Here is a 57,671-nt window from a genome sequence, read left to right as displayed (position 1 = left end):
AACCCAAAATATGGGTCATGGTTTCACCATACAGGTAGTTTCGTTTGAAATAAGGGCGAACATCAAGGCTTGGATATTTATACTGGTTTACTGCAAAACGGGCAATTTGTTCTTCCGTTAAACTTGGTTTGAGTAAAATCGGCGTATAACGTGTACCGCGACGACGTTCTTTTTTGAAATGCTCAATGTCTTCATCAGTTAGCCCTACAACATATCGCAATTCTTCAAAAGTGCGGTCTAAATTTTCTGTTTTTTCCGGCACGATATATAAACCGAAAAAGGTGAGGTTTTCTGCCAGTAATTCGCCGTAACGGTCGTAAATTAATCCACGAGTAGGAGGAAGCGGAAGTAATTTAATACGGTTACCATTAGAGCGAGTTTGGTACATGTCGTAATTTACCACCTGGAGATGGTAAATATTGGCAAATAGTACGCCGCTGAGAGCCAAAATACCGATGAATGCTACCAATGTTCGACGCGCAAACAAGTTCCGCTCCGCTTTTTTATCGCGGATCGGTTCGTTGGTTGGGGCAGAAAAGAATTTCTTTAAATTCATCGGTAATGTAACGTGTTATTCTCTGTGATAAGGATGATTTGTGGTTAGCGACCAGGCTCGGTATAAGCTTTCTGCCACCACAACACGCACTAATGGATGTGGCATTGTGAGCGGAGAAAGTGACCAGCTTTGTTCCGCCGCAGCTTTGCATTCAGGGGATAAGCCTTCCGGCCCGCCAATAAGCAAGCACACATCACGACCATCATTTTTCCAGCCTTCTAGTTGCTCTGCGAGCTGTGGTGTTGTCCAAGGTTTGCCTGGGATATCTAATGTCACCACTTTACCTTTTCCGCAAGCGGCTAACATTGCTTTGCCTTCTTGCTCTAAGATTCGTTTAATGTCAGCATTTTTGCCACGTTTGCCTGCAGGGATTTCAATCAGTTCAAAAGGCATGTCTTTAGGAAAACGACGTTGGTATTCTTCAAATCCAGTTGTCACCCAAGCTGGCATTTTTGTGCCCACAGCGATTAATGTGATTTTCATCCTTTTCCCTTTCAAAAGACAGTCAAAATTGACCGCACTTTATGACCAAAGTTTTTCTAACTGATACATCTCACGTGCATCACGTTGCATAATATGTACGATAGTTTGACCGAGATCGACCACGATCCAATCAGCCGTATTACGACCTTCTTCACCAAAGGTCTCATAACCGGCTTTTTTACATTCTGCAATAAGGTTATCGGCCATAGCGGACACTTGGCGGCTAGATGTACCAGTACAAATAATCATATTTTCAGTAATCGATGATTTGCCTTTTACATCAAAATGCACAATTTCGGTGCCTTTTAAATCATCGAGTTTATCAATTACAAATTCAACTAATGACATTTCTTTTCCTATTTGAATAAAGCGATGAATTCTATCATTGAATGAGGGAAAGGGGTAGGCTTAGGGTGGATTTTATTTGAATTGTTTTATGGTTGTAACAGTGCTTGGCATAAACATTGGGGCAGTGGTAGTGCCCCAAGTTTGAAAGGGTATTAAACCCATAAAAGAATCGCTAACAATTGTGGTGAAATGATCCGCAGGAACATTGTGAGCGGATAAACCGTCGCGTAGGAAAGGGATGCTGCACCACTTCCTTCTTTCAGTTCGTTTGCGAAAGCGAGCGCTGGCGGATCAGTCATCGACCCCGCTAATAAACCACAAAGTGAAAGATAATTTAATTTGGCATATAAACGCGCAATAACACCTACAATCATTAATGGTACGAGTGTGATAAAAATACCGTAGCCCATCCATTCAAGACCAGAACCATTGGTGAGTGTGTCTACAAAGCTACCGCCAGATTTTAAACCCACCACAGCAAGGAAGAGCACAATACCAATTTCTCGTAAAGCTAAGTTAGCACTTGGCGGCATAAACCAATAGAGTTTACCGATGGAGCCAATTCGAGCTAGAATTAACGCGACGACTAATGGCCCTCCAGCTAGCCCTAATTTTAATGCCACCGGGAAGCCCGGAATATAGAAAGGAATAGATCCGAGTAACACCCCTAAGCCAATCCCAATAAATACCGGTAACATTTGCACTTGTAGCAGTTTTTGTTTAGCGTTCCCGATAACTGAAATGGCTTGGTTGAGAATGTCGGTTTTACCAACCATGTGCAATACGTCACCGAATTGAAGGGTGGTATGGGCTGTTGGCACCAATTCCACACCTGCACGATTTAAACGTGAAATGACGACACCGTATTTTTGATGAATGCCGAGATGACGAATTTTTTTACCTAATACTTTTTCATTGGTAACCACAACGCGTTCAGAACGAATTTCGCCACTCAAGCTTGCGACCGGAACATCAACTTCTTCCCCGATAATAAGATGCATTTTTTTCAAGCCTTCAGGATTACCAACTAAATGCAAAATGTCACCAAGTTGAACATCGGTATCCGCTTTTGGCACAATGACTAATTCACCTCGTTTTAAGCGAGAACAAACGACATCTTCATCATCAAAACCTGGAATCTCAATCAAATGGATGCCGTTGAGATTGGCATTGGTGACTTTTAGAGAAATGCTTTTGAGCGCCTCTTTGTCGTGGCCACTTTCTTTTTCAAAATTCGCCGCTTCTTCATCCACTTTAATTTTAAAGAAAAGGCGAATAAGCCACATAGAAAGTAAAATGCCGCAAATTCCAAAAGGATAAGCCATCGCATAGGCCATACCCATGTTAGATGTCGTTTGCGACATCCCTAATTCAGAAAGAATTTGCTGACCCGCACCGAGAGATGGGGTATTTGTGACCGCACCCGAGTAAATACCAAGTGCGACATCAAGAGGAATATCGGCAAACTTATAAATGAGAATCGTCACTAACGCACCGAGTGCAACAATTAAGATTCCTAACCCATTTAAGGTTAATCCCGATTGCCGTAAGGAAGCAAAAAAGCCAGGACCTACTTGAATACCAATCGTATAAACAAACAGAATTAAGCCGAACTCTTGCACGAAATGTAATGTATGACTATCTAATTTAATGCCATATTGGGTAGTAAAATGGGCAACCAAAATACCACCAAATAGCACGCCACCAATACCTAATCCTACACCTTTAATTTTAAAATGCCCGATCCATAGACCAATTACGGCAACGAGGGCAAGCAAACTAATGGTAATCGCAGTTTCACTCATACCGACCTCTAATTTATTAAAAATTTAACTATTTTGGATTATAACAATTTGATTTCCTACCCGCTTGTAACAAAGTCAAAAAATGTTATCTCTATCACATTTTTTCTTGCTTAAAAATAAACACCGCCTAAAATGACCGCACTTTTTTGATTTTATAGGTTGATTATGGATTACGCTCAAGAGGCCATTAATTCGCTTTTATGGATAGTAAAAACTCTAGCGATGACGGCTGTTGTGTTTAGCTTTGGTATTTTCTTATTAGTCCGTTTTACCCACTGGGGTAAACAATTTTGGCAATTTGCTGGTGGGTATCTTTCACCACGTCGAAGTATTAAACCTTTGCTATTTTTCTTGTTAATTGTGGCGATGACATTGGTCAGTGTGCGTATTAGCTTGGTGCACTCCGAGTGGTATAACAATATGTACACATCCTTACAGGAATTTAATGAACCAGTGTTTTGGGATCAAATGGTGCTGTTTTGTGTGATTGCCACAAGCTCTGTCATGACGGCATTACTTAGCTATTATTTAGAACAACGCTTTTCTATTAATTGGATTGAATGGTTGAATAGTCAGTTAGTGGATAAATGGATGGATAATCGTGCGTACTACAAAACGCAGTATGTTTCCGCTAACTTAGATAACCCCGATCAACGTATTCAACAAGATGTGCAATCTTATGTGAGAACCTCGCTTTCCTTAAGCACTGGTGTGATTGATGCTGTCACCTCGATGATTTCTTACACGATCTTATTGTGGGGATTAGCGGGGCCAATGATGGTATTTGGTACTGAAATTCCTCGTATGATGGTGTTCTTGGTGTTCACTTATGTGATTATCACCACCGTGATAGCATTCCGTTTAGGACGACCGTTAATTATGTTGAATTTCGTCAACGAACGCTTAAACGCTAACTATCGTTATTCTTTAATTCGTATCAAGGAATATGCGGAAAGTGTAGCATTTTATGCCGGTGAGAAAGTTGAGAGTAGCCAACTTTATAAACAATTCGGATCGGTGATCAATAACATGTGGGATATTGTTTATCGAACCTTAAAATTCTCTGGTTTTAACCTAGTGGTTAGCCAAGTTTCGGTCGTGTTCCCTTTACTCATTCAAGTGGGACGTTATTTCGAGAAGCAAATTAAACTCGGCGATCTTATGCAAACGCTACAAGTATTTGGTAAGTTGCATTCAAATCTTTCGTTCTTCCGTAATTCTTACGATGGTTTTGCCGGATACAAAGCCACATTAGATCGTTTAACTGGCTTTAGTTATGCGATTGATATGGCGAATCGTCAATCTACGTCGCATTTACATGAACACGAAACAGACGTGATCTTTAAGGATTTAAGCATCAGTAATCCATTTGGAAAAACCTTAATTGAGAATTTAAATTTGACGCTGCCAAAAGGTTCAACCCTATTAATCCAAGGTAATTCTGGTGTGGGGAAAACCACGTTGTTGAGAACCGTGGCAGGGCTGTGGGCGTATTCTGAAGGGGATGTATATTGTCCAACCCACCAGCTTTTCTTATCGCAAAAACCTTATTTACCACAAGGTAGTTTATTGACTGCGCTAGCTTATCCGAATGAAGAACAGGCCTTTAATCGTGATGAGATGATTGAAGTATTAAAACAAGTGTCTTTAGGGCATTTACAAGATCGTTTAGATCAAGAACAAGACTGGACACGTATTCTTTCTCTCGGTGAGCAACAACGTTTGGCTTTCGCACGTTTGTTATTACATAAACCAAACGTCGCTTTCTTGGATGAAGCCACTGCGAGTATGGATGAAGGCTTAGAAGATAATATGTATCGACTATTAAAAGAACGTTTACCTAATACAACGGTTATTAGCGTGGGGCATCGTTCAACTTTACAAGCTTTCCATCAGCAACAATTGATGATCTTAGGTAACGGGAAGTGGCGATTCACTGACCGAAATCTCGTATAAAACACCATTAAAATTGATCGCACTTACCTTGTTAGAAAAAATAGTGAGGTAAGTGTGGATGAACAAAGTAAAAAATCCTGTTATCAAACTCAATTTTTTGATACATTTAGGACAATTTTTTTCTATGCTCAGAAATGAGTAATTTTTCACCAAACTAATGACGGAATTCTTATGTTATTCAAAAAAATTCGTGGTTTATTTTCAAACGATCTTTCAATCGATCTAGGTACAGCAAATACATTAATTTACGTGAAAGGCCAAGGCATCGTACTTGATGAACCTTCAGTTGTGGCAATTCGTCAAGACCGTATGGGCGCATACAAAAGTATTGCGGCAGTAGGTAAAGAAGCAAAACAAATGCTTGGTCGTACCCCAAAAAGTATCGTGGCTATTCGTCCGATGAAAGATGGTGTAATTGCTGATTTCTCTGTGACAGAGAAAATGTTGCAATACTTTATCAAGCAAGTACATAGCGGTAACTTTATGCGTCCTAGCCCGCGCGTACTCGTTTGTGTACCGGCTGGTGCAACTCAAGTAGAACGTCGTGCAATCAAAGAATCAGCATTAGGTGCGGGTGCTCGTGAAGTGTATTTAATTGAAGAGCCAATGGCGGCTGCTATCGGTGCTAACTTGCCGGTTTCTACAGCGATTGGTTCAATGGTTATTGATATCGGTGGTGGTACCACTGAAGTGGCGGTGATTTCTTTAAACGGTATCGTGTATTCATCTTCTGTACGTATTGGTGGTGACCGTTTTGATGAAGCGATCATCTCTTATGTTCGTCGTACTTTTGGTTCCGTTATTGGTGAGCCAACTGCAGAGCGTATCAAACATGAAATTGGTACAGCGTACATTCAAGAAGGCGATGAAATTTTAGAGATGGAAGTGCACGGTCACAATCTTGCGGAAGGTGCACCACGTTCATTCAAATTAACTTCTCGTGATGTACAAGAAGCTCTTCAGCAGCCATTAAATGGTATCGTTGCAGCGGTGCGTACAGCGCTTGAAGAATGCCAACCAGAACACGCTGCAGATATTTTCGAACGCGGTATGGTGTTAACGGGTGGTGGTGCTTTATTACGCAACATTGATGTATTGTTATCAAAAGAATGTGGCGTACCAGCAATTATCGCAGAAGAACCATTAACTTGTGTAGCTCGTGGTGGCGGTGAAGCAATCGAAATGATTGATATGCACGGCGGCGATATTTTTAGCGACGAAATTTAATCTCTAAAAGTGCGGTCAGAAAAATCGGCGTTTTTTAATTTGCCTGATTTTTTGACCGCACTTTTCCTTTCAACCCTAGGACAGTGAATGAAACCCATTTTTGGTAAAGCACCACCATTAGGTATTCGACTCGCATTAGCAGTGATTGCTTCGATGACACTCATTTTAGTTGATGGGCAAACCTCATCAATGACGAAGGCGCGTAGTGTCATGGAGACTGCCGTGGGGGGCTTGTATTACCTTGCGAATGGGCCAAGAACGGTTCTAGATGGTGTATCAAGTAACTTGGTGGATACCAATAAACTGCTTATTGAAAATAAAGTATTGCGTGAGCAGTTGCGTGAGAAAAATGCCGATCTTTTATTATTGGACCAACTCAAGGTAGAAAATCAACGTCTTCGTTTACTGCTTAATTCGCCTTTACGAACCGATGAATATAAAAAGATTGCAGAAGTGCTCACAGCAGAAACCGATGTCTATCGTCAGCAAGTGGTGATCAATCAAGGCGAACGTGATGGCGCTTATGTCGGTCAGCCAGTGATTGATGAAAAAGGGATGATCGGACAGATTATATCTGTCGGCGAGAATACAAGCCGAGTGTTACTTTTGACCGATGTGACCCATTCTATTCCTGTGCAAGTTTTACGTAATGATGTACGCGTGATCGCGAGTGGCACAGGGCACTCAGATGAACTTACCTTAGATAATGTGCCTCGTTCTGTGGATATTGAAAAAGGCGATTTATTGGTGACTTCAGGTTTGGGTGGTCGTTTTGTGGAAGGCTATCCTGTGGCTGTTGTGCAAAGTGTTTCTCGTGATGGCTCAAATTACTTTGCAACGGTGAAAGCGAAACCTTTGGCTGAGTTAGATCGTTTACGTTATTTGCTTTTACTTTGGCCGAGCAATCTTGATATGTCGAAAGTCAAATCCATGTCGCCGGAAGAAGTACGTCGCCTTGTACAGCAACGTTTAGAAAGTCAAGCTAATGAAGCAACTCATTCAGTGAGTAAAACCAAAATTACAGATGATCAAGAGGATGGAGTACAGCCGCATACAGGAAAAGAAATTGTGGATCCTGACATTCCGACCACAATGCCTCAACAAGAGGAACCCATTTCTCCAGATCAGCAACAACATAGGGAAGAAGACTAATGCAAGGGCGTTTTATTTTTCAATGGGCGACCATTTTATGCTTCTTTGTTGTGGCATTAATTATGGAATTAGCCCCATGGCCAGCAGGCTTTCAAGCTTTTAAACCGTCTTGGTTGGTTTTAGTTTTGCTTTACTGGACGCTTGCGTTACCTGATAGAGTAAGCATTGGTTGGGCATTTTTACTCGGGGTTTTATGGGATATCGTGCTAGGCTCTATTCTTGGGGTTCATGCACTGGTGCTTTCTGTCGCCTTCTATTTTGTTTCCAAATATTACTTAATTTTGCGCAACCTTTCTCTTTGGTTCCAAAGTTTATTGGTACTTCTTTTTGTTTTTGCGATTCGAGTGGCTATTTTCTTGGTTGAATTCTCTTTGCATGGGGCATTTTTCAACTGGCAGGAAATCTTTGGTGCCATCGCATCAGGTGTGTTATGGCCATGGGTTTTCTTATTGATGCGTACTACACGTCGAAGAGTCGGATTACATTAATCATAAAAAAAGCTGATGAAGGAGTTCATCAGCTTTTCTTTTTAGTTTTTACGACGGTAGTTTGTTTTTCTCGTCGTAGTATTTCTTGTTTGAGGAGCAGGATTGCGTTTTAAACGATAAGGTTTTGGAATATCACTAATCAATGAATTCGGGTCATATTGGCTGACCGGAATAGAATGACCAATGTATTCTTCAATTGCCGGTAAATTCATCGCATATTCTTCACAAGCAAAGCTGATAGACGCACCACTTTCACCCGCTCGACCAGTACGGCCAATACGGTGAACGTAATCTTCTCGGTCATCGGGTAGATCAAAGTTAAAAACATGAGTCACGTCTGAAATATGTAATCCACGCGCTGCAACATCGGTTGCAACGAGAATATCGAGCTCACCATCGGTAAATTGTTTGAGCAATGAAAGACGTTTTTTCTGTGCTACATCCCCTGTGAGTAATCCCACACGATGGCCATCTGCCGCTAAATAGCCCCAAATTTCTTCACATTTATGTTTAGTATTTGCAAAGACAATACAGCGCTCGGGCCATTCCTCTTCCATTAACGTGAGTAAGAGGGGGATTTTATCTTCATTTGACGGATAGAACAGTTCCTCTTTAATTCTATGTCCCGTTTTTTGTTCTGGTTCAATTTCGATATATTCAGGGGAATTCATATCTTCAAAGGCAAGTTCGCGCACTTTGTAAGAGAGCGTTGCAGAAAAGAGCATGGTGAGGCGTTCTTGCGGAGAAGGACATTTGCGTAATAAATAACGAATATCACGAATGAAACCTAAATCAAACATGCGATCCGCTTCATCTAGTACCACAACCTGAACATCATCTAAACGGATAATGCCTTGTTTCACGTAGTCAATCACACGACCAGTGGTACCAATTAAAATATCCACGCCGGCTTCAATCGCTTTAAGCTGTTTATCATAGCCATCTCCACCATAAGCAAGTGCGGTTCGTAATCCACTTGTTTTAGCTAATAATTCTGCATCATTATTAATTTGCACAGCTAGTTCACGGGTTGGAGCAAGAATTAATGCACGGGGTTGATTGGTAGCAAAATCAGGTTGATGTGTTAATAAGTGATGAAATGTTGCCGTTAAAAATGCCATCGTTTTACCCGTACCGGTTTGTGCTTGGCCAGCAACATCTTTTCCTTGTAATGTGATAGGTAATGATAACGCTTGAATAGGGGTACAATATTCAAATCCCTTATCTTGTAGGGCTTTTTGTACGATAGGATGTAATGGAAGATCAGCAAATCGCTGCTGACTTAAATAATTTTCTTGCATGATAAATAATGGCTCTCAGAAATAAATGGGGCTAAGGATAGCACGAAGTCAGAAAAATATCCTTAAAAATGACACGCTTATTAATAGGATTAAGCTTGGGATTGAGCAGATTGGGTTCGTTCCCATTTTCTTGCAATATAGCTACAAGTTGGGTGCAAAGTGAGCTTTTTAGCCTGGATAAAATGAATTAAGGCTTGATAGAGTTTGTCTGCCACACCTTGTCCTCGAAGAGAATCATCAACAAACGTATGATTAGCATTAATGGTATCGGGTGTTTCATAAAAATAGGTGAGTTTCGCGATTTTCTTCCCTTGCTCATCGAGTAAGAAAAACTCTCCCTGCTCACCATTATCATGATGCTGAAGACTCATTTGATACTCCATTCATCACTGAGATTGGGGTCCATGGCAAAATCTGCTGTGTCACTTGGAATAGATTTTTCTTCTGCAGCCCATTCCCCTAAATCAATGAGTTGGCAACGTTTGCTACAAAAAGGGCGAAATTGGCTTTCCTGTGTCCAAGGTACAGGCTTTTGGCATGTCGGGCAGGGGACTTCAAAAATTTCATCAGACATTTTTCTTTCTCGATTCACTTAAATAAAATTGGTGCAATTCTAGCACTTTTTGTTTTAAGTGCGGTAAGTTTTCTGGCAATTTTGCATCATTTGAAATGATATCATCTGCCCATTTTAATCTTTCTTCTCGGCTGACTTGTGCATCCATAATAGCTTGAATTTGCTGAATATTATTATGATCTCTTGATGACGCACGAGCCAGCTGAGTTTCGGGTTTAACATCGACAACAAGTATGCAGTCGCAAAGCGTGGTGAGCTTGTTTTCAATAAGCAGTGGAACGACAAATAAGGTATAAGGAGCGGTCTGAGCATTTAACTGTGCCAGCATTCTTTCGCGAATAGCGGGATGTAATAAATGATTGAGCCAGTTTTTTTCATCTTCGTCTGCAAATACTTTTTTTCGTAGCTCGGCCCGATTTAATTCGCCTTCTTCAGTCAAAATTGATTTTCCAAAGTGCTCAGCAATTTGAGCAAGCAGCGGCGAGCCTTTTTCAACCACTTCTCTTGCCACAATATCTGCATCAACAATGGGGACACCAAGTTCAACAAAAAGATTTGCAATTGTGCTTTTTCCACTACCGATGCCGCCAGTTAGGCCTACAATATAAGTCATAATATTCCTTGCTACTTGATTTAGGGGATGTTTTACATCTATCCCCTAAACACAATATTTTTCAATGTTGCCAATATATTACATTTATAGGGTTATTGCACTGGTGACGATTAACGATATGCAAAGAAAGGGCGCAAAAGGTAAAACAGGTTTGCGAGAAATCCAATAGACTATGATGCCTAATAGACAGGCGATGAATAAGAAAAGTGGTAAGTGTGCGATGGTGAGATAAGCACCTATTCCTAAAGCAAGCCAATAATCGCCACGGCCTAACGCTTCCTTCTTATAAAACCATTTAGACAAATGATAGATAATATAAAAAACACCGAAAAAACTAACCGCACTTTCTAAACTTTGAGAAAGCGTTAGAATTGAAAATTCTTGATGTGCGCCGAATAAACCCAAGAAAAATAAAAAGAGGCAAGGTGTAGGTGAAATCAGTTGATAATGCCAGTCTAGCCAACTGATAACAAAAAGTAGACTAAGCGTAATCGCGAGCCATAAAGTAAATAATTCATCCTGAAGAAAATAACATAGTGCAGCAAAACAGAGTCCAAACCCTAAAAAATAAAGACAAATATGACCGCACTTTTGAGATTGAATCGCTGCTTTTTCGCTATGGAAAATAGGACTGTTTTCAGGATAAAGTTCGATATAGTTCTGATAAATTTCTTGTTGTAGATTGGGGATAAAACGATCAATATAAAACCAAACAAAGATACCCGCTAAACCACCCAATAAGAAAAAGGCTAATATCATCATTGGATTACGGATCCCATATTAAAAATCGGCAGATACATGCCCATCATAATAATACCGATTAAACTACCAATGATGAGCATCATTAAAGGCTCTAAAAGTTGGGAAAGTAAATCAATTTGATGATTGAGCTTTTCTTGATAGTTATCAGCAATATGACGCAACATCAACGCAAGTTTTCCACTTTTTTCTCCAATCTGTAGCATTTGTTGTGCTTCCATTGGGAAAAGATGACTACTGACACTTTCTGAAAATGGATAACCTTGCGAAACCCACTGTAAAATTGACCGCACTTCTTGTTGTAGCAGAATATCACCTTTTAAGGTACGTTGTGTTTGCCAGGTTTGTTGTTTTGGGAGGAAGCTATTTAACGCAGGCGTTAATGCCACTCCGGATTGAAGCATTAATTGCAGGTTATGGCTAAAACTGATTAAACGAGAAAGGCAAATGATATTGCCCCAAATCGGCATACGATTAACTAGCGCATTCTTTTTTTGATTCAGCCAAAGGGAATGTTTTAATGAGATCTTCAGCATAAAAATAACGAAAATACAGACAATCATCAAGGTGATAAAGTGATGCTGTAAGAATTGGGACATGGCTAATAACACGGCGGTTAATGTAGGTAGCTCAGCAGAATTTTCGCCATACATTTCAGCAAATTGCGGTACAACGAAGAGTAATAAAATCAACGTAAGTGAAAGCGAAATACCTAATACCATGGCAGGATAAAGCATAATTTTTTGCAATTTGCGTTGAAGCGTTAATGATTGTGTTCGACGTTCGGCAATTTTAGTGCATACCTCTGCCAGTTTTCCTGTCATTTCTCCCACTTGAATAAGTTGAATCTCTTGAAAGTTTAAATACTTTCCTTGTATTTCCAAGCTTTGTGAAAACGGAAGACCACTTTCAATTAACTCAATTAAGGCACCAAGCCACTGATGCAAACCCAATTGTGTGCAGTTGTCTTGCAAAATATGTAATGCATTTTTTAATGGAATGGCAGAACTGAGCAATGTAGCCAGTTGATTCAATAAAGCACTGATTTCTGCATTTTTCGGTTTCTGATTAAGTTGCCAATCTTGTTGCAAGCGAATGTGACTAAAACCTTTTGCAATTAACAGAAATTGTGCGGCTTGTTTAGATTGAGCAACAAGGCTACCTTTTTGCCATTGTTGTCGCTGATCATAGGCTTGGAAATAAAAGAGTTTTTGCTTTGCCATAGAGACTCCTATTTTTTACCTAACACACGTTGAATTTCATCAAGATCGGTGATGTTATCTTTTACTTTTTCTAATGCACTTTGATAAAGTGAATCGAAATCAGTTTGGTAACAGTTATTTTCACATTGTAAAAATTGATACACCCCAATACGCCCTTGATACCCCTGATGGCAATCGCAAGACTCACTAAAATGTTGACTGCACTTTAAGCAACGTTTACGCACCAATCGCTGTGCGATAACTAATAAGAGACTATTTTCAATTTCATGAGATTGAATGCCTAGTTGTTGCAAGCGTGAAATTGCTGAGAGGGCATCGTTGGTATGTAAGGTCGAAAGCACTAAATGGCCGGTTTGAGCTGCTCTTAATGCCATTAATGCACTTTCTTCATCTCGAATTTCACCAAGCATAATAATGTCGGGGTCTTGTCGTAAAAATGTACGAAGTAATCGGCTAAAATCTAAACCAATTTGCGGATTCACTTGAGTTTGAATAATGCCTTCTAATTCAATTTCAACGGGATCCTCTGCCGTCATAATATGTTTATCTGGCGTATTGAGCCATTGAAGTGCGGTATAAAGTGAGATACTTTTTCCACTTCCTGTTGGTCCCGTTACAAGGATTAAACCCTGAGGTTGACCGAGTGCATGTTGAAATTGATTTTGTTGGTTTTGTGTCATACCCAATTCAGCAAAACTTAACTGAACAGGTTTATTTTGTTGCAATCGTAATACCGCTTTTTCTCCCCAATGCGTGGGCAAGGTAGAAAGGCGGAAATCTAAAATATCGGAGAATGTCGTTTTGAATTGAAAACGGCCATCTTGTGGTAGCCGAGTTTCACTGATATCCAGTTTGGCTAAGAGTTTTAAACGAGAAATCACACGATTGGCGAGTGATTTACTGATAATCGGCTGTGGTTGGAGTACGCCATCAATACGTAAACGAGTTAAGAGCCCATTTGGCTGAGTTTCTAAATGAATATCGGAGGCGTTTTTTTGCAGGGCTGTTTCAAAAATCCCATTTAATAATTGAATAACGGGTTCATCATCATTAGATAAATTAGCTGTGTTTTCATCTTCTGAATGATGATAAAACGTCGTTTGTTCTTCTATTTGATTGGCTTTAGGTGCAAGGGATTGTAAAAGTTGTTTGAGTTGGGCTGTTTCAAATAAAATCGGTTCAACTAATTTTCCACTTAAAAAGGCAAAGGTTTCACAAGCTGCAAGATTATTCAGCGAATCTACTGCAAGCCATAAATGGTGTTCGTCTTCTTTAAGAGGGAGCGCAAAGTAACGCAACAGCAAAGCTTGTTGCTGTTGGTTTTGTTGCCAATATTGTGGCGAGATCTGATAAATCTCGCCATTTTTTGCGATTGCTTGATAGGCCATGTTTCGCTATTTGGTAGGAGAGCAGAAACCCGCTGGGAATAAATCCGCATTGCTTGGGCAAGCAGTTGTCCAGGTGACACCTGATGAGGTTGAGCCTGTCGCCGTTAAAGAATAACTGATCCCATCCAATGCGCCATTTCCTGTTACCGTAATCACACCCGATTTCGTGGTAATGGATTTAACATAGCCTTTTGCAGTAGTGATGTCTGCTGCAATGCCATTTGAACCACCAGAACAGTTTGTTGGGGCATTGGTGCTATAGACACATAATTCCACATCAGATTTATAAGGTGCAGAAGCTTGCAACAATTCGGAGATGGCTGCTTTTTTGGTATAATTTTGATAAGACGGAATGGCGATCGTCGCGAGAATAGCAATAATCGCAATCACGATCATCAATTCAATTAACGTAAAGCCTTTATGTAAGGGTTTAGAAAAAGTCAGTTTCATTAAATTAAATTTCCTTTTGGTTGAATAAAAAAATGCCAGAATTTTGGCTGCAACATTGTGTAAAAGGGAAAGATGAAAGTAAAACTGACCGCACTTCTTTTGCGATCGAGATCGCAAAAATGAAATTTAATCGCAGAAAAACAGATGAATAAGATAAAAAATGGCTGGTTAAGCCAAACAAGAAAAGTAATTTCACCACATTTTGATGAACGTCCTAATGTAGAGGATATTTCATTACTCGTCATTCATTACATCAGTTTGCCGCCAGAACAATTTGGTGGGGGATATGTAGATGATTTTTTCCAAGGAAAACTCGATCCCACTATCCATCCTTATTTTGAAGAGATTTATCAATTTCGAGTGTCAGCCCATTGTTTAATTGAACGGGATGGCAAGGTGACGCAATATGTGAGTTTCGATGATAGAGCATGGCATGCGGGGCTTTCTTGCTTTGAAGGTCGGGATAAATGCAATGATTTTGCGATTGGGATTGAGCTAGAGGGCAGTAATGAACAGCCTTTTACAGAGGAACAATACCAAGTGCTTGCTGCATTAACACGAGATATCATGCAAGCTTATCCGAAAATAACGCTCGATCGTATCGTTGGTCATTGCGATATTTCGCCAGGTCGTAAGATCGATCCGGGTCAATATTTTGAGTGGGAACGCTATTTAGCGTTAGTCAAAAAAGGCTTGGATAAAAAATAATCACTAAAAATTTTGATTGAATGTGAGTAAGATAATTTCTGTGAATAAACCTTATCTTAATGAAATTAAAGAGAAAATCTTCTCTCTAAAATTGAAGCTAAAATGTTGAGAAGAGTTATGCAACACTCGCCATTTGCTCAATCACAGTTTTATCCACAGAAATATTGAATAACTCACAGTTGTTATTTCTTCACCAAGCAAGGAATGTTTAAATTAAAAAATGACTGAATTTTTGACCGCACTTTGACGAGAAAAAGTGCGGTCATTTTTTTCGGAAAATTTTTGATTAAAGGTTATGCAAAAATGAAAAAAATGAAGTGCGAAAAGCGATTTTTGATCTTTATACACAGTTAAATTTAGATTATCCAAGTGTTACCCACAGAGTTATCCACAATAGGGTAAATATGCCCATTCGGTTGATAAAAAAGCGAATTTATGAAACAATCTGCAAATTATTTTTGTACAAAATTTAAGGTGAACGATAGTGATCGATTTTGATGGCTACCGTCCAAATGTAGGCATTGTCATTTGTAATCGCAAAGGACAGGTGCTTTGGGCTAAACGATACGGGCAAAATTCGTGGCAATTCCCGCAAGGTGGAATTAACGATAATGAAAGTGCCGAACAAGCCATGTATCGTGAATTATATGAAGAGGTTGGCTTACAACCCAAAGATGTGAAGGTGCTTTATGCCTCTAAACATTGGTTGCGTTATAAGCTGCCGAAAAGATTGCTGCGTTATGACAGCAAACCCATGTGTATTGGGCAAAAACAACGTTGGTTTTTGTTGCAATTAGTGGGTGATGAAAAAAATATTAATATGAACACAACAAAATCACCCGAATTTGATGGTTGGCGTTGGGTGAGTTTTTGGTATCCCGTACGTCAGGTTGTGTCCTTTAAGAAAGATGTTTACCGCAAAGCAATGAAAGAGTTTGCCCAAGCGATATTTGGTAACGACAAAACATTGCTTGAAAATACGCAAGAGCATGAGATAAATAAACCGTATCAGGCTCCACGTAAGAACAGCTTTTCTAAATATCAAAAACGTCCATCTTATAAATCAAGGGGGCAATAATGCTCACTTTTATCCTGCTTTGTTTGCTTGTCGGGGCTATCGTTGGTTTTCTTGCCGGATTATTTGGCATTGGCGGCGGATTGATTATTGTGCCAACATTGGTTTATTTATTGCCGATGATGGGCATTCCAGATCAAATGTTGATGTCCACAGCCTTAGGAACTTCATTTGCGACCATTGTGATTACTGGATTTTCTTCCGCACAGCGCCATCATAAACTGGGCAACATTGTGTGGAGTGCAGTGAAAGTACTCGCGCCGGTGATGATGATTACGGTATTTATCTCAGGTTTATTTATTGGCAAACTCGATCGTGATGTATCCGCTAAAATCTTTGCTTGTTTAGTTGTTTATTTAGCAGCAAAAATGGTCATTTCTATTAAGAAAAACACAGTAAATGCTAAGCCTTTAACAACACAATCTTCCGTTATTGGCGGTATTTTGATTGGTATGGCATCAAGTGCAGCAGGCATTGGCGGCGGAGGTTTTATCGTACCATTTTTAAACTCTCGCGGTATCGATATGAAAAAATCTATCGGTTCTTCTGCATTCTGTGGTGCGCTTCTTGGTTTATCCGGCATGTTAAGCTTTATGGTGAGCGGTTGGGGCAACCCTTCCATGCCGGATTATTCCTTAGGTTATATTTATTTACCCGCAGTGCTCGGTATTACGGCCTCCTCATTTTTCACTTCTAAATTAGGGGCAACAGCGACCTCAAAACTCCCTGTATCAACTTTGAAAAAAGGCTTTGCCTTGCTATTAATTGCAATCGCAGTTGATATGTTTATGAAATAAGGAATGTTATGAATTCAGAATTTTTGATGCTTCCACATTTTGATCCGACTATTTTCACTTTTGGTGACAGCAATATTGGGCTGCGTTGGTATGGCTTAATGTATTTATTAGGCTTTGTCTTTGCTCGTTGGTTGGCCGTTCGCCGTGCTAATCAGCCAAACAGTGGTTGGACTGTCGATCAAGTTGATACGTTACTTTTTAATGCTTTTATGGGGGTATTTTTAGGAGGACGTATTGGGGATGTTTTCTTCTATAATTTTGATCATTTTATGCAAGATCCGCTGTATTTATTCCGTGTTTGGGAAGGGGGAATGTCATTCCACGGTGGATTAATTGGGGTGATTATCTCAATGATTTGGACCTCTTATTCTCAAAAAAGAAGCTTCTGGCAGACAGCAGATTTTATGGCGCCTTTGATTCCATTTGGTTTAGGGATGGGGCGAATTGGTAACTTCATCAATTTAGAACTTTGGGGACGAGAAGCTAATGTTCCTTGGGCCATGATTTTCCCAAATGATCCTTTGTTATTACCACGCCATCCTTCACAGCTTTATGAAGCATTCTTAGAAGGTTTCGTGCTGTTTATTATTCTGAATGTCTTTATTAAAAAGCCTCGCCCAGCAGGTTCGGTAGCAGGATTATTCCTAGTTGGTTACGGGATTTTCCGTTTTATCGTTGAATATGTTCGTGAGCCTGAAGTGGAATCTTTTTTAGGTATCATGACACGTGGCCAAGCTCTTTGCTTACCGATGATTATTGGTGGTGGATTAATTATGGCATGGGCATACAATCGCGCAAAAAGTGTGGTTCATCAGTAAGGAGTTTTTTATGAAACAATATTTAGATCTTTGTCGACGCATTGTAAATGAAGGTGAGTGGGTTGCTAATGAGCGTACTGGCAAGCGTTGTCTTACAGTGATTAATGCGGATTTAGAATATGATGTTGCCAATAATCAATTCCCTTTAATTACAACGCGTAAAAGTTATTGGAAAGCAGCGATTGCGGAATTTTTAGGTTATATCCGTGGTTATGATAATGCCGCGGACTTCCGCAAGCTTGGCACCAAAACATGGGATGCAAATGCCAATGAAAATGCCGCTTGGCTTGACAATCCACATCGTAAAGGCACCGATGATATGGGGCGAGTTTATGGTGTGCAAGGCAGAGCATGGCGTAAACCGAATGGCGAAACCATCGATCAACTTCGTAAAATTGTGAACAATTTAAGTCGAGGGATTGATGATCGAGGTGAAATCCTGACTTTCTTCAACCCAGGCGAATTTGATCTAGGCTGTTTGCGTCCTTGCATGCACACACATACTTTCTCTTTAGTAGGCGATACATTGCACTTAACGAGCTACCAACGCTCTTGTGATGTACCACTTGGCTTAAACTTCAATCAAATTCAGGTCTTTACTTTCCTTGCTTTGATGGCGCAAATTACCGGCAATAAACCGGGTAAGGCATATCATAAAATTGTAAATGCGCATATTTATGAAGACCAACTTGATTTAATGCGTGATGTGCAATTAAAACGTGAGCCGTTTCCTTCGCCGCAGTTAGAAATTAACCCTGATATTAAAACCCTTGAAGATCTTGAAACTTGGGTAACGATGGATGATTTCAAGGTGGTGGGCTATCAATCTCACGAACCGATCAAGTATCCTTTCTCAGTTTAGGCATTCAAAGTGCGGTCAGATTTAGACGAGAAATTTATGCAACACGCTCTGATGCTTGCCGATCGTGCAGAAGCACTCGGCGAGATTCCTGTCGGGGCGGTGTTGGTGGATGATGAAGGAAATATTCTCGGTGAAGGCTGGAATTTATCTATCATTGAAAATGATCCGACCGCTCACGCTGAAATTGTCGCATTGCGTAACGCCGCACAAAATATTCAAAATTATCGTCTGCTCAATACCACACTCTATGTCACCCTTGAGCCTTGTACCATGTGTGCGGGCGCGATTTTACATAGCCGGATTAAACGTTTAGTCTTCGGTGCATCAGATTATAAAACGGGGGCGGTAGGTTCTCGCTTTCACTTCTTTGATGATTATAAAATGAATCATACGTTAGAAATTACGTCTGGCGTGCTGGCAGAAAAGTGCGGTCAGAAATTGAGTGATTTTTTCAAAAAAAGACGAGAACAGAAAAAGGAAGAAAAGCGGGAAAAGACTCTCCCGCTTGATGTTGAATCGCAATCTTAAACTTGCCAATCAATTTCAGTTAAACCATGTTGTTTTAAGTATTCGTTGGTTTTAGAAAAATGATGGCATCCTAGAAAACCACGATGTGCCGAAAGTGGAGAAGGGTGTGGGGCGGTTAAAACATAATGACGATTGCGATCAATAAATTGCCCTTTTTTCTGCGCATGACTTCCCCAAAGTAAAAATACTACTTTTTCACGGTGTTCATTAAGTGCTGCAATTACTTGGTCCGTAAAGATTTCCCAACCAAATTTAGCGTGTGAATGTGCCATGCCACGTTCTACAGTTAGCACAGTGTTAAGTAACAGTACACCTTGCTCCGCCCATTTCACTAAGTAGCCATGATTTGGCATTTGAAAACCAGGAATATCGTTAGTCAATTCTTTATACATATTCAGTAGAGAAGGGGGAATGGCAACCTCAGGTTTCACCGAAAAAGCTAAACCGTGCGCTTGATTTGGACCATGGTAGGGATCCTGTCCTAAAATGACGACTTTCACCTCATCAAATGCCGTATATTTAAAGGCATTAAATACTTCGTCTTGCGGTGGGTAAATGGTTTTTCCGGCTAGTCGCTCTTGATGAACTTGCTGTAGAATGTGTTTAAAGTAAGGTTTTTCTTTCTCTTGACCGATAACATCTGTCCAGGTTTTCATTCTGTATTTCCTTATTGGATAAGCTTGGGCATATTATAAATGAAATTGCTTAGAAAGGCTTTATCTGCGTCTCATGTTAATATTTTGTTAATTTTAAATATGCATTGAAGCCTTGTTACACCTAAAATCTTAATCTAGATCAATTTTGCAAAAATACTCGAAAAAAAGAATCTGTTTTAGGTCAAAATTAATTGAATTCTTCAAATAGTTTGATAAAATTTGCACAGTTTAATAAATATACAAACGCCAAATTAGGAGGCTCTTTATGATCAAAGGTATTCAAATTACTCAAGCAGCAAATGACAATCTTTTAAACTCATTCTGGTTATTAGACAGCGAAAAAAATGAAGCGCGTTGCTTATGTGCAAAAGCTGAATTCGTGGAAGACCAAGTAGTAGCAGTAAGCGAATTAGGTCAAATCGAATATCGTGAATTACCAGTAAACGTAGCACCAACTGTTAAAGTTGAAGGTGGTCAACACTTAAACGTAAACGTATTACGTCGTGAAACGTTAGAAGATGCAGTAAACAACCCGGATAAATACCCACAATTAACTATCCGTGTTTCTGGTTACGCAGTACGTTTCAACTCTTTAACACCAGAACAACAACGCGACGTTATTACTCGTACTTTCACAGAAAGCCTATAATTTCAGTTTGAATGAAAAAAGAAACCCCGAAGTAATTCGGGGTTTTGTTTTATCTAAAAGGTTTGAAAATTTGACCGCACTTTTCCCTTTCATCCCTAGCGATTTCCGCGCTTTTCAGGTACAATCCGCCAGTTAAATTTAATGATTTTTGAGAAAACTAATCTATTTATGAAGAATATTCGCAACTTTTCTATTATTGCCCATATTGACCATGGTAAATCGACCCTTTCTGACCGATTAATTCAGACCTGTGGGGGCCTTTCGGATCGTGAAATGGAAGCGCAAGTGTTGGATTCCATGGATCTTGAGCGTGAGCGCGGTATTACCATTAAAGCGCAGAGCGTAACCTTAAATTATCAAGCCAAAGACGGTGAAACATACCAATTAAACTTTATCGATACACCAGGACACGTGGACTTCTCTTATGAAGTATCGCGTTCTCTTGCGGCTTGTGAAGGGGCATTGTTAGTTGTGGATGCGGGACAAGGCGTAGAAGCCCAAACCTTGGCAAACTGCTATACCGCCATTGAAATGGATTTAGAAGTCGTGCCGATTTTGAATAAAATCGACTTACCCGCAGCAGATCCTGAACGTGTAGCAGAAGAAATTGAAGACATCGTGGGTATTGATGCAATGGAAGCGGTACGTTGTTCAGCTAAAACCGGTGTGGGTATCGAAGATGTATTAGAAGAAATTGTTGCGAAAATTCCCGCGCCAGAAGGTGATCCTGATGCACCGTTACAAGCATTGATTATTGACTCTTGGTTCGATAACTATTTAGGCGTGGTGTCATTAGTTCGTATTAAAAATGGCGTATTGCGTAAAGGCGATAAAATCAAAGTAATGTCTACCGGACAGGCTTACAACGTTGATCGTTTAGGGATTTTTACGCCAAAACAAGTGGATACGACAGCATTAAATACCGGCGAAGTAGGTTGGGTTGTTTGTGCAATTAAAGATATTTTAGGTGCACCAGTAGGGGATACCTTAACGCATCAGCATAATCCAGCAAGCCATGTGTTGCCAGGCTTTAAGAAAGTAAAACCACAGGTTTATGCTGGTTTATTCCCAGTTAGCTCTGACGATTATGAAGCTTTCCGTGATGCGTTAGGTAAATTAAGCCTAAACGATGCGTCACTTTTCTATGAACCAGAAAACTCAACGGCTTTAGGTTTTGGTTTCCGTTGTGGTTTCTTGGGGCTTTTACACATGGAGATCATTCAAGAGCGTTTAGAGCGTGAATATGATCTTGATTTGATTACCACAGCGCCAACTGTAATTTATGAAGTTGAAATGACGAGTGGTGAAGTGGTTTATGTGGACAGTCCAGCGAAATTACCGCCATTGAATAATATTTCAGAAATTCGCGAGCCTATTGCGGAATGTAATATGTTGGTACCACAGGAATTCTTAGGTAACGTAATTACCCTTTGTGTGGAAAAACGTGGCGTACAGACCAATATGGTGTATCACGGTAACCAAATTGCGTTAACTTATGAAATCCCAATGGGCGAAGTGGTATTGGATTTCTTCGACCGCTTGAAATCAACTTCTCGCGGTTATGCCTCTTTGGATTATGGTTTTAAACGTTTCCAAGCGGCGGACATGGTGCGCGTGGATATTATGATCAATGGTGATCGTGTTGATGCGTTAGCGTTAATTGTTCATAAAGATAATGCGCCTTATCGTGGTCGTGAGTTAGTTGAAAAAATGCGTGAGCTTATTCCACGTCAACAATTTGATATCGCGATCCAAGCCGCGATTGGTAACCACATTATTGCGCGTTCAACCGTAAAACAATTGCGTAAAAACGTATTAGCAAAATGTTATGGTGGTGACGTGAGTCGTAAGAAAAAACTCTTACAGAAACAGAAAGAGGGTAAAAAACGAATGAAGTCTTTAGGTAACGTGGAAGTACCGCAAGAAGCGTTTTTAGCGATCTTACATGTAGGTAAAGATAAATAGGAAAGTAGAGTAATGTCGAATGTATTTTTTATTCTGTTGTTAGCCGTGGGATTTGCTGGTTGGAAAGCGTTAGATCATTTCCAACTGCCTAACACATTTAGCATTTTATTGCTGATTTTGACCGCACTTTCTGGCATTTTATGGTGCTATCACCGTTTCGCCGTGATGCCGAGACGTCGTCGTCAAATCGCACGAGCAGAACAACGTTCAGGCAAAGCGTTAACGGATGAAGAAAAAGCAAAAATTGAGCCAATTTCAGAAGGTTCGGAATTTATTTCTTCACTTTTCCCTGTGTTATCTGTAGTGTTTCTTGTACGTTCATTTATTTTTGAGCCGTTTCAAATTCCATCAGGATCAATGGAAGCAACATTGCGTGTAGGGGATTTCCTTGTTGTTAATAAATACACTTATGGTATCAAAGATCCGATTTTCCAAAATACGATTATTGAAGGTAATAAGCCAGAACGTGGTGATGTAATTGTGTTCAAAGCTCCAGAGCAAGCGTTACTTCATACAAGCTTAGGTGCAACGAGAGCAGCGTATGCTGAAAATCTTGCGTTAACATCCAAAGACAATATGTCAGGCGTAGATTATATTAAACGTATTGTGGGTAAAGGTGGCGATCGAATTATCCTTGATGTTGAAAAAAGCGCTTTAACCATTGTGCATGGTAAAGATGGCAAACCTTGTGAAATAGACTGCCAAGCGAAAGTGTTTGAATATAAACAAGAACCAACTAATCCAGCATTCCCAACTCAAGTGGAATATCTGGAAATCGGCGATGTGACACATACGATTTTAGTTGAGCCAATGCGCCGTTATTCGGGGATTGAGTTCTATCCACAAGAAGGTTTACCTGCTGCAGAATGGATTGTGCCTGAAGGGCAGTATTTTGTGATGGGTGATAACCGTGATCATAGTGATGACAGCCGTTTTTGGGGATTTGTACCGGAAAAAAATATTGTGGGTAAAGCCACTTATATTTGGATGAGTTTAGAAAAAGAACCAAATGAGTGGCCAACGGGCTTCCGTTTCGACCGTTTCTTTACGAAAATTAATTAATATGAATCATTTAGATCGATTAGAACGAAAAATTGGTTATCAATTTTCCGATCTAAAACACTTAAAATTGGCACTGACACACCGCAGTGCCTCCACTCAACATAATGAACGCCTAGAATTTCTAGGCGATTCGATTCTCAATTATGTCATTGCAGACGCGCTTTATCATCAATTTCCTCGTTGTAATGAAGGTGAGCTTAGCAGAATGCGCGCAACATTAGTGCGTGAGCCTACACTGGCAATGATTGCCCGAAATTTTGAGCTTGGGGATTATATGTCCTTAGGCTCTGGTGAGCTAAAAAGTGGGGGCTTTCGTCGAGAATCTATTTTAGCTGATTGTGTTGAAGCGGTAATTGGCGCAATGGCATTGGATTCAAGCTTTGATAAAGCGGCAGATATAGTGCGTAGTTGGTATAAAACCTTATTGGCTGAAATTAAGCCAGGCGATAACCAAAAAGATGCCAAAACACGTTTACAAGAGTATTTACAAGGTAAGCATTTCGCCTTGCCAACTTATGAAGTGATTAAAATTGAAGGGGAGGCTCATTGCCAAACCTTCACCGTGGAATGTACGGTAAAAAACGTACCAAATATTGACCGCACTTTTATTGCAAAAGGTTCTAGCCGCCGTAAAGCAGAACAAGCGGCCGCAGAACAAATTTTAAAAATATTGGAAATAAAATGACCGAATTAAATCAAGAACAAGAGACCTATTGTGGTTTTATTGCCATTGTAGGCCGCCCAAATGTAGGGAAATCCACCCTGTTAAACAAAATTTTGGGACAAAAAATCTCGATTACTTCCCGCAAGGCACAAACCACGCGTCACCGTATTGTGGGAATTAAAACCGAAGGCATCTACCAAGAAATTTATGTAGATACGCCGGGACTTCATATCGAAGAAAAACGAGCGATTAACCGTTTAATGAACCGTGCAGCAAGCTCAGCGATCGGGGATGTGGATCTTATTATTTTCGTCGTGGATGGCACACATTGGAATGCCGATGATGAAATGGTGTTAAATAAATTACGTAATGCCAAAGCACCTGTTGTACTCGCTATCAACAAAGTTGATAACGTCAAGAATAAAGATGATTTGTTGCCATTTATTACTGATTTAGGCAGTAAGTTTGATTTCGCGCACATTGTGCCGATTTCTGCACAACGTGGTAATAATGTGCATCAATTAGAGAAAATTGTTCGTCAGTCCTTACGTAAAGGCGTTCATCACTTCCCTGAAGATTACGTAACCGATCGTTCACAACGTTTTATGGCGTCAGAAATTATCCGCGAAAAATTGATGCGTTTTACTGGTGAAGAATTACCTTATTCTGTGACCGTTGAAATTGAACAATTCAAAGTAAATGAGCGTGGTACTTACGAAATTAATGGCTTGATTTTAGTTGAGCGTGAAGGTCAAAAGAAAATGGTGATTGGTGCTCAAGGACAAAAAATTAAAACCATTGGTATGGAAGCACGTGCTGACATGGAACGCTTATTTGATAATAAAGTACATCTAGAACTTTGGGTCAAAGTGAAGTCTGGTTGGGCGGACGATGAACGCGCCTTAAGAAGTTTGGGGTATATGGACGAATAAAAACTTGAGTAATACTCTATACTATTCTATTATTAGCGAAATTTTTATGTTTACTAATAAAAACAAGGAGATGGTAGATGAGTATCTATGCCTTAAAACCCAAATTTCAGAATTTACTTAGGCCTTTAGTTAGGCAATTAGCAGCAAAAGGCGTAACAGCAAATCAAGTTACGCTAATTGCTTGCTTACTTTCAATTTTATTAGGTGTGGTTCTCGCACTATTCCCGACATTTTCCACTCTTTTCTTCCTTATTCCTATTTGGTTGTTTTTGCGTATGGCGTTAAATGCTGTTGATGGCATGCTAGCGCGTGAGTTTAATCAAAAAAGTCGATTAGGGGGTTATCTTAATGAAATTACTGATGTCGTCTCTGATGCAGCACTTTACCTTCCTTTTGCTTTTGTCGCGCCTTTTGATGGAGTTCAAATCTCAAGTATTATTTGGCTTGCGGCGTTGAGTGAGTTATGTGGCATTTTGGGGCAAGTTCAAGGCAAAACACGTCGTTATGATGGTCCAATGGGTAAAAGCGATCGTGCGTTTGTGTTTGGTGTACTCGGTTTACTCTATGCGGTGAATGGTAGCTTGCATTCACTTTTCTGGTGGGTAGCCAATATCCTGATTATCTTGCTCATCGTGACTTGTATTAAGCGAGTAAAAAATGGATTAGCGGAAGTGGCAGAGTAATAGGAGTAAATATGATCGCGAGATTAATCGATTTTTTATTGTGTCGTTTTGCCTCTTTTATTACAGGTGTTCGACCTCAAGCAGCGATAGCTGAACAATCTTCAGAAGGGCATCGTGTCTATTTTGCTAATCATAACAGCCATGGTGATTTCATCTTACTTTGGATTTCATTACCTTATGAAGTGAGAAAACAAACTCGCCCTGTCGCAGGCAAAGATTATTGGACGAAAGGCGCAATTCGTCGTTTTCTAGCCAATAAAGTGTTTAATATGTTACTGATTGAGCGTAATAGCCAAGATCCACAAGCGGCAATACGACAAATGAGTGAAGCATTGGAGAATGATTCACTTATTCTTTTCCCTGAAGGAACCCGTAAAACGGATGATGATTTGCCTCTCCAACCCTTTAAAAGTGGTTTGTATTATCTAGTAAAAGAAAATCTTGATTGTGAATTTGTCCCAGTTTGGATTAGTAATATGAATAATGTTTTACCAAAAGGCTTTATTTTACCAATCCCGTTGTTATGTGATCTTTATGTCGGTGAACCATTAAAGCTTGGGACAGATGAGACTAAAGGTGAATTTTTAGCACGCGCTCAATCGGCATTATTAAGTTTAAACATCAGTGAAAAAGGCAAATCTTAGGAGTAAATGATGACGGAAATATGGCAACTCTTCGGTGGTTTATTTATCGCCTTAATTTTTGCTTCCACAGTGGGATATATTTTAAAACGCAGATCGGGCGTGGATACACCAAATAGCGTTATTGATAACCTAAATGCACGCATCAATGCCTGGTGGGTGATGATAGGGATTATCTTTATTGCGAGCTTATTGGGCTTTTATGGCGTGATTGTGCTCTTTTTGATTATTTCATTTATGGGATTGCGTGAGTTTCTTTCTCTATTGAATATTCGTCGAGGCGATCATCTTGCACTTGCAGCCTGTTTTTATGTGATCTTGCCATTGCAATATTTTTTAGTCGCCATTAATTGGTTTAGTATGTTTACTATCTTCATTCCAGTATATGGCTTCTTATTTTTACCGATTCTTTCAGCATTACTGGGTGACCCAGCGAATTTCTTAGACCGTTCTACGAAAATTCAGTGGGCATTGATGATTAGCGTATTCTGTATTTCACATATCCCGGCCTTACTGACACTTGATATTTCAGGTTATGAAGGAAAAAATCTTCTATTAATGATTTTCTTAATCTTGGTGGTACAGTCTAGCGATGTGTTGCAATACGTTTGGGGTAAACTCTTCGGCAAACATAAAATTGCGCCAACCTTGTCTCCATCCAAAACAGTAGAAGGCTTTGTTGGTGGGGTATTAAGCGCAAGTTTATTAGGTATGCTACTTCATTGGATGACACCATTTAATGCATGGCAGGCGTTTTTAATGAGCATGTTAATTTGCTTAATGGGATTCTTAGGTGGACTCGTGATGTCAGCAATGAAACGCAGTATGGGTGTGAAAGACTGGGGGAATATGATCAGTGGCCATGGTGGTATTTTAGATCGTATGGATTCGCTTTGTTTCTCCGCACCAATTTTCTTCCATGTTGTGCGCTATTTCTGGGCTTAGTCATAAATCATGAAATAAAAAAGAGCGGTTAATTAACCGCTCTTTTTTATTATTGCTGATAAGTTTCTAAGAATCGTGCTAGTTTGCCAATCGCTTCTTCTAATTGGCCGGTATAAGGGAGTGTCACCACACGGAAGTGATCTGGCGAGTGCCAGTTAAAGCCTTTACCATGAACTAAAAGCACTTTCTCTTTACGTAGTAAATCGAGTACAAATTTTTCATCACTATGAATGTTGAATTTTTTGATGTCGAGTTTCGGGAACATATACATTGCCCCCATTGGTTTTACGCAGCTAACACCAGGGATTTGAGTGAGCAACTCGTAGGCTTTATTACGTTGCTCAAGTAAACGACCGCCAGGTTGAATAAATTCATTAATGCTTTGATAGCCACCTAATGCCGTTTGAATGGCGTGCTGCATTGGTACGTTTGCACATAAACGCATGGACGCCAACATATCCAAGCCTTCAATATAGCCTTTTGCATGTTGTTTTGGACCATTTAAAATCATCCAACCTTGACGGAAACCTGCAACACGATACGCTTTTGATAAACCATTGAATGTAATCGTTAATACATCTGGTGCAAGGGCGGCGATATGATGGTGGACAGCACCATCGTAGAGAATTTTGTCATAAATTTCATCCGCAAAAATAATCAGATTATTTTCACGAGCTACTTCGATAATTTCTTCGAGCAATGCTTTACTGTATACCGCACCAGTCGGGTTATTTGGGTTGATCACCACGATAGCTTTAGTTTTGGCATTGACTTTCGCGCGAATATCATCAATAGCAGGGAACCAGCCCGCTTCTTCATCACATAAATAATGTACCGCTTTTCCGCCAGAAAGCGTTACAGCCGCTGTCCATAACGGATAATCTGGCATTGGGACTAATACCTCATCACCATCATTAAGAAGGGCTTGCATTGACATGGTAATTAATTCAGACACACCATTCCCGATGTACACATCGTTTACCGTTGAATCATGAATACCTTTGGATTGGTAGTATTGCACGATAGCTTTACGTGCTGAATACAAGCCTTTAGAGTCACAATAACCTTGTGCAGAAGGTAAGTTGCGGATGACATCTACTAAAATTTCATCTGGCGCTTCAAAGCCAAATGGGGCAGGGTTACCGATATTCAGTTTTAAGATTTTGTTGCCTTCTTCTTCTAGGCGTAAAGCTTCTTTGTGAACCGGTCCGCGAATATCGTAGCAAACGTGTTCTAATTTGTCTGATTTTGGAAATGAGCGCATTAATAACATCCTATGATAATTAGATTTTCATTCAAAAATTACGTCTAATTTACGCTTAAATTCTTATCTTGAAAAGATTTAATAAAAAAATTTTTTGAAAGTATTAAAGTGCGGTAGAATATGGGCTAATTTTTTGTGTATTTTATTATTTTTCATGGGCCCTTTAGAACAAGCTAAATCTGCGCTAATTCGCCAATTTGACGCTTTGGCGACAACGGATCTGCAAGCATCTATTGTACATCTTCAAACGAAGGTGGAATCGGATGTTGATCTTTTGGCGTGGATGAAAGGGCAGCCAGTCTATCCGCAATTTTATTTGCGTTTTCGTGATGAAGCTAAAACCGTCGCTGCCGTGGGGAAAGTGCGGTCATTTTCAGATGTGAATTTGGCACAGCAATTTATTCAAGAGCACGATTTCCCTTTAGTGGGCGGTTTACAGTTCCAAGGTGAAAGTCAGTTTATTTTGCCTCAAGTTTTAATTGAACAGCAAAATAGTGAGACCGTGGTTTCTGTGTTTGTTGAGACAGATAAGCTTGATTCGGCAAAAGTGGTATTAAATACGTTTGAAAAAATGACCGCACTTTTACCGCTTAATCAATTAACTATTGAAAGTGTAGAGCCAAAAGCGAATCAAGGTATGTGGTGTGATTGGGTCAACCAAGCGCTTAATCGAATTCGACAAGGGGAGTTAACCAAGCTTGTCTTAGCAAATGAAACGGTGTTTCGCATTCATGGCGAATTAAACGGAAAAGATTTTCTTGCTGCAAGCCAAGCAAAAAATAGCGGTTGTTACCATTTTCTATGGGCAGATAACGCCCAAAACTGTTTTGTAGGCTCAACACCAGAGCGCCTGTTTGCACGAGATAATCGTCTGTTATTTACGGAAGCCCTTGCGGGCACTGCTCCTGTTAGTGATAATCCGAGTGAAAATAATGAACGTGCGAATTGGTTGCTAAATGATGAAAAAAATCTCAATGAAAACTGGTTGGTAGTTGAGGATATTTCACAAAATATCAGTCACTTAGTGGAACAAATTACCGTTGATGATGTCGCATTAAAGCCATTACGAAAAGTGCAGCATTTGATTCGAAAAATGCAAGCGAAATTGACCGCACTTTGTACGGATGCAGATTTATTGAAAGCGATCCATCCAACAGCAGCGGTGTCAGGCTTACCGCAACAACAAGCGAAGAAAGCCCTGACTGAAATTGAAACTTTTGATCGTAGTTGGTATGCTGGAACGTTAGGCTTGATGACCCAAAATCTCTCGGAATTTTGTGTCACCATTCGTTCGGCTTTTATTGAAGAAAATCAAGTGCGTGTATTTGCTGGAGCCGGTATTGTGGAAGGCTCACAACCTGTAGAAGAGTGGTTGGAAATTGAACGTAAAGCGGCAGGGCTCATTTCCCTGTTTGCAGAGAATAACGGAGAATAAGAAGAATGTCTGTAAGCGTATTTAATCGTTGTTGGTCAAAGGTGATCTTAGAAACCTTGGTTCGCCAAGGGGTTAGTCACTTTTGTATTGCGCCAGGTTCACGATCAACACCTTTAACGCTAGAAGCTGTGCGTTTACAAAATGCCTCTCGAGCAACTTGCCATAGTCACTTTGATGAACGAGGCTTAGGCTTTTTTGCTTTGGGGATTGCGAAATCTACGCAAGCGCCTGTTGCTGTGATTGTTACCTCAGGCACTGCTGCAGCCAATTTATATCCCGCGATTATTGAAGCTCGCCAAACAGGCGTGAATTTAATTATTCTTACCGCTGATCGTCCACCTGAATTATGGGAATGTGGTGCGAATCAAGCGATCGTGCAACAAAATATGTTTGCGGATTATCCTGTCGCAAGCGTGAATTTACCGAAACCTCAAGCAGATTACGCGGCGAAGTGGTTAATTTCGACATTAGAACAGGCTTGTTATAAACAAAAACAACAAGCCGGCGTGGTGCATATCAATGTGCCTTTTGCTGAGCCACTTTATAATGCGCAAGAACAAGAAATTGACAGCCATCCGTGGTTAATGCCAATTCAGCGTTGGTTAAGTCAGCCTAAAAATTGGGTTGATCATCAGCCATTGCAACAAGAAGTGCTTATGCATGAAAATTGGGATACTTGGCGCACGAAACGAGGTGTTATTGTTGCAGGGCAATTAACCCCAGAACAAGCAATGGGAATTAACTCATGGGCAAATACCATGGGCTGGATTTTGCTCACCGATATTCAATCTGGTGTCGAACCGCTTACCCCTTATGCAGATATTTGGCTAGCAAATCAAACCGTGAAGCAAAAATTGCTTCAAGCAGATATCGTAATCCAATTTGGTTCTCGTTTTATCAGTAAACGTATTAACCAATTCTTAGCGGAATTCCAAGGCGAATTTTGGGTGGTGGAGCAAAGTCAAAATGCAGTCGATCCAAATCACCATATCCAAACTCGCTTTAATGCAAAAGCGCATCATTGGTTGCGTGCACATCCGCCATTGCGTCAAAAACCTTGGTTGCTTGAACCACTCGCACTTTCAAAATTCTGTGCAACTTTTATCGAGCAACAAGTCGGTGGTAATCTTAATGAAGCCTCATTAGCACATCATATTGAGCGTGTGTTACCTTACAACGGTATTTTGTTCTTAGGAAACAGTCTTTTTGTACGCTTGGTTGATGCGTTAACGAAATTGCCAGAAGGTTATCCAATTTTCACCAACCGTGGTGCAAGCGGAATTGACGGTTTATTAGCAACCGCTGCGGGTATTGGTATTGGTTCGAATCAACCTGTAGTGGCGATGATTGGCGATACGTCTACGCTTTATGATTTGAACTCTTTAGCATTATTTAAGAACGTGACTCAACCAACCATTATTTTTGTGATCAATAATAATGGTGGCGCGATCTTTGATATGTTGCCGGTTGATGAAGAGGTAAAAGAACAATTCTATCGCTTGCCACATAATGGTGATTTCTCACAAATTGCGAATATGTTTGGCTTGAAATACGCCTTACCTTACACTTGGGCAGATTTAAGCTCCGTGTTAAAACAAGCTTATACTCGCCGCCGTGCGACATTAATTGAAATCAAAACAAACCCAAGTGATGGTAGCGCAACCTATAAGCGCTTGATTGAACAAATCAGCCACGCGGTTATTGGTGAATAATTTCTTTCCCCTCTTATATAGAGGGGATTTCTTTATATGGCATTATTATGATGAATCTTGTTTTTCTCCACGGCTTATTAGGCACGAAATCAGATTGGCAAAAAGTCATCGAAAATCTACCGCACTTTCGTTGTCTCTCTCTCGATTTACCGTTTCATGGAGAGAATAAAGCTGTAGCGGTTGAAGATTTTGAGCAAACGGCTCAATTTCTTGAAAGCCAAATACAAAGTCTCATAAAAGATGAACCTTATATCCTGATCGGTTATTCACTTGGTGGGCGAATCGCACAATATTATGCACTACATGCTCAAGTGCAAAGAGGCAATTTACAAGCAGTGATTTTAGAAGGGGCGAATTTAGGTTTGCAGTCTGAGCAAGAAAAACAAAGCCGCTTAGTGAATGACAAAATGTGGGCTGAGCGTTTTTTCCATGAAAAGCCTGAAACCGTGCTAGAAGATTGGTATCAACAGCCTGTGTTTTCTCATTTAAATGAACAGCAACGTAAGTCGTTAATTGAAAAGCGAAAAGCGAATTGTGGGGCAAATATTGGTAAGATGTTATTAGCAACTAGCCTTGCCAAACAGCCTGATTTTCGAGAGAAAGTGCGGTCAAGTTTGTTGCCGTTTTTCTATTTTTGCGGTGAGCGAGATCAAAAGTTTCGTCAAATGGCAGAGGATAATAAACTTGATTTAACGCTTATCCCTCATGCTGGGCATAATGCTCATTTAGAAAATTCGACATATTTTGCTAAAAAAATTGAAGATATCATTTTAAAAATTGCTAATCCTTAAGTCCTAAACAACAAAAAAGCTGATGCGTGAACATCGGCTTTTTGTCTTTTAAATGTAGAGAGAGGCTTAACTTTCAGCAATTCCCATCGCACAAACGGCTGCAGAACTCCATGCCCATTGTAAGTTGTAGCCGCCTAACCAGCCGACAACATCCAGCACTTCACCGATAAAATAGAGACCTTTAATCTTTGTCGCCTCCATGGTTTTGGATGAAATCTCATGAGTATCAACACCCCCCATTGTGACTTCAGCCGTTCGGTAGCCCTCAGTGCCATTAGGAATAAATTGCCAGTTGTGGATTAAATTCTCTAAATTTTCTAACCGCACTTTACTCAAGTTTGCGATCACTTCATCTTGAATCAAGCCTTGTTCTAACCAAAGTTCGACTAATTTTTTCGGCAATAAGCGACTTAATACGGTTTTAAGCTGCAATTTTGGCGAAGATTGACGCATCTCATCTAGGTGATGACGAATATCGTTATAAGGCAATAAATCTAAATGAATGCTTTCACCAGGTTGCCAATAATTGGAGATTTGCAAAATGGCTGGGCCAGATAAACCACGATGGGTAAATAGCATTTGATGAGTAAAGGTTTTGTGTTGATTCGTCGCTGCCACATCTAATGAAACACCAGAGAGTGCCGAGTAGAATTTTTCACTTTCTCGCCACGTGAATGGTACAAGGCTTGCACGCGGAGGAATCACATTTAATCTAAACTGTTCTGCAATTTGATAACCAAAAGGTGAGGCACCCAGGCCAGGCATAGAGAGTCCGCCTGTGGCAATAATCAAATTTCGACATTGCCATTCAACTGCATTGACCTTTAATTTGAACCGTACGCTAGGGTTGTTTTCAATGGCTTCAATATCACTGACTTCGCTGCGTAGTTGAATGTTGACACCGTACTTGTCACATTCAGCTCCGAGCATCTTCACAATGTCTTCTGCACCATTATCACAAAATAACTGACCTAATTCTTTTTCGTGGTACGGAATGCCATACTCAGCGACTAAAGCAATAAAATCCCATTGTGTATAACGTTTTAAGGCGGATTTGACGAAGTGTTTGTTCTGGCTGATATAACGGCCAGATGTGATTTCCATATTGGTGAAATTACAGAATCCACCGCCAGACATTAAAATTTTTCGACCAATTTTTTTACCGTTATCAAAAATGGTGACTTGTTTGCCAAGTTTGCCTAACTGGGCGGCACAAAATAAACCAGCAGCACCGGCTCCAATAATGATATTTTCTGAATAATGAGACATAGCTTATTGTGAGGTTTGTCCTTTTTCAAAATAGTCTATCATTTTGATTCGTTGGATGACAGTACGGCGATCCACGGCAGCATTACCTGAATCTAATAATTGCTGCCAATAAGCTTTGGCTTTTTCAGCTTCATGATTTTTAAAGGCTTCAGTCGCCAATAATGTTATCACTGATATTTCATGTTTATCTTGTTTTAACGCCTCATTCATTATTTGCTGGATTTGTGGTGTGATATTTTGACCTGCTTGATAATAAAGTGCGGTTGCTTTTAAGCCTAAAATAGCGGGAGTTGTACCTGAAATTTTTTCTGCATTGCTATAGGCGATGAGCGCATGATCAAATTCATCATTTTGCATATAGGCATCACCTAACTGAGCCCAAAGCTCAGGATTATTCACATCTTCTCGAATTTTATTTTGAATTTTGAGTACCACATCTTCTTTTTGATGCACCATTGGCGTATCCGTTTTTTTATTGGCGAGTTCAATCATCTCTTTTTCACCTTGCTGAACACGCTCAAAACGATCAAGGGAGAAGTAATAACTTAAGGGAAGAACTAATAAAATAGCAAAAACCCAAATCGCAGATTTGGTTTCAAATTTGACCGCACTTTTTTCTTCTTTATGGGCAGTATGAGGTTGATTTTCGAATTGTTTTGGCTCACCTTCTGATTTTTTAGTAGAAAATAAAATTAACGCAAAAGCCCCGATTAATAACAAAATAGGCAATAGCCAGAGTAGTGCCGTATTCCATTGGAAAGGTGGCTTATAGTTCACGAAATTACCGAAACGATCTGTCATTGTGTCGATAATTTGCTGATTCGATTTTCCTTCATCCACCATTTTATAGACTTCAATACGTAAGTCATAAGCAATCGGTGAATTAGACTCAACTAAGTTTTGATTCTGACATTGTGGGCAACGTAAGGATTTTGCCAGTTCAACAGCACGAGTACGATCGGCTTGGTTTTTAAACGCATAGGTATCCACCATTTCTGCGTGAGCAAAAAGGGCAAACGTTAGTAAAAGTGCGGTCAGAAATCGGGTTAATTTTTTCATTTTACTTTTTAGTTAATTCATCAAGTTTTGGTTTGATCTCAGTGAGCCATGTTTCGCGATCCATATAGCCAGAATGACGATAACGGATCATGCCGTGCTCATCGACAACATAGGTTTCTGGGGCTCCATCTACGCCCAATTGCATCGCAAATTCACCACGGCTATCGTCAATAGTGAGTATAAATGGATTGCCCATGTGCTCTAGCATCGCAATGCCATTTTGAGGTTTGTCACGATAATCGATTCCCACAATGGGCACTTCTTTTGAAATTTCCATCAAAAGAGGGTGTTCCTGTTGGCAATAGCCACACCAACTTCCCCACACATTAAGTAGAAAAGGTTTCTTTGGAAAATCTCTCGGGCTGACAATTTGACTCGGTTCAAGCAAATTCGCTTGATAGAATTCCGGCACAGGCTTATCAATGAGTGCAGAGGCAATTTGTTTTGGATCTTTGTGTAAACCAACAAAAAGCAGTAAGCAAATACTCAATAACAAAATAAGCGGTAAAAACAAAATAAACTTTTTATTCATCACGTTTTCTCTTCAAATTGATGGCTGAACATAATGCGCCAAGTGCCATTAAAATGCCCCCGAGCCATAACCAGCGAATAATTGGTTTGTAATGTAAGCGGAATGTGAACTCGCCTTTGCCTAAGTTATCGCCCATAACAATGTATAAATCGCCCCAAAAGCCTGCATCTAACCCTACTTCACTCATGGTCATGGTTCGAACATCATAATAGCGGCGTTCCGGTACAATTTCTGCGTAAGGTTTGCCTTGTTCTGACAGGCTAAAGAAAGCGACTTCGGCGGTAAAGTTTGGTCCAATTTCATTGGAAAAACGATCGTAGTGGAATTCAAATTGACCTAATTGTTGGCTTTGTTGTGGCGCAAGTCTAACACCTAACTCACTGCCAAAGTAACTACTCATCACTGCACCCATTGTGGCAATAGCCACGCCGCAGTGTGCAAGAATCATCCCGAAATAAGCAAGTCTTACTTTTACCCAATTTTGCCATAAGGTGACGAATAATACCCAAATCGCGAGGGTGAGTAATACATAAGCGAAGAAATGGAAACGTAACGCACCATCATTTTGCAGCGCATTCCAAATCATGCCATAAGCAATCACTGCAGCTGGAATAATTAATAACAAGCGTTTGAAAAAGCGTTTTTTATTGGCTTTAAACCAGCCTAAGCAAAGTGTGCCAGCCATAGCAAAAAGCACTAAAGTGAGCAATGGTAAGAAAATGCTATTAAAGTAAGGCGCGCCCACGGAAATACTGCCCCAACTCATGGCTTGGAAAAGCATCGGATAGAAGGTGCCTAAGAAGGTGCTGACGGTGGCAACGGTCAATACGATATTTAAGCCTAAAATTGCCCCGGTTTTAGAAATAAGCGGAAATTTGACCGCACTTTCATTGGTATTTGTGCGTAGGGCAAATAAACTGAGTGAGCCGACAGTCAATAAGAAGAAAATCAGTAATAGCACATAACCACGGGAGCTATCTAAAGCAAAAGCATGAACAGAGGTTAATGCACCTGAACGGACAATAAATGTGCCTAATACACTGAATGCAAAAGCGAGTAGGGAAAAGAGTGTTGTCCAATAGCTGAAAGCACCTTGTTTTTCAGTCACCATTAAGCTGTGTAAAAGCGCAAGACCTAATAACCACGGCATAAGAGAGGCGTTTTCTACTGGGTCCCAGAACCACCAGCCGCCCCAGCCTAACTCGTAATATGCCCACCAGGCACCGAGAACTATCCCTAAGGTTAAGAATAACCAAGAAACGAGCACCCAAGCTCGCATAGCACGTGCGATCGCTTGTGCAGAACGATTAAAGATTAAGGCAGAAATGGACATGGCAAAGTTAACGGCAAAGCCCACATAACCCACATATAACAGTGGCGGATGGAAAATTAAGCCAATATCTTGCAGCATTGGGTTGAGATCTCGCCCTTCCGAAGGGGCAGGAAAAGCACGTCCAAATGGATTAGAGTAGAACAAAATAAAAATAGCAAACCCAAGACAAATTAAGCCGAGTAAAGAAAGGGTTTGAGCAGAAAAAGTGCGGTCATTTTTGCGAGAGAAAAAGGCAAAAGCCACTAACCAAAGACTTAATGTGAAAAGCCAAAATAAAATGGAGCCTTCATGTCCGCCCCAGGTGGCGGCGACTTTAAAAAATGTTGGTAGTTGAGAATTGGAGTGCGCTGCCACGTATTCCAAAGTGAAGTCATCCATTGCAAAAGAGTAGGCAAGAATACTGATTGAAACGCTCGTAAAAATACCGAAGCAATAACTTAATCCCCAAGCTGTGTTGGTGAGAGAGGGTTTATTTCGCCAAATACCAATTTGCGGCACGATGGAAAGTAAGAGCGCCGCGGTGGTGGCAAAGAGTAATGAGAGAAATCCGAATTCGGGGAGCATAGTATTCTTCAGTATTAATGGTTGTATTTGACAAAATAAGGTTAATTTTAAGCATGAAAAACATACGTAAAATTAACCGCACTTTAGTCTTTTAAATAAACAAAAGGCGTATTGTATACGCCTTTTGATTAAATAAGAAGTTTATCCTTACGCAACGGTAAGTTGTCCTGCATACAAGATGAAGTAACGTAAGCAGAGAACCCCGATTAAGTCGAAGATTGACACAAGGATAATAAAGTTCTTGTTGTATTTTAAGTTGTCTTTTACGGCAAGGTTGGCAAGTAGTGGAATTAAGATACCAATTAAGAATACCCCAATCCAGAAGACTGCACCCCAGAAGCCAGATAATGCATTCTGTAAGGCAACCACTTTTTGGCCACCACCAAAATAAAGACCCACGAAGAAACAAACTAATAAACCAAGCTCAGTTACCATGATTGGCACTTCAAATTTATGAATGAAGTGTGATTCATGGCTATCACCTTTTAATTTACCTGCAATTAGGATAAATAAGAAGGTTGCAGCGATACCAGAAGAGGTACCTGAAGCCAAGAATAACGCTGGTAGAACAGGGTTATTTAACATTGGGTAACTGATCAATGCTGATAGTAAGAAACCGGTATAAGCCCCTAGCACAGCGGCTAAGATGAAGAGAATAACCTCTACAGGACCAGTTAAACGTTCTAATACATTGATAATTTTACCGACAAAGCCAAGTTTTGGCATAAAACGTTGGATGAGCGCCATGATATCTTCTTTGAAGATAACTGCACACCAACATACCAAGAACAGCATATAAACTTGGAATAACATTACCCCCATAGACATTACAGAGTTGAATTGATAGTTAAACATCAATTTCCAGAATGTCCAAGGACGTGCCAAGTGGAAAATTAACAGGGTTAAACCAATTAATGTTGGCACAGAACCTAAAACGGCGGCTGCTCTGATAATCCAGTTTTTGCTAGGATTTTCTAATTTGTGACTACGTTTATAAGCAATCGCTAATTGTACCGCACCGGAAGAAATACCAAGTAAGAACAAATAGATAGCGATTGTTGAATCCCACACCAAATTAGGTGTGTGAAACGGAACAGGATAATCTAATGTCATCTTCTTGGCTCCCCGTGTTGGAATGGAATATGGTAGAGATTTGGTTGAGTACCTAATTCCACTTTCGTGCGATAAACCGGTTTTTCTTTCACTTTGCGGGACACTTCGCTGCTTGGGTCATTCATATCACCAAAGGTTAATGCTTTGGTTGGACAAGCTTCTACACAAGCAGGTTGTTTGCCAGCTGCTAAGTTTGTATCGCGACAGAAGTTACATTTATCCGCAGTAAGATGCTCTGGATGAATGAAACGTACGCGATAAGGACAAACTGCGATACAGTATTGGCAACCCACGCAAAGATCTTTAGTTACATCAACGATACCTGTTTCAGGATCAATAAATGATGCACCGGTTGGACAAACAGCCACACAAGGGGCGTTTGTACAATGTTGGCAAGATTGACGGAAAAACTCGTATTCTTGATTTGGGAATTCGCCATAAGGTTCGCTACGGAGAATTTCCAAACGTGAAACGCCTTTAGGAACGTGGTTAGTTTCACGACAAGCATCCATACAAGCGGTACAGCCGATACAAGCTGTTTCGTCGTGTACCATTGCATAGCGTTTCGGTTTATCCGCCTTTTCCTCTTTCGCTAAAGAGGTAACTGATGTCCCCGTCATAAGGATTAATGCCCCCATGCCGGAAACAAAGTTTCGGCGTGAACAAGCTGTCATTATTTATCCTTTTGTTCGGTTGATTGCGTTTGTGATTGTGCTTCTTTTGCCGCTTTGCGTTTTTGTTGTTCGCCGTGGCAATCTACACAAAGTTTCACACGATTTTTCGGTTGAATACCTTTCATCGCATCATCTTTCGGGTGTAATGTGTGGCAGCTTGCACAAGGCAATTTCATTGCGTGAACATCGTGCGCCCAAAGTTTTTCACGAAGTTTTGCTGGTTGGTGACAAGCAAAACAAACTTGGTTTTGTTCTTGTGCTGTGTACATTGGTTTTTTATCACCAAAGATATCGCCATCAAAACGCATCACATCTTTTGCACCACGACGGTGATCTTCCGAAATATTACCGTGACAGTTTACACAGTTAATCGGTTTACCTGTGTTAGGGCTTTTTTGATTTAAGTGTGCGCCGTGGAATTTACCAAAGTGTAATTCACCACCAGATTGATCTAAAGTTTGGTTTTTATCAACTTGGTCAAATTTGTGACATTTCGCACAATATTGGTTTGGATCACGTTGGTTATCCAATTGTGGCTCATAAGTGAGTTGAGAGGCAGGTGTTTTTGCCATCTCTTCCGCACTTGCAGCCATTGGCATTGCCGCAAGCATTGCAAGCAATGCAAGGGATTTTGCCGATTTGCTGATTAAAGAAGTTAAATTCATTCTGATTACCTCAAATATATGGTTAAAAATGACCGCACTTCGACACTTTAGTTACAAAGTGCGGTTCTTTTTTTATTGTTTTGTTGCGGTATCTTCAGCTAATTTGCCATTGGCTTTCGCTTCTTTTACCCATTGAGGTACAACAGTTTCTAAGAATTCTTTTTTCGCTTGACGTTCTTTCTCGATATCGATACCCATTACTTTCCATGCTTTATCAGCTGTAGAAATATCTGGTACTTCAACCGGAGTTTTCACGCCATGTTTAGTTAAGATTGCTGCAAGTTTAGCACGTGCATCCGCAGCTTTATCGATACCAGAACCTAATACGCGAAGCATTACATCAGGTGCGTGCATGTGACCACCGTGGCTTGCTGCAGAGTAGTCCCAACGCCATTGAGCGTGACGGATATCCATTAAAGCAGGTTCCATTTCTTCTTTAGTTGCACCTGCATCCCATGCCGCTTTCGCTTCAAAGTGAGCACGAACAACTTGATCTTCTAAACGACCCATTACATCTTTCACTTCTTTTTTACGTGAAGCGACGATGTCTTTAAGTTTTTCTTTGCTTTGATCGTGACAGTTTGCACATGTGGTATCAAATGCATCAAATGGGTTTTGGATTTGGTGATCGGTGTAAACTTTACCGTCTTTACCTTGTACTTTAGGCATGTGACAGTCGATACAAGTTACGCCGTTTTTACCATGCATACCTAAAGACCAAATTTCAAAGTCAGGGTGTTGAGCTTTTAACATTGGTGCTTTAGAAAGAGAGTGAGTCCAGTCACTGAAGCCGATATCATCGTAGTATTTTTCGATGTCATCAACAGTTTGACCGTTATCCCAAGGGAAGGTTACTTGTTTTAAATCACCTGCGAAGTAGTACTCAACGTGACAGTTAGCACAAACTTCAGCACGTTGTTCTGTACGTGCAGCAGTGTTAAAGCTTAAGTTAGGTTGTTCTTTGCCTTCAGCTTTTGCTTTCGCTTGAAGTGCATTATTTAAGTGATCTAATGCACGAAGAACGTGTGGACGAGCAATACGTAATGCTGGTTTGCCTTCGGCAAAGTCTTTTGATGTAGTATCGTGACAGTCTGCACAACCGATTGAGTTGACCACTTCAGGTCCACCTTTAGCCCATTTTGCACCAAAGTAACCATCTTCACCCCATTCTGCAATTAAACGAGGAACGTCTGGACCTTTACAAGTCCAACATGCCATTGGTTGAGGGCCATCATTTGCATTTTTGGGCGCACCAGTACGTAAAATATTACGTACATCTTCTACTGCATAAACGTGACCACGAGGTGCGTTATATTCTTTTGCGAAAGAATAGCCCCCCCATAACACGATTAAACGAGGATCTTGTTCATTAGCATAGATGATTTTGTCGCCTTTTTCAGTCGCTTTCCACGAATTGAATTGGCTAGGATATTTCTCAGCAAATTTTTCATTCACTGCTTCGATTTTTAAATTAGGGTTTGGTGCTTCCACAGGTTGTTCAACAGGCTTGTACACCATTTCAGCCATCGCTGAGTTATACACACCTAAAGCTGCGAAAGAAGTGGCCAAAACAAGGCTTTTTCTCAATGCGTTCACGATAATCACTCCATTAGGAAAGAATAAAAAACAATTTTAAATGCAAACAATTCCTATTAAGCTTTTGAATTCACTCATAAAAATAGTTCAGTGCAAGCATAAGATACCAAAAAGTAGTAGTTTTTCTAAGGTTATCTTCCAAAAGTTTGAGGTTGATCAAACTTTAAAATTAAAATACTCCTAAAGTGGTATAAAAGGATTAGGGAAGTGGTAGGTGAATTGCATATTAAGCGAAAAAAGTGCGGTCAACTTTTACATTGTTTTTGACTTATATAAAGACGATTCCATGCTCATTATTACTGACTTTAGTCTAATTTTAATGACGATTCTTTTTACGCAAACGATACCTTGTATAGAAAATGTAAATTTTTTGTGAAAAATGGTATAAAAAGCGATCATTTTCTTGATCTTATAGATGAGTCAGCTATACTCCCAGAACCTTATTTTTACCCAGCTTGTTCTATTGTTTGTTGGGATGTGATGAATACCTAAATCTATTTAACTTGGGAGAACTTTTTTATGAACAAAGTATTTAAGATTATTTGGAACAAAACGACACAATCTTTTGTCGTGACATCAGAATTAGCGAAAGGAGCCGTAAAAGCTTCTTCAAACTCCGAACAACGTGTAACAAGCGAAACACGTTTATCTTCTCTTTTTAAACTTTCTGCATTTGCACTTTCTTTATCTGCAGTGATGATGCCGGCGCAAGCGCAAGTGATTGTGGGGGATGGAAGCAATGCGCCTACAAATGTACATCCTTTTAGTATTGCGGTTGGGAACAGTGCCACATCAGCAAGCGGTGGAAGTACTACCGCTATTGGTTATGGCGTAAATGGTCGTTATGACAATAGTGTGCTGATTGGTGATGGCACAGGAAATTATGGTGGAACAGCGGGTAGTCGTAATATTCTCATCGGTCAAAATGCTCAAGTTGGCGATAGCACTTCTGTTGTACGAGTAAACCAGTCTATTGCTATTGGAGCTGGCATTAGAGCTGATAAAGCGGAGATATATGGTGGTTCTATTACTGAAGGCGCATGGGCTCGAGGCGATCAATCAATTGCGATTGGCGGTAATGTTGTTTCTTATGGTAATGCATCGGTTGCGATTGGTGGGGATGATACTGATAAAGCAGCGGCTACACAAACGACTTATATCAATACTAATGGCCAAGATAAAACGGGAACGGTTCAACAAGCATTTAAAGATTTAACTGGAGGGGATCTTCAAAGTCCCCGTTGGATGAATACGATTGCTGGTGAGGCTGCTGTATCATTAGGAACAAAAACAAAATCTGGGGATCTTTCATTAGCATTAGGTTCATTGGCTGCAGCTCAAAAAACGAATGCTGTCGCTGTTGGTACTGGGGCTAATGCATCGTTTGCAAACTCTGTTGCGATTGGTGGTGGTTCTGCGACGGATAAAGCAGGGGTTGCCTATACTACTCGTACTATTTTAGGGACAACCTATACTTGGGCTGGTGGTGCAAATACTATCGCAGGGGACGTTGTTTCCATTGGTAAAAAAGGTTATGAACGTCAACTCATCAACTTATCACCAGGTGATATTTCCGCAAATTCAACTGATGCAATTAACGGTTCTCAGCTTTATGCTGCGATGGCAGAAATTGAAAAAATTCATTATTTCTCGGTTAAATCAAATGTAACAGGTAACCAGAATAATACTGGTGCATCTGGAGTTAATGCGATTGCTATTGGTCCAAATGCGAGCACTATTACAGAAGCCTCGATTACTATGGGCTTAAATGCCAATGCATCTGATAGAGGTAAAAATGCAGTTGCGATTGGTACAGATGCTAAAACAACAGCAGAAAATGGTGTTTCATTAGGCCACAAAGCTAATAGTGAGTATTCAAACTCTACGGCAATTGGTTATTCAAGCCATGCAAATGGTGGTAATGCTACGGCTGTTGGTACTAATGCCAAAGCCGTTACTAACTCGACAGCACTAGGTTCTAATACAGATGCTAAAGAGTTAGGTGTAGCCATTGGCCATACTGCCTCTTCTGCTTATGCAGGCGTTGCTACGGGGGCAAATGCAAATGTTAGTGGCATTTATGGTATCGCAATAGGTAATAATGCTAATGCTTCAGAACAAGCATCTATTGCTATCGGTAAGGGCGCAGCTGGCTCGGCAGCTGATGGTGTAGCGATTGGTTCATCAGCTAATGCAACGGTGCAAAATTCAGTTGCACTAGGTAAAGATAGTGTTGCAGGTGGCAATGTTTTCGGTGGAACCGCCCATGAAGCCGCTTTCAAAAATGATAATGGCGTGAGTGAAAATAAACAGTTTAAAGCAGGTCTAGCTAATAATTCGCTTGGTGCTGTTTCAGTTGGTAAAGAAGGTTTTGAACGTCAAATTCAAAATGTTGGTGCAGGTCGTGTTACTGCAGACTCTACTGATGCAATTAACGGTTCACAGCTTTATACCGTATTAACTTATAGTGGCTTTAACGTACAACAAAATGGTACTTCTAAATCACGTATCAATAACAATGGTTTTGTGAACTTTAAAGATGGTAATTTAACCACAGTAAATGTAACTGATGCTGAAAATGGCACTATTGTGAAATTTGATGTGAATACAACAACTATCACTACTGATGATACCACAGGTAATGCAAAAGCGGACAATCCAAATAATATTGCAACTGCAGGTGATGTGACTAGCGCAATTAATAAAGTGCGTAACATGCCATTAACCTTTGCGGGTGACACTGGTGATAATGTAACACGTAAATTAGGTGAAACTGTTAAAGTAGTTGGTGGTGTAACTGATGTGGCTAAACTTTCTGATGGTAACATCGGTGTAGTAGCAAATGGCAATGATAAGTTAGAAATTAAATTAGCAAAGGATATCAAAGTTGATAGCGTAAAAGCTGGCGATACAACCATTAATAACGAAGGTTTAACTATTGAAGGTGGTCCAAGCGTAACTAAAGCAGGTATTAATGCCGCTGGCAATAAAATCACAGGTGTAGCTGCTGGTACCGATGATACTGATGCTGTAAATGTTTCACAATTAAACAAAGCCGTTAATGCCGCTAAAACTAAAGTGGAAGCAGGTAAGAACACGAAAGTTAATGAAACTACAGGCCCTAATGGTGAAAGTATTTATACAATTGATGCCGTTGATACATCAGCGAGTGTGACAAGCGGTTCTGATGCATTAACAGTAACAAAAGGTACACCAGCTTTAGATGGCGATACAACTGTTACCAATTATGATATTGATTTGTCAGATAAGACGAAAGACGATATCAAAAAAGGTGTTGATGCTCACGATACTGTCACTAACAAAGGTTTAACTTTTACTGGTGATAGCGGTGCAACAGATGAGAAAAAACTTGGTGAAGAAGTTGCAATTATTGGTGACAAAAATATCACGACTAAAGCAAGCGGAAGCCAAGTTGAGGTAACGTTAAACAAAAACATCAAAGTTGATAGCGTAACAGCTGGCGATACCGTTTTAAATAACGATGGTGTAAAAGTTGGTGATGATGTTGCTTTAACAAAAGATGGCTTAAAAGCGGGTGATGTATCAGTTAATAAAGATGGCTCAATCGGTCTACCGGGTAAAGATGGTGCAAACCCACTTACGATTAAGAACGCAGAGGGACCTGCTGGTGTAGATGGTGACGATGCAACTAAGAAACCTCGTTTAAATGTAAACGGTGAAAGTGTTGCTACTTTAAATGATGGCTTGAAGTTTACAGGTAATAATGAAAGTACGGTAAACAAACATAAACTGAATACCTTAGTGAAAATTAAAGGTGAAGGTATTGATGAAGCAGCCTCAAAAGACTTTAAATCAGCAGCAGGTAATATTAATGTTAAAGCAGATGGTGCTGATACATTAGAAGTTCAGTTAGCTAAAGACTTAAAAGGGTTAAATAGTGCTGAATTTAAAGATGCTGCAGGTAATGTAACAAAAATCACTCCAGCAGGTGTTGCAGTTAATAAAGCGGATAACTTGAATGCAGATGGTTCAGTTAAAGATCCAAATAAAACTGTATCAATCTCTAATACTGGCGTGAATGCAGGTGGAAACAAAGTCACTAATGTTGCAGATGGCGCTGTTGATGCCAATAGCAAAGATGCGATAAACGGTAGCCAACTTTATAAAGCTGTAGCGACCACTAATTTAACACCTAATACAACAGGAAAAATTGATACACCTGTAGATGGCTCTAAATTGGTGAATGCAACCACAGTTGCAAATGCAATCAATAATTCTGGTTGGAATGTCACTGTGAATAAAGACGGTGGTGAAGCTGAAGGTGAAACTGTTCAAAAGGTAAGCCCAGGTAATACCGTGACTTATATAGCAGGACAAAATATCAAAATTAAGCAAGATGGCATGAATTTCACTATCTCTACTACGAAAGATTTAGAAGCCGGAGCTGTGAATGCCAAAACGGTTAATACCACTACAATTAATCTTGGTGAAGGCGATAATTCAACGCCAATTACAGTAGTAAGTGGTAAAGATGCAGCACCAAATCTTGATGGTAAAACACCAAATCGTATGAACTTTGGTGGTGAAACTATCGCAACATTAAGCGATGGCTTAAAATTTGGCGCAAACGTAGGCGATGTTTACGGTGCGAAATTAAATAGCCAAATCAATGTGAAAGGCGCAGATAGCAACACAAACTGGAGTGAGTTTGATGGTGGCGATAATGTGATGACCAACATTGATAAGAGCGGTAATGTTCGTGTAGGTATCAAGAAAAACCTTAAAGTGGAAAGCGTAACTGCGAATAAATTCACTGCGGGCGATACTGTGATTGATGGTAATGGCGTAACCATTAAAAATGGTCCAAGTATGACTAAAAATGGTATTGATGCAGGTAATAAACAAATTACCAATGTTGCGCCAGGACGTATTGCAGCAGACAGTACTGATGCGGTAAACGGCAGCCAATTACACGAAGTAAAAGCTGACATGAACAACAAGATCAATAAGTTAAATGGTCAAGTGAACAAGTTAGGTAAACGTGTCAATGCGGGTACAGCAAGCGCGTTAGCGGCGTCTCAATTACCACAAGCTTACATTCCAGGTAAGAGCATGGTATCTGTGGCAGCGGGTAATTACCAAGGTCAAAATGCGGTGGCATTAGGTATGTCACGTATTTCAGATAACGGTAAAATCATTATTCGTTTAGCTGGTACTAGCGATACACAAGGTAAAGTGGGTGTAGCAGTTGGTGCAGGTTACCACTGGTAATTTATTGTTAATAAATAAAAGGCATGGGAAACCATGCCTTTTTTATTGTTAAAAGTGCGGTCGATTTTCATCGCGTTTTTCGTATAATAGGGTGAGTCAACTCGGAGAAGAATATGATTATCGGACCTTATATCAACGCACTAGCGATTATCAGTGGTGCAGTTATCGGTGCGGTGCTCGGTGGGCGCATTCCAGAGCGTTTACGTACTAATTTAACCTTAATCTTTGGTTTGTGTTCCATGGGTATGGGTATTGTGATGGTGGCGAAAACTACCAATATGCCGGCAATGATTTTATCGGTGTTATTAGGGACGATAATTGGCGAGTTGCTTTTATTGGAACAGGGGATCAATAAACTGGCATCATCAGCCAAAGGCCTTGTTGAAAAAATGTTCCCTGATAAGCCAAGTAGCATGAATAGCCAAGAAGAGTTCTTATCTAAATTTGTTGCGATTGTGGTTTTGTTTTCATTTAGTGGAACGGGGATTTTCGGGGCGATGAATGAGGGGATGAGTGGTAATTTTGATATCCTCATTGTGAAATCCTTTTTAGATTTTTTCACCGCGATGATCTTTGCCACATCACTCGGCATTTCTGTAGCAAGTATTTTTGTGCCACAAACATTGGTTCAAGTGATTTTAGCTTATTCTGCGGTGTTTATTATTCCTTTCGTGACACCTGAAATGCGAGGTGATTTTGCTGCGGTAGGCGGTATGCTAATGATAGCTGCGGGCTTTCGCATTTGTAATATCCAAATATTCCATGTAGCGAATATGCTGCCTGCTCTTTTCCTCGCTATGCCAATTTCTCATTTCTGGAGTTCCTTTTTCTAAAAAAATAGGCGTGTATAACGCCTATTTCTTTTTCTGACAATGAGGGCAATAAAAGCTATTGCGTTGCCCAATAATCATGCTTTCAATCTTAGTGCCACATTTTGGACAAGGTTTATCTTTGTTTCCGTACACTAACAATTCCTGAGCAAAATAACCAGGGCGACCATCGGGCTGTAAGAAATCTTTTAATGTTGTACCACCTTGTGTAATGGCTTTCGCTAATACGTTTTTAATCGTTTCAACGAGTAAGGCACATTGGTTTCGTGTGAGGTTTTCGGCTAATTTCATTGGGTGTAAACCACATAAAAAGAGTGTTTCATTGGCATAAATATTTCCTACGCCCACGACGACAGCATTATCCATTAAAAAGGTTTTAAGTGCGGTCGATTTCTTGCGTGATTTTTTAAAAAGGTATTCGGCGTTAAATTCATCTGAAAGCGGTTCAGGACCAAGTTTTAGGAAAAGATGAAAGTCACCTAAGCTTTCCGTCCATAACCATGCACCGAAGCGTCTCGGGTCGTTATAACGCAGTAATTTGCCATTATTCATTACAATATCAAGGTGATCGTGTTTATCAATAGAACTATCATGCGGCACAATTCGAACAGAGCCAGACATGCCTAAATGGCCAATGATATAACCTTTTTCAGTATGAATAATGAGGTATTTCGCACGACGAGAAGTATCTAAAATTTTGACGTTTTTGAGCGTTGTTAATTCAGGAGAGACAACCCAGCGTAATTGTGGTTGGCGCACTACAATTTTTTCAATGGTAAAACCTTTCAAATAGGGGCTGACACCACGCAGGGCTGTTTCGACTTCAGGAAGTTCAGGCATAGATAATCTCGGTAATGAATTTGTGGTATAAAAAAACCCGAACAATGTCGGGCTTTTTTCAAATCAGCAAAATTATTTGATTTTTGCTTCTTTATAGATAACGTGTTTACGCACTACTGGATCAAATTTTTTGATTTCCATTTTTTCAGGCATATTACGTTTGTTTTTATCAGTTGTGTAGAAGTGACCGGTCTCTGCAGTAGAAACTAAACGGATTTTCTCACGAGCGCCTTTAGCTGCCATGTTTTAGCTCCTTAGATTTTTTCGCCACGAGCACGGATTTCAGCTAACACTGCATCAATGCCTTTTTTATCGATAATACGCATACCTTTCGCAGTTAAACGTAAGGTCACGAAACGGTTTTCACTTTCAACCCAGAAACGGTGAGTGTGAAGGTTTGGAAGAAAACGACGACGTGTCGCATTCAACGCGTGTGAGCGGTTGTTACCCACAGCTGGACGCTTGCCTGTTACTTGACAAACTCTAGACATAATAATCTCCAATAATTTAAATATAAGCTCGAGCTTATGGTTCGGATAATGAAGCTTAAAACTAAGCTTGCTTCCTCGTCAGGTCGCAGTATCCGACCCACTTACTATATTAAAGGTCGCAAATTATACTGACTTTATTTTCATTTCTCAAGTCCAAAAGCGATTTTTCCGTCTTTAAATGGAAATGAATGATAAAAAAATCATCAAATTCTCTAAAACTATAACAGATTATGTTCAGCAAAAGAATAACAAGTCCCTTTGCCGACAATAAAATGATCCAAAATACGAATATCCATTAACTCAGCGGCTTCAATAATTTTTTGTGTGATCATTTTATCGGAATAGCTCGGTTCTGCTAGGCCAGAAGGGTGGTTGTGAGCCAAAATTAAGGCGGCTGCATTGCAGTAAAGGCTTTCTTTGATGATTTCTCGTGGATAAACATTCGTTACATTAATTGTACCTAAAAATAACCGCTCTTTTTTAATCAAACGATGTTGATTATCTAGAAATAACACCATAAAAATTTCACGTTCTTCGTGGTGAAGCTCCGCTTGAAGATAAAGCTTTACCGTAGATGTGTCGCTAAATACATGCTCTATCAGTAATTCTTGCTTCAGATACCGCTTTGTCATTTCTGTGGTGGCTTGCAGTTGAATAAACTGCGTAATGCCTAATCCTTTTACTTTGCAAAAGGCTTCTTTATCTGCGCTTAATAAGGTTCGAAGAGAGCCAAAATGTTGCAGCACGTTATGTGATAATTCCATGACAGGGCAACCTTTAATCCCTGTTCGTAGAAAAATAGCGAGTAATTCGTGATCTTCTAGGGCTTCAACGCCATATTTCAACAATTTTTCACGAGGCATTAAAGGAGAGTTTGTTTGCATATTAATTAATGAAAAGAAAAAAGTGCGGTCAATTTTCAGGATGTTTTCAATCTTTGCGAGAAACTAGTTTTATTTTTGAAATCGAGATCGCAAAAATAAAATTTTTTATTGGAGAAATTTGAAGTAAAATAGGCGACCTTAAGTTGTTAAGTACTAACACACAAAACATATCCATTCTATTAAGTCGTAGCGGAGTAGCAAATGAGCTTGAGCGGAAAGCGTATTGTTGTCGGGATTACAGGAGGCATTGCCGCCTATAAAACCATTGAGTTTATTCGTTTATTACGCAAATCTAACGCAGAAGTTCGAGTAGCTTTAACACCAGCTGCCGCTGAATTTGTCACACCTTTAACGCTACAAGCCATTTCGGGTAATGCGGTTTCTCAATCTTTACTTGATCCACAAGCTGAATTAGCCATGGGACATATTGAGCTGGCCAAATGGGCTGATGCGATTGTGATTGCGCCAGCCAGTGCCGATTTTATTGCGCGTTTAACCGTTGGAATGGCAAATGATTTACTCAGTACGATTTGTCTCGCGACAAGTGCACCTATTTTGCTCGCACCGGCTATGAATCAGCAAATGTACCGCCAGGCGATTACACAACAAAATTTGACCGCCCTTTCTGCGCGAGGTGTTCATTTTGTTGGGCCAAATAGCGGTTTTCAGGCTTGTGGCGATGTGGGCGCGGGCAGAATGTCTGAGCCGGCTGAAATTTTTGAGTCGCTTCAATCACTTTTTGCTGTTCAACAAGATTTAGCTGATTTAAGTATCACTATTACAGCTGGTCCGACGCGTGAAGCTATCGATCCTGTTCGTTATATTTCTAATCACAGCTCAGGTAAAATGGGCTTTGCAATTGCCGAGGCTTTTGCAAAACGTGGGGCAAATGTTACCTTAATTGCGGGGCCTGTTAATCTGGCTACACCGAAAAATGTTCATCGTATTGATGTGACAACCGCCCATGAAATGTGGCAAGCCTCCCTTGAAAGTGCGGTCAAAAATAGCATCTTTATTGGCTGTGCCGCGGTGGCTGATTATAGAGTTGAGGAAGCCGCTGATCAAAAAATTAAGAAAACCAATGATAACGATGAGCTTTCTCTTAAATTGGTGAAAAATCCAGACATTATCGCAAGTGTGGCAAGTTTAGAAAAAGATCGTCCATTTGTTGTGGGCTTTGCAGCTGAAACGCAAAATGTCGCTGAATATGCGAAGAGCAAACTTCAACGCAAAAATTTAGATATGATTTGTGCCAATGATGTATCGGGTGGGCAAGTATTCGGACAAGACCAAAATGCTTTGCAGATCTTTTGGAAAACAGGTGAAAAAACGTTGCCGTTAGCTGATAAAAATAAATTGGCAGAAGTGTTGGTCACTGAAATTGTTGAGCATTATCACAAATAAAATACATTCAAAATTCGTTGGATTTTGTGACCGCACTTTTGTATGACAGATTTCTTTTAAAGGATAAATAAGCATGAAAAAAATTGATGTAAAAATTTTAGATAGCCGTATTGGCAACGAATTTCCTTTACCAACCTATGCAACTGAAGGTTCAGCAGGTTTGGATTTACGTGCATTGCTTGAAGAGGGCATCGAAATTCAACCAGGCGAAACCAAACTTATTCCAACAGGCCTTTCAATTTATATTGCCGATCCGAACCTTGCAGCAGTGATTCTGCCTCGTTCTGGTTTAGGCCATAAACACGGTATCGTATTAGGTAACTTAGTGGGCTTAATTGATTCAGATTACCAAGGTCCATTAATGGTATCGGTATGGAATCGTGGTCATGAACCGTTCAAAATTGAAGTTGGTGATCGTATTGCGCAATTAGTCTTTGTGCCAGTAGTACAAGCGGAATTCAATATTGTCAGCGAATTTACCGAAACTGAACGTGGTGAGGGCGGTTTTGGTCATTCAGGTAAAAAATAAACTATGGTAGAACAATTATCTCTCGTAGAAGTTGATGAGATTGCCGCGGAAATTAAACCGCCAAAAATCGAAAAACGCACGGTAAAAGAACGTCGTCAACAAGTGTTGACGGTGCTTACGCATATGCTACATTCTGAACGCGGAATGGAGCGTATGACAACAGCGCGTTTGGCGGAAGAAGTGGGTGTGTCAGAGGCGGCGCTTTATCGTTACTTCCCAAGTAAAACCAAAATGTTTGAAGCGTTGATCGATAATATCGAAGCGAATTTATTTAGCCGTATCACCACATCAATTCGTAATGAAACCAATACGATGAATCGTGTACGTGACATTATGCAGATGATCCTCGACTTTGCGCGTAAAAACCCAGGGTTAACACGTATTTTAACCGGACATGCTTTGATGTTTGAGGAGCCACTTTTGCAGGCTCGTGTCGCGCAATTTTTCGATCGTCTTGAAATGCAATTTGTGAATATTTTACAAATGCGAAAATTACGCGAAGGGCGTGGTTTTAATGTTGATGAACGTATTATTGCAGGGCATTTAGTGACGCTTTGTGAAGGGCAGTTTATGCGTTATGTCCGCACAAACTTCCGTTTAGGTGCAAATCAAAGTTTTGAACAGCAATGGCGTTTTCTAGAACCGCTTTTTGCTTAATTGACTTTAGTTGATAAATATATGATTATTCCGTGGCAAGAATTGCCAACAGAAACCTTAGAAAATATTGTGGAAAGTGTGGTGCTTAGAGAAGGCACCGATTATGGTTCACACGAATTTTCTTTAGAACAAAAAAAACAACACCTACTAAACAAGATTCACAATGAAAGTGCAGTGATTGTTTGGTCAGAGTTACATGAATCCATTGATATAAAAGATAAAATGGAATTTCTAAAATAAATCAATAGGAGCTTATATGTCAGAAAATGTAGAATTATTAGAAGAACAAAAGCCCCAGGACGATGATCAGCAACGTGATCCTGCTCTGGATTGGTTCCTAACCCACTGTCATTTACATAAATATCCGGCAAAATCGACCTTAATCCACGCAGGGGAAGATGCCAATATTTTATATTTCTTAATTAAAGGAACGGTGATGGTTTCATCGAAAGATGATGAAGGCAAAGAGATGATTTTATCTTATTTAGGTGCTGGACAATTTTTTGGTGAAGCGGGTTTATTTGACGAAGGTTCGAAACGTTCTGCTTGGGTAAAAACGAAAACCCCTTGTGAAATTGCAGAAATTTCTTATAAAAAATATCGTCAGCTTATCCAAATTAATCCTGAGATTTTAATGTTCCTTACTTCTCAGTTATCAAAACGCTTGCAAAATACATCTCGACAAGTGACTAACCTGGCCTTTTTGGATGTGGCGGGGCGTATTGCTCAGGCGCTTATGCATCTAGCAAAACAACCTGAAGCCATGACTCATCCGGATGGCATGCAGATTAAAATTACTCGTCAGGAAATTGGTCAAATGGTGGGCTGTTCACGTGAAACCGTAGGGCGAATAATTAAGATGCTGGAAGATCAAAATCTAATTCATGCGCACGGTAAAACCATTGTGGTTTACGGCACTCGATAGTAAAAATAACCGTCTTTAATAAGACGGTTATTTTGTTTTTGTTACATTGATGTGATAGTTGAAATGCCTTTGTTAATTTTTATACGAAAAACGAAAAAATACTTCTTTTAGTGCAATATCTTAATTGACAAAATAGCGGAAGACTTCTATCATACCACTGCCTTCCAATGTAGTTTCTTTGGAAGTCAGGATTGGTCTCCTGAATATATAAGTGGCTTTTAAAAGATTCTTAATCTTTTAATTTTATATCGCAGACTGGAACCCCAGAGATGCTTTAAATCTATGGTGGGCTAGGTAGAAATCCCGCAGGGATGCGATGCAGTAAGCCACTTGCTGTTAAGACCAATTCTGCTTAGTTCCACCACCCTTCAAAACAATTTTCAAACTTTCATTTAACTCAACTCGAGCAACAAATTCTCAGCTAAAGTGCGGTCATTTTTACTTTGTTTTTGGCAAAAAAATACCGACCCATTTCTGAGTCGGTATTTCATTTGGTGTGTGTTATTTCACTTTTTGTTTCATGGCTTCTGCCACAAGTTCAGCTTCAGGGCCGAGAACCACTTGTAAGCCATCGTTACCGATTTTCACGATACCTTTTGCGCCAAGAGACTTGAGCTGTTCTTCATTAATTTTGTGTTGGTCCACTAAGCTTAAACGTAAGCGAGTGATACAAGCATCAATATTTTTGAAGTTATCAGCACCACCTAAAGCATCAATAAATTTGACCGCTCTTTCTTCACGAGATTGGCTCGCTGCTGGTTGTGCTGCAGTGGTTTCTTCTGCTTCTTCTGTACGACCTAATGTTTTTAAGTTGAAAGCTTTAATTGCAAAACGGAATACTGCATAGTAAATCACGAAGAATACTAAGCCTTGTACGATTAGCATATACCATTCAACGGCTAATGGGTTACGTGATGAAAGCACCATATCCACGAGACCCGCACTGAAACCGAAGCCTGCGATCCAATGCATTGTCGCCGCGATAAAGACGGAAATACCGGTCAATACCGCGTGGATGAAGTAAAGCACTGGTGCAACAAACATGAAAGAGAATTCTAATGGCTCGGTGATACCAGTGAAGAATGAGGCAAATGCACCTGCAAGCATGATTGATGCCACTTTAGTTCTTTGACTTGGTTTAGCGCTGAGATAAATCGCTAATGCTGCACCCGGTAAACCGAACATCATAACAGGGAAGAAACCGGCTTGATACATACCCGTTACACCAACCGTTGCAGTACCTTCAGCAAGTGATTTTGCACCACCTAAGAAGTTTGGAATGTCATTGATACCTGCGACGTCAAACCAGAATACAGAGTTCAATGCATGGTGTAAGCCAACAGGAATGAGTAAACGGTTGAAGAAACCGTAAAGACCCGCACCAACAGCGCCTAAGTCTTTAATGCTTTCACCGAATGAAACTAAACCGCCGAAAATATATGGCCAGATGTAAAGCAATATGAAGCTGATGAACATCATGACAAAAGAAACGACGATTGGCACAAGGCGTTTTCCGCTAAAGAAGGAAAGTGCTTTTGGCAATTCCACTTGATAGAAGCGGTTATAAAGTTCAGCTGAAATCACCCCGATCAAAATCCCAATAAATTGGTTATTGATTTTCCCGAAGGCGGCTGGCACTTCACTTACATCGATATGTTGTAGCTGAGCAACACTGCCAGGTGAAAGTAGAGTGGTTACCACATAGTAACCCACTAAACCTGAAAGTGCAGCAGAACCATGTTTGTCCTTAGATAAACCGAAAGCAACGCCAACGGCAAAAAGCAAGCCCATGTTATCAATGATAGCACCGCCTGATTTAATTAAAAATGCAGCAAGTTGACTGTTAGCTCCCCAGCCATCTGGATCAAGCCAATAACCAATACCCATCAGTACAGCCGCTGCTGGTAAGACAGCAACAGGTACCATTAAGGCTTGCCCAATTTTTTGCGCATAACCTAACACATTCATTTTTTTCTCCTATTTATAGTAATGAAGTATTACTTCATATTCTAAAGTAAAAAAAAATATTTTGTATAAATGTGGTAACTTTATCTCAAAATTGAGAAGCCGATCACAAATTTTGAAATTGTACTTCAAAAAATATTTTTTTATGGTGCAAGTTTTACTGCGTTTTACTATAATGGCCAGAAAGCCAAAAAGGAAACCAAGTGTTACTGTCTAATGTAGGAGTTTATATGTCGAAATTATCACATAATGAAGTCTTAGATAAAATCAAATTTGGTCTTATTGCTTCTTGTCAGCCTGTCGATGACGGCCCGATGGATAAACCAGAAATCGTGGCGGCCATGGCACAGGCTTCTGTTGCTGGTGGCGCCGCCGGATTGCGTATCGAGGGCATAGAAAATCTTAAAGCAACACGCCCTACTGTGAATGTACCGATTATTGGTATTGTGAAACGTGATTTACCTGACAGCCCTGTACGAATCACGCCATTTTTGCATGATATTGAAGATTTAGCGAAAGCTGGTGCAGATATTATTGCCGTGGATGGGACAAATCGCCCTAGACCAGTAGATATTGAAAGTGCGGTCAAAAAAATCCACGAATTAGGCTGTTTAGCCATGGCAGATTGTTCGAATTTAGAAGAAGGCTTGTACTGTCAAAAACTGGGTTTTGATATTGTGGGCAGTACGATGTCTGGCTACACCGGTGGCACTGTGCCGGAAGAGCCTGATTATCAATTAGTTAAAGATTTGAAAGCAGCAGGTTGTCGAGTCATGGCAGAAGGACGCTATAACACCCCTGAGTTGGCGAAAACGGCAATTGAAATTGGTGCTTATTGTGTGACCGTAGGTTCTGCATTAACTCGCTTAGAGCATATCGTAAGTTGGTTTACCGAAGCCATTCATTCAGCGAAAAAATAAAGGAAGAAGATATGTCATTAACAGTGGATAGTGGTCAGACATTACAGCGTTGTTTGGCATTAGATATTGGTGGCACGAAAATCGCTTCTGCTATAGTGAAAAATGGTGAGATTCAACAGCGCAAACAGATTTCCACGCCACAAGATGATGCTGCGCAAGCGATGCATCAAACCCTTGCTCAGTTGCTAAAAGAATATGAAGGGCAGTTTGATTATGTCGCCGTGGCTTCAACGGGCATTATTAATCAAGGCATTCTGACTGCACTTAATCCTAAAAATTTGGGTGGATTAGCCCAATTTCCATTAAAAGATAGCATTGCACAGCACACCGATAAACCAATTGGCTTACTTAATGACGTGCAAGCTGCCGCCTATGCAGAGTATCAATTACAAAATCCTAATGATGTTCAAAACTTTACCTTTATTACGGTTTCAACAGGTGTAGGGGGCGGTTTAATTTTAAATCATCGTTTACTTACTGAGCCAAACGGCATTGCAGGGCATATAGGTCATACTTTGGCCGATCCTAATGGTCCAGTTTGCGGTTGTGGTCGCCGTGGCTGTGTTGAAGCTATTGCATCAGGTCGAGCGATTGAAGCGGTTTCTTCTCAATGGGATGATCCTTGTGATCCGAAAGAAGTTTTTGCGCGTTTTCGTCAAAATGATGAAAAAGCAACCGCACTTGTGACTCGTTCAGCCCAAGCTATTGCGAATTTAATTGCAGATTTGAAGATTGGATTAGACATGCAAAAAGTCGTGGTTGGCGGTAGTGTAGGGTTGGCAGAAGGCTATTTGCCGTTAGTTCAATCTTTATTAGGTGAACTTCCCGCTGTTTATCACTGCGAATTAGAAAGCGCTCAATTTGGACAAGATGCAGGCTTGATTGGTGCAGCCTACTGGGTGAAAGATTGCTTATTACAAGCAAAAAATACGGGAGTGGTTTATGGCTAAGAATGGCAATATTTTAAATACCATCAGCTCGTTGTATCGTAGTTTAACAAAGACGGAAAAGAAAATTGCGGATGCAATTTTATTGAATCCCGATCTTGCGGTGCAAGCTCCTTTAGCTGAAATTGCCGCTCATTTAGAAGTGGGGGAGGCGACCTTTGTACGTTTTTGCCGTACTCTCGGCTTTAAAGGCTTCAGTGATTTTAAATTGGAATTATCCATCGAGCTTGCCACAAAAGATGGCAAAGATAACACTGTATTAGATTCTGATATTACCGATTCTGACAACTCGTTGAATATTGCACATAAGCTGAAATCCGCCATCAATAACGTGATGGATGAAACCATTAATTTATTAGATTTTGAGCAGTTGGAAGAGACCGTAAAAGCCATTCAACAAGCGAATCGTGTTTTTTTATTTGGTGTGGGTACATCTGGCATTACTGCGGAAGATGCCAAAAACAAACTGATGCGTATCGGTGTGCAAGTAGATGCCACGGGTAACAACCATTTTATGTATATGCAGGCATCTTTATTGACGAAAAAGGATGTGGCAATTGGTTTAAGCCATTCCGGTTATTCTCAAGAAACCACTCATACCATGAAAATCGCCAAAGAAAACGGTGCCAAAACCATTGCGATTACGCACAGTTTGCGTTCACCCATCACAGAATATGCCGATCTTGTTTTAGTGAATGGGAATAAACAAGG

58 protein-coding genes (2 of these 58 cut by a window edge) are annotated in these 57,671 nt (G+C 40.2%); 31 read left to right on the top strand and 27 right to left on the bottom strand.

Translation table 11 applies throughout. The features are described from left to right. The 4 genes from mrdA to QP437_RS00575 all read right to left on the bottom strand — a co-directional run. On the bottom strand, positions 1-556 hold the 5' portion of the coding sequence (mrdA, locus tag QP437_RS00590; RefSeq protein ID WP_285266589.1) for a penicillin-binding protein 2. The gene continues 1,421 nt to the left of window position 1, outside the view; 556 of the gene's 1,977 nt are visible here — the first part of the coding sequence; its start codon is at positions 554-556; its stop codon lies off the left edge, out of view. A 15-nt stretch (positions 557-571) separates the two neighbouring features. Next, complete coding sequence (gene rlmH, locus QP437_RS00585; RefSeq protein ID WP_075875776.1) at positions 572-1,039, bottom strand: 23S rRNA (pseudouridine(1915)-N(3))-methyltransferase RlmH; 468 nt, start codon at positions 1,037-1,039, stop codon at positions 572-574. 39 nt (positions 1,040-1,078) lie between these two features. Then, the gene (gene rsfS / locus QP437_RS00580) at positions 1,079-1,387 is read right to left on the bottom strand and encodes a ribosome silencing factor (protein ID WP_285266588.1); all 309 of its coding nucleotides are present in this window, start codon (positions 1,385-1,387) and stop codon (positions 1,079-1,081) included. 152 nt (positions 1,388-1,539) lie between these two features. Next, positions 1,540-3,192, bottom strand: coding sequence for a putative transporter (locus tag QP437_RS00575; RefSeq protein ID WP_285266587.1), 1,653 nt, complete (start codon positions 3,190-3,192; stop codon positions 1,540-1,542). Between the two features lie 165 nt (positions 3,193-3,357). Between QP437_RS00575 and QP437_RS00570 the strand changes: the two genes are divergently transcribed. The 4 genes from QP437_RS00570 (at position 3,358) to mreD (ending at position 8,015) form a co-directional block, all read left to right on the top strand. Continuing rightward, positions 3,358-5,148 carry an ABC transporter ATP-binding protein/permease gene (locus QP437_RS00570; RefSeq protein ID WP_111314891.1) on the top strand — a complete coding sequence of 597 codons (1,791 nt, stop codon included), beginning with the start codon at positions 3,358-3,360 and terminating at the stop codon, positions 5,146-5,148. Between the two features lie 171 nt (positions 5,149-5,319). Beyond that, on the top strand, positions 5,320-6,375 hold the full coding sequence (locus tag QP437_RS00565; RefSeq protein ID WP_005695498.1) for a rod shape-determining protein: 1,056 nt from the start codon (positions 5,320-5,322) through the stop codon (positions 6,373-6,375). Between the two features lie 87 nt (positions 6,376-6,462). Then, complete coding sequence (gene mreC / locus QP437_RS00560; RefSeq protein WP_070582548.1) at positions 6,463-7,527, top strand: rod shape-determining protein MreC; 1,065 nt, start codon at positions 6,463-6,465, stop codon at positions 7,525-7,527. Then, positions 7,527-8,015 carry a rod shape-determining protein MreD gene (gene mreD, locus QP437_RS00555; protein WP_111327318.1) on the top strand — a complete coding sequence of 163 codons (489 nt, stop codon included), beginning with the start codon at positions 7,527-7,529 and terminating at the stop codon, positions 8,013-8,015. Before mreC ends, mreD begins: the two co-directional genes overlap by 1 nt. A gap of 41 nt (positions 8,016-8,056) precedes the next feature. On the opposite strand, the gene rhlB is transcribed toward mreD, so the two are convergent. The 8 genes from rhlB to ppdD all read right to left on the bottom strand — a co-directional run bounded on the left by rhlB (position 8,057) and on the right by ppdD (position 14,323). Continuing rightward, positions 8,057-9,316 carry an ATP-dependent RNA helicase RhlB gene (gene rhlB, locus QP437_RS00550; RefSeq protein WP_285266586.1) on the bottom strand — a complete coding sequence of 420 codons (1,260 nt, stop codon included), beginning with the start codon at positions 9,314-9,316 and terminating at the stop codon, positions 8,057-8,059. 89 nt (positions 9,317-9,405) lie between these two features. Then, positions 9,406-9,687, bottom strand: a complete 282-nt coding sequence (locus tag QP437_RS00545; RefSeq protein ID WP_178160891.1) for a GNAT family N-acetyltransferase — start codon at positions 9,685-9,687, stop codon at positions 9,406-9,408. Beyond that, on the bottom strand, positions 9,684-9,890 hold the full coding sequence (gene yacG, locus QP437_RS00540; RefSeq protein WP_285266585.1) for a DNA gyrase inhibitor YacG: 207 nt from the start codon (positions 9,888-9,890) through the stop codon (positions 9,684-9,686). Before yacG ends, QP437_RS00545 begins: the two co-directional genes overlap by 4 nt. Then, entirely contained in the window at positions 9,883-10,503 is a 621-nt protein-coding gene (gene coaE / locus QP437_RS00535; RefSeq protein ID WP_285266584.1) for a dephospho-CoA kinase, read from the bottom strand. The genes yacG and coaE overlap by 8 nt, the downstream gene beginning before the upstream one ends. 84 nt (positions 10,504-10,587) lie before the next feature. Beyond that, a complete protein-coding gene (locus QP437_RS00530) occupies positions 10,588-11,265 on the bottom strand; it encodes an A24 family peptidase (protein WP_070582543.1) in 678 nt (225 codons plus the stop codon). Next, positions 11,262-12,485, bottom strand: a complete 1,224-nt coding sequence (locus QP437_RS00525) for a type II secretion system F family protein (RefSeq protein ID WP_070582542.1) — start codon at positions 12,483-12,485, stop codon at positions 11,262-11,264. The genes QP437_RS00530 and QP437_RS00525 overlap by 4 nt, the downstream gene beginning before the upstream one ends. A gap of 8 nt (positions 12,486-12,493) precedes the next feature. Continuing rightward, a complete protein-coding gene (locus tag QP437_RS00520) occupies positions 12,494-13,873 on the bottom strand; it encodes a GspE/PulE family protein (protein WP_285266583.1) in 1,380 nt (459 codons plus the stop codon). Positions 13,874-13,879: 6 nt separating this feature from the next. Then, positions 13,880-14,323: a prepilin peptidase-dependent pilin gene (ppdD, locus tag QP437_RS00515; protein WP_005697917.1), complete on the bottom strand. Its 444-nt coding sequence runs from the start codon at positions 14,321-14,323 to the stop codon at positions 13,880-13,882. A gap of 144 nt (positions 14,324-14,467) precedes the next feature. On the opposite strand from ppdD, the gene ampD reads away from it, so the two are divergent. The 6 genes from ampD to tadA all read left to right on the top strand — a co-directional run bounded on the left by ampD (position 14,468) and on the right by tadA (position 19,111). Beyond that, complete coding sequence (ampD, locus tag QP437_RS00510; RefSeq protein WP_285266582.1) at positions 14,468-15,031, top strand: 1,6-anhydro-N-acetylmuramyl-L-alanine amidase AmpD; 564 nt, start codon at positions 14,468-14,470, stop codon at positions 15,029-15,031. A 484-nt stretch (positions 15,032-15,515) separates the two neighbouring features. Next, on the top strand, positions 15,516-16,109 hold the full coding sequence (gene rppH, locus QP437_RS00505; RefSeq protein ID WP_285266581.1) for an RNA pyrophosphohydrolase: 594 nt from the start codon (positions 15,516-15,518) through the stop codon (positions 16,107-16,109). Then, positions 16,109-16,903 carry a sulfite exporter TauE/SafE family protein gene (locus tag QP437_RS00500; RefSeq protein ID WP_285266580.1) on the top strand — a complete coding sequence of 265 codons (795 nt, stop codon included), beginning with the start codon at positions 16,109-16,111 and terminating at the stop codon, positions 16,901-16,903. Before rppH ends, QP437_RS00500 begins: the two co-directional genes overlap by 1 nt. An 8-nt stretch (positions 16,904-16,911) precedes the next feature. Further along, positions 16,912-17,721 carry a prolipoprotein diacylglyceryl transferase gene (gene lgt / locus QP437_RS00495; RefSeq protein WP_285266579.1) on the top strand — a complete coding sequence of 270 codons (810 nt, stop codon included), beginning with the start codon at positions 16,912-16,914 and terminating at the stop codon, positions 17,719-17,721. A 10-nt stretch (positions 17,722-17,731) separates the two neighbouring features. Continuing rightward, positions 17,732-18,583, top strand: a complete 852-nt coding sequence (locus QP437_RS00490; protein WP_285266578.1) for a thymidylate synthase — start codon at positions 17,732-17,734, stop codon at positions 18,581-18,583. 9 nt (positions 18,584-18,592) lie between these two features. Next, the gene (gene tadA, locus QP437_RS00485; protein ID WP_285266577.1) at positions 18,593-19,111 is read left to right on the top strand and encodes a tRNA adenosine(34) deaminase TadA; all 519 of its coding nucleotides are present in this window, start codon (positions 18,593-18,595) and stop codon (positions 19,109-19,111) included. On the opposite strand, the gene ung is transcribed toward tadA, so the two are convergent. Continuing rightward, positions 19,108-19,782, bottom strand: coding sequence for a uracil-DNA glycosylase (gene ung / locus QP437_RS00480; RefSeq protein ID WP_285266733.1), 675 nt, complete (start codon positions 19,780-19,782; stop codon positions 19,108-19,110). The two genes, tadA and ung, sit on opposite strands and share 4 nt — an antisense overlap. 250 nt (positions 19,783-20,032) lie before the next feature. On the opposite strand from ung, the gene grcA reads away from it, so the two are divergent. From grcA to QP437_RS00440, 8 genes are all read left to right on the top strand, one after another. Continuing rightward, complete coding sequence (gene grcA, locus QP437_RS00475) at positions 20,033-20,416, top strand: autonomous glycyl radical cofactor GrcA (protein ID WP_005695520.1); 384 nt, start codon at positions 20,033-20,035, stop codon at positions 20,414-20,416. 168 nt (positions 20,417-20,584) lie between these two features. Next, positions 20,585-22,381 (top strand): translation elongation factor 4, encoded by a 1,797-nt coding sequence (gene lepA / locus QP437_RS00470; protein ID WP_285266732.1) that lies wholly within the window; start codon positions 20,585-20,587, stop codon positions 22,379-22,381. 12 nt (positions 22,382-22,393) lie between these two features. Then, positions 22,394-23,443, top strand: coding sequence for a signal peptidase I (gene lepB, locus QP437_RS00465; protein WP_054419746.1), 1,050 nt, complete (start codon positions 22,394-22,396; stop codon positions 23,441-23,443). Position 23,444: 1 nt separating this feature from the next. After that, entirely contained in the window at positions 23,445-24,128 is a 684-nt protein-coding gene (rnc, locus tag QP437_RS00460) for a ribonuclease III (RefSeq protein ID WP_049357777.1), read from the top strand. Further along, positions 24,125-25,039, top strand: a complete 915-nt coding sequence (gene era / locus QP437_RS00455) for a GTPase Era (protein ID WP_054419744.1) — start codon at positions 24,125-24,127, stop codon at positions 25,037-25,039. Before rnc ends, era begins: the two co-directional genes overlap by 4 nt. A 77-nt stretch (positions 25,040-25,116) precedes the next feature. Continuing rightward, complete coding sequence (locus tag QP437_RS00450; RefSeq protein ID WP_065243851.1) at positions 25,117-25,722, top strand: CDP-alcohol phosphatidyltransferase family protein; 606 nt, start codon at positions 25,117-25,119, stop codon at positions 25,720-25,722. An 11-nt stretch (positions 25,723-25,733) separates the two neighbouring features. Beyond that, positions 25,734-26,366: a lysophospholipid acyltransferase family protein gene (locus tag QP437_RS00445; protein ID WP_285266576.1), complete on the top strand. Its 633-nt coding sequence runs from the start codon at positions 25,734-25,736 to the stop codon at positions 26,364-26,366. A 9-nt stretch (positions 26,367-26,375) separates the two neighbouring features. After that, positions 26,376-27,308: a phosphatidate cytidylyltransferase gene (locus QP437_RS00440; protein WP_285266731.1), complete on the top strand. Its 933-nt coding sequence runs from the start codon at positions 26,376-26,378 to the stop codon at positions 27,306-27,308. A 49-nt stretch (positions 27,309-27,357) separates the two neighbouring features. Here the strand turns inward: QP437_RS00440 and QP437_RS00435 are convergent, their stop codons facing one another. Continuing rightward, the gene (locus tag QP437_RS00435) at positions 27,358-28,572 is read right to left on the bottom strand and encodes a pyridoxal phosphate-dependent aminotransferase (protein ID WP_014064045.1); all 1,215 of its coding nucleotides are present in this window, start codon (positions 28,570-28,572) and stop codon (positions 27,358-27,360) included. 154 nt (positions 28,573-28,726) lie between these two features. Here QP437_RS00435 and QP437_RS00430 point away from each other — a divergent pair, with 154 nt between their 5' ends. Genes QP437_RS00430 through menH form a run of 3 tightly spaced genes read left to right on the top strand, consistent with a single transcriptional unit; the run spans position 28,727 to position 32,510 of the window. Further along, positions 28,727-30,007, top strand: a complete 1,281-nt coding sequence (locus QP437_RS00430) for an isochorismate synthase MenF (RefSeq protein ID WP_285266575.1) — start codon at positions 28,727-28,729, stop codon at positions 30,005-30,007. Positions 30,008-30,012: 5 nt separating this feature from the next. Next, the gene (gene menD, locus QP437_RS00425) at positions 30,013-31,719 is read left to right on the top strand and encodes a 2-succinyl-5-enolpyruvyl-6-hydroxy-3-cyclohexene-1-carboxylic-acid synthase (RefSeq protein ID WP_285266574.1); all 1,707 of its coding nucleotides are present in this window, start codon (positions 30,013-30,015) and stop codon (positions 31,717-31,719) included. 47 nt (positions 31,720-31,766) lie between these two features. Beyond that, the gene (menH, locus tag QP437_RS00420; protein WP_285266573.1) at positions 31,767-32,510 is read left to right on the top strand and encodes a 2-succinyl-6-hydroxy-2,4-cyclohexadiene-1-carboxylate synthase; all 744 of its coding nucleotides are present in this window, start codon (positions 31,767-31,769) and stop codon (positions 32,508-32,510) included. A gap of 66 nt (positions 32,511-32,576) precedes the next feature. On the opposite strand, the gene QP437_RS00415 is transcribed toward menH, so the two are convergent. From QP437_RS00415 to nrfA, 8 genes are all read right to left on the bottom strand, one after another. Continuing rightward, entirely contained in the window at positions 32,577-33,779 is a 1,203-nt protein-coding gene (locus QP437_RS00415) for an NAD(P)/FAD-dependent oxidoreductase (protein ID WP_285266572.1), read from the bottom strand. 3 nt (positions 33,780-33,782) lie between these two features. Further along, complete coding sequence (gene nrfF / locus QP437_RS00410) at positions 33,783-34,838, bottom strand: heme lyase NrfEFG subunit NrfF (protein ID WP_285266571.1); 1,056 nt, start codon at positions 34,836-34,838, stop codon at positions 33,783-33,785. A 1-nt stretch (position 34,839) separates the two neighbouring features. After that, complete coding sequence (locus QP437_RS00405; RefSeq protein ID WP_285266570.1) at positions 34,840-35,370, bottom strand: DsbE family thiol:disulfide interchange protein; 531 nt, start codon at positions 35,368-35,370, stop codon at positions 34,840-34,842. Continuing rightward, positions 35,363-37,267 carry a heme lyase NrfEFG subunit NrfE gene (gene nrfE / locus QP437_RS00400; RefSeq protein ID WP_285266569.1) on the bottom strand — a complete coding sequence of 635 codons (1,905 nt, stop codon included), beginning with the start codon at positions 37,265-37,267 and terminating at the stop codon, positions 35,363-35,365. The genes QP437_RS00405 and nrfE overlap by 8 nt, the downstream gene beginning before the upstream one ends. 147 nt (positions 37,268-37,414) lie before the next feature. Next, on the bottom strand, positions 37,415-38,380 hold the full coding sequence (nrfD, locus tag QP437_RS00395; protein WP_014064036.1) for a cytochrome c nitrite reductase subunit NrfD: 966 nt from the start codon (positions 38,378-38,380) through the stop codon (positions 37,415-37,417). Beyond that, entirely contained in the window at positions 38,377-39,054 is a 678-nt protein-coding gene (nrfC, locus tag QP437_RS00390; RefSeq protein WP_065243863.1) for a cytochrome c nitrite reductase Fe-S protein, read from the bottom strand. Before nrfC ends, nrfD begins: the two co-directional genes overlap by 4 nt. Continuing rightward, positions 39,054-39,719 (bottom strand): cytochrome c nitrite reductase pentaheme subunit, encoded by a 666-nt coding sequence (gene nrfB, locus QP437_RS00385; RefSeq protein WP_014064034.1) that lies wholly within the window; start codon positions 39,717-39,719, stop codon positions 39,054-39,056. The genes nrfC and nrfB overlap by 1 nt, the downstream gene beginning before the upstream one ends. A 72-nt stretch (positions 39,720-39,791) precedes the next feature. Next, entirely contained in the window at positions 39,792-41,315 is a 1,524-nt protein-coding gene (nrfA, locus tag QP437_RS00380) for an ammonia-forming nitrite reductase cytochrome c552 subunit (RefSeq protein WP_285266568.1), read from the bottom strand. Between the two features lie 519 nt (positions 41,316-41,834). Between nrfA and QP437_RS00375 the strand changes: the two genes are divergently transcribed. Both QP437_RS00375 and QP437_RS00370 read left to right on the top strand, forming a co-directional pair. Continuing rightward, positions 41,835-46,568, top strand: a complete 4,734-nt coding sequence (locus QP437_RS00375) for a YadA-like family protein (protein ID WP_285266567.1) — start codon at positions 41,835-41,837, stop codon at positions 46,566-46,568. Between the two features lie 113 nt (positions 46,569-46,681). Then, a complete protein-coding gene (locus QP437_RS00370) occupies positions 46,682-47,401 on the top strand; it encodes a DUF554 domain-containing protein (RefSeq protein ID WP_285266566.1) in 720 nt (239 codons plus the stop codon). A gap of 21 nt (positions 47,402-47,422) precedes the next feature. Here QP437_RS00370 and mutM read toward each other — a convergent pair whose 3' ends face one another. The 4 genes from mutM to radC form a co-directional block, all read right to left on the bottom strand. Beyond that, positions 47,423-48,238: a DNA-formamidopyrimidine glycosylase gene (mutM, locus tag QP437_RS00365; RefSeq protein ID WP_285266565.1), complete on the bottom strand. Its 816-nt coding sequence runs from the start codon at positions 48,236-48,238 to the stop codon at positions 47,423-47,425. A gap of 72 nt (positions 48,239-48,310) precedes the next feature. Beyond that, positions 48,311-48,481, bottom strand: coding sequence for a 50S ribosomal protein L33 (rpmG, locus tag QP437_RS00360; protein ID WP_005613503.1), 171 nt, complete (start codon positions 48,479-48,481; stop codon positions 48,311-48,313). Between the two features lie 11 nt (positions 48,482-48,492). Next, the gene (gene rpmB / locus QP437_RS00355; protein ID WP_005599762.1) at positions 48,493-48,729 is read right to left on the bottom strand and encodes a 50S ribosomal protein L28; all 237 of its coding nucleotides are present in this window, start codon (positions 48,727-48,729) and stop codon (positions 48,493-48,495) included. A gap of 218 nt (positions 48,730-48,947) precedes the next feature. Further along, entirely contained in the window at positions 48,948-49,613 is a 666-nt protein-coding gene (radC, locus tag QP437_RS00350; protein ID WP_049376101.1) for a DNA repair protein RadC, read from the bottom strand. 201 nt (positions 49,614-49,814) lie between these two features. Between radC and coaBC the strand changes: the two genes are divergently transcribed. From coaBC to crp, 5 genes are all read left to right on the top strand, one after another. Beyond that, entirely contained in the window at positions 49,815-51,017 is a 1,203-nt protein-coding gene (gene coaBC, locus QP437_RS00345) for a bifunctional phosphopantothenoylcysteine decarboxylase/phosphopantothenate--cysteine ligase CoaBC (RefSeq protein WP_197562668.1), read from the top strand. 73 nt (positions 51,018-51,090) lie between these two features. Next, positions 51,091-51,546, top strand: a complete 456-nt coding sequence (gene dut / locus QP437_RS00340; protein WP_005698440.1) for a dUTP diphosphatase — start codon at positions 51,091-51,093, stop codon at positions 51,544-51,546. Between the two features lie 3 nt (positions 51,547-51,549). Beyond that, positions 51,550-52,203: a nucleoid occlusion factor SlmA gene (gene slmA / locus QP437_RS00335; protein ID WP_005698358.1), complete on the top strand. Its 654-nt coding sequence runs from the start codon at positions 51,550-51,552 to the stop codon at positions 52,201-52,203. Between the two features lie 21 nt (positions 52,204-52,224). Then, the gene (locus QP437_RS00330; RefSeq protein WP_197562667.1) at positions 52,225-52,443 is read left to right on the top strand and encodes a YheU family protein; all 219 of its coding nucleotides are present in this window, start codon (positions 52,225-52,227) and stop codon (positions 52,441-52,443) included. A gap of 16 nt (positions 52,444-52,459) precedes the next feature. After that, positions 52,460-53,128, top strand: coding sequence for a cAMP-activated global transcriptional regulator CRP (gene crp / locus QP437_RS00325; RefSeq protein WP_049369445.1), 669 nt, complete (start codon positions 52,460-52,462; stop codon positions 53,126-53,128). Positions 53,129-53,629: 501 nt separating this feature from the next. Here crp and nagE read toward each other — a convergent pair. After that, positions 53,630-55,096 carry an N-acetylglucosamine-specific PTS transporter subunit IIBC gene (nagE, locus tag QP437_RS00320; protein WP_285266564.1) on the bottom strand — a complete coding sequence of 489 codons (1,467 nt, stop codon included), beginning with the start codon at positions 55,094-55,096 and terminating at the stop codon, positions 53,630-53,632. Positions 55,097-55,323: 227 nt separating this feature from the next. Here nagE and QP437_RS00315 point away from each other — a divergent pair, with 227 nt between their 5' ends. The 3 genes in view from QP437_RS00315 to QP437_RS00305 are tightly spaced (at most 11 nt apart) and all read left to right on the top strand, a layout consistent with a single transcriptional unit that may run on beyond the window. Further along, a complete protein-coding gene (locus QP437_RS00315; protein ID WP_070590546.1) occupies positions 55,324-56,013 on the top strand; it encodes an N-acetylmannosamine-6-phosphate 2-epimerase in 690 nt (229 codons plus the stop codon). Between the two features lie 11 nt (positions 56,014-56,024). Further along, positions 56,025-56,963: an N-acetylmannosamine kinase gene (locus QP437_RS00310; RefSeq protein WP_285266563.1), complete on the top strand. Its 939-nt coding sequence runs from the start codon at positions 56,025-56,027 to the stop codon at positions 56,961-56,963. Next, positions 56,956-57,671: the 5' portion of a MurR/RpiR family transcriptional regulator gene (locus QP437_RS00305; RefSeq protein WP_049381594.1), read on the top strand. Its footprint extends 151 nt past the window's final position; 716 of the gene's 867 nt are visible here — the first part of the coding sequence; its start codon is at positions 56,956-56,958; the stop codon falls past the right edge of the window. Before QP437_RS00310 ends, QP437_RS00305 begins: the two co-directional genes overlap by 8 nt.

It is taken from the genome of Haemophilus sp. UMB1048 (assembly GCF_030218125.1).
GTDB lineage: Bacteria > Pseudomonadota > Gammaproteobacteria > Enterobacterales > Pasteurellaceae > Haemophilus_D.
The sequence above is the reverse complement of the archived record's forward strand: the minus strand, read 5'-3'. Positions and strand labels throughout refer to the sequence as shown.

Bases quoted from the DNA above. Each gene is read 5' to 3' on its own strand.
- nrfB (WP_014064034.1), bottom strand. From the start codon at position 39,719: ATGAATTTAACTTCTTTAATCAGCAAATCGGCAAAATCCCTTGCATTG.
- mreC (WP_070582548.1), top strand. From the start codon at position 6,463: ATGAAACCCATTTTTGGTAAAGCACCACCATTAGGTATTCGACTCGCA.
- nrfD (WP_014064036.1), bottom strand. From the start codon at position 38,380: ATGACATTAGATTATCCTGTTCCGTTTCACACACCTAATTTGGTGTGG.
- ppdD (WP_005697917.1), bottom strand. From the start codon at position 14,323: ATGAAACTGACTTTTTCTAAACCCTTACATAAAGGCTTTACGTTAATT.
- dut (WP_005698440.1), top strand. From the start codon at position 51,091: ATGAAAAAAATTGATGTAAAAATTTTAGATAGCCGTATTGGCAACGAA.
- lgt (WP_285266579.1), top strand. From the start codon at position 16,912: ATGAATTCAGAATTTTTGATGCTTCCACATTTTGATCCGACTATTTTC.
- QP437_RS00310 (WP_285266563.1), top strand. From the start codon at position 56,025: ATGTCATTAACAGTGGATAGTGGTCAGACATTACAGCGTTGTTTGGCA.
- rnc (WP_049357777.1), top strand. From the start codon at position 23,445: ATGAATCATTTAGATCGATTAGAACGAAAAATTGGTTATCAATTTTCC.
- QP437_RS00430 (WP_285266575.1), top strand. From the start codon at position 28,727: ATGGGCCCTTTAGAACAAGCTAAATCTGCGCTAATTCGCCAATTTGAC.
- QP437_RS00375 (WP_285266567.1), top strand. From the start codon at position 41,835: ATGAACAAAGTATTTAAGATTATTTGGAACAAAACGACACAATCTTTT.
- rhlB (WP_285266586.1), bottom strand. From the start codon at position 9,316: ATGCAAGAAAATTATTTAAGTCAGCAGCGATTTGCTGATCTTCCATTA.
- QP437_RS00435 (WP_014064045.1), bottom strand. From the start codon at position 28,572: ATGCGCTCATTTCCAAAATCAGACAAATTAGAACACGTTTGCTACGAT.
- QP437_RS00440 (WP_285266731.1), top strand. From the start codon at position 26,376: ATGACGGAAATATGGCAACTCTTCGGTGGTTTATTTATCGCCTTAATT.
- nrfE (WP_285266569.1), bottom strand. From the start codon at position 37,267: ATGCTCCCCGAATTCGGATTTCTCTCATTACTCTTTGCCACCACCGCG.
- QP437_RS00450 (WP_065243851.1), top strand. From the start codon at position 25,117: ATGAGTATCTATGCCTTAAAACCCAAATTTCAGAATTTACTTAGGCCT.
- QP437_RS00520 (WP_285266583.1), bottom strand. From the start codon at position 13,873: ATGGCCTATCAAGCAATCGCAAAAAATGGCGAGATTTATCAGATCTCG.
- rsfS (WP_285266588.1), bottom strand. From the start codon at position 1,387: ATGTCATTAGTTGAATTTGTAATTGATAAACTCGATGATTTAAAAGGC.
- QP437_RS00370 (WP_285266566.1), top strand. From the start codon at position 46,682: ATGATTATCGGACCTTATATCAACGCACTAGCGATTATCAGTGGTGCA.
- ampD (WP_285266582.1), top strand. From the start codon at position 14,468: ATGAATAAGATAAAAAATGGCTGGTTAAGCCAAACAAGAAAAGTAATT.
- nrfF (WP_285266571.1), bottom strand. From the start codon at position 34,838: ATGAAAAAATTAACCCGATTTCTGACCGCACTTTTACTAACGTTTGCC.
- QP437_RS00570 (WP_111314891.1), top strand. From the start codon at position 3,358: ATGGATTACGCTCAAGAGGCCATTAATTCGCTTTTATGGATAGTAAAA.
- nrfC (WP_065243863.1), bottom strand. From the start codon at position 39,054: ATGACAGCTTGTTCACGCCGAAACTTTGTTTCCGGCATGGGGGCATTA.
- menH (WP_285266573.1), top strand. From the start codon at position 31,767: ATGATGAATCTTGTTTTTCTCCACGGCTTATTAGGCACGAAATCAGAT.
- radC (WP_049376101.1), bottom strand. From the start codon at position 49,613: ATGCAAACAAACTCTCCTTTAATGCCTCGTGAAAAATTGTTGAAATAT.
- QP437_RS00565 (WP_005695498.1), top strand. From the start codon at position 5,320: ATGTTATTCAAAAAAATTCGTGGTTTATTTTCAAACGATCTTTCAATC.
- coaE (WP_285266584.1), bottom strand. From the start codon at position 10,503: ATGACTTATATTGTAGGCCTAACTGGCGGCATCGGTAGTGGAAAAAGC.
- QP437_RS00525 (WP_070582542.1), bottom strand. From the start codon at position 12,485: ATGGCAAAGCAAAAACTCTTTTATTTCCAAGCCTATGATCAGCGACAA.
- lepA (WP_285266732.1), top strand. From the start codon at position 20,585: ATGAAGAATATTCGCAACTTTTCTATTATTGCCCATATTGACCATGGT.
- QP437_RS00500 (WP_285266580.1), top strand. From the start codon at position 16,109: ATGCTCACTTTTATCCTGCTTTGTTTGCTTGTCGGGGCTATCGTTGGT.
- QP437_RS00445 (WP_285266576.1), top strand. From the start codon at position 25,734: ATGATCGCGAGATTAATCGATTTTTTATTGTGTCGTTTTGCCTCTTTT.
- era (WP_054419744.1), top strand. From the start codon at position 24,125: ATGACCGAATTAAATCAAGAACAAGAGACCTATTGTGGTTTTATTGCC.
- rpmG (WP_005613503.1), bottom strand. From the start codon at position 48,481: ATGGCAGCTAAAGGCGCTCGTGAGAAAATCCGTTTAGTTTCTACTGCA.
- grcA (WP_005695520.1), top strand. From the start codon at position 20,033: ATGATCAAAGGTATTCAAATTACTCAAGCAGCAAATGACAATCTTTTA.
- QP437_RS00405 (WP_285266570.1), bottom strand. From the start codon at position 35,370: ATGAATAAAAAGTTTATTTTGTTTTTACCGCTTATTTTGTTATTGAGT.
- QP437_RS00415 (WP_285266572.1), bottom strand. From the start codon at position 33,779: ATGTCTCATTATTCAGAAAATATCATTATTGGAGCCGGTGCTGCTGGT.
- coaBC (WP_197562668.1), top strand. From the start codon at position 49,815: ATGAGCTTGAGCGGAAAGCGTATTGTTGTCGGGATTACAGGAGGCATT.
- menD (WP_285266574.1), top strand. From the start codon at position 30,013: ATGTCTGTAAGCGTATTTAATCGTTGTTGGTCAAAGGTGATCTTAGAA.
- slmA (WP_005698358.1), top strand. From the start codon at position 51,550: ATGGTAGAACAATTATCTCTCGTAGAAGTTGATGAGATTGCCGCGGAA.
- yacG (WP_285266585.1), bottom strand. From the start codon at position 9,890: ATGTCTGATGAAATTTTTGAAGTCCCCTGCCCGACATGCCAAAAGCCT.
- QP437_RS00315 (WP_070590546.1), top strand. From the start codon at position 55,324: ATGTCGAAATTATCACATAATGAAGTCTTAGATAAAATCAAATTTGGT.
- nagE (WP_285266564.1), bottom strand. From the start codon at position 55,096: ATGAATGTGTTAGGTTATGCGCAAAAAATTGGGCAAGCCTTAATGGTA.
- lepB (WP_054419746.1), top strand. From the start codon at position 22,394: ATGTCGAATGTATTTTTTATTCTGTTGTTAGCCGTGGGATTTGCTGGT.
- QP437_RS00330 (WP_197562667.1), top strand. From the start codon at position 52,225: ATGATTATTCCGTGGCAAGAATTGCCAACAGAAACCTTAGAAAATATT.
- rlmH (WP_075875776.1), bottom strand. From the start codon at position 1,039: ATGAAAATCACATTAATCGCTGTGGGCACAAAAATGCCAGCTTGGGTG.
- mreD (WP_111327318.1), top strand. From the start codon at position 7,527: ATGCAAGGGCGTTTTATTTTTCAATGGGCGACCATTTTATGCTTCTTT.
- QP437_RS00575 (WP_285266587.1), bottom strand. From the start codon at position 3,192: ATGAGTGAAACTGCGATTACCATTAGTTTGCTTGCCCTCGTTGCCGTA.
- QP437_RS00490 (WP_285266578.1), top strand. From the start codon at position 17,732: ATGAAACAATATTTAGATCTTTGTCGACGCATTGTAAATGAAGGTGAG.
- QP437_RS00530 (WP_070582543.1), bottom strand. From the start codon at position 11,265: ATGATGATATTAGCCTTTTTCTTATTGGGTGGTTTAGCGGGTATCTTT.
- mutM (WP_285266565.1), bottom strand. From the start codon at position 48,238: ATGCCTGAACTTCCTGAAGTCGAAACAGCCCTGCGTGGTGTCAGCCCC.
- crp (WP_049369445.1), top strand. From the start codon at position 52,460: ATGTCAGAAAATGTAGAATTATTAGAAGAACAAAAGCCCCAGGACGAT.
- QP437_RS00545 (WP_178160891.1), bottom strand. From the start codon at position 9,687: ATGAGTCTTCAGCATCATGATAATGGTGAGCAGGGAGAGTTTTTCTTA.
- rpmB (WP_005599762.1), bottom strand. From the start codon at position 48,729: ATGTCTAGAGTTTGTCAAGTAACAGGCAAGCGTCCAGCTGTGGGTAAC.